Raw genomic sequence first — 55,041 nt, 5'->3', positions numbered from 1 at the left:
TGCACGGGTACCCTGGGTGGCGCGCCTGGACCGCATCGTCAACGCCCTGCAGGGCGATACGCCGCGCTACTACACCGGAGCCTGGCGCCAGGTCTTTCCCCACCCCGGCTTCGGCCCGTTGCAGGAAGAGCATTTTCGCCATGGACACCATGGCCCGGTGGAGGACGTGCTGTTCAATCGCGTGCGTTCCACCAGCTTCATCGCCGCCTTGCCCCAGGCCGGGCGCGACGAGGTGGACCGGCAGATCGCCGCGCTGATCGCCAGCGAACCCCAATTGCGGGACAAGGCCGAAGTCACGGTGCCCTACGAGACCGCGGCGTTTCGCACGGCGAAAGTGGGCTGAGCGGTTGCGCCATCACTGGTGGGGCAGGGCCTGTGCCAGTCCCGCTTTTGGCCAATGCGCTGCCTTACGGGGCGCGCTTGCCACTTGCTATAGTTCGGCCCTCATCTGCTCACCAGAAAAGGATCGCTGCCATGTCCGAATACCAAGCCTTTCGCGTCGAACTCGCTGACAACATCGCCCATGTGCAGATCAACCGCCCGGAAAAGATCAACGCCATGAACGCCGCGTTCTGGCGTGAGATCGTCGATATCTTCCAGTGGATCGACGAGACCGACGCGGTGCGAGTGGTGGTGCTCAGCGGTGCCGGCAAGCACTTTTCCTCTGGCATCGACCTGATGATGCTGGCCGGATTCGCCAACGAACTGGGCAAGGACGTGGGCCGCAATGCCCGCCTGCTGCGGCGCAAGATCCTCGAGCTGCAGTCCTCGTTCACTGCCGTGGACAACTGCCGCAAGCCGGTGCTGGCGGCTATCCAGGGCTACTGCCTGGGCGGCGCCATCGACCTGATCAGCGCCTGCGACATGCGCTATGCCGCGGCCGACGTGCAGTTCTCGATCAAGGAGATCGATATCGGCATGGCCGCCGATGTCGGCACACTGCAACGTTTGCCACGTATCATCGGTGACGGCATGCTGCGTGAGCTGGCCTACACCGGACGGACCTTCGGCGCCGAGGAGGCGCGCCAGATCGGCCTGGTCAATCGCACCTATGCCGACGCCTCCGGCCTGCTGGACGGGGTCATGGAAATCGCCCGGGAGATCGCCGCCAAGTCGCCGATCGCCGTGACCGGCACCAAGGAAATGCTCAGCTACATGCGCGACCACCGCATCGACGATGGCCTGGAGTACGTGGCCACCTGGAACGCCGCCATGCTCCAGTCCAATGACCTGCGCGTGGCCATCGCCGCCCACATGAGCAAACAGAAACCCGAATTCCTGGACTGACTGAAGATGATTGCACGCTGGACCACCGCAGTACTGGATACCGACCTTCCCGGCGGCTGGGCCGTGGCCCGTGGCCCGGAAGGTTTTCTCTACGACGACAACGGCGTGCTGTTCCCCCGGCACTGGCTCAAGAACCAGGACCTGCCGGTGCTGGCCGAGCATGGCATCGGCCACCTCGATGGCGAGCCGGTGTACCTGCTCGAGCTCGCTTCCCGTGCCCAGGTCCAGGGCTGCGGCTGGAAAGGCCTGCGGGCCTTCATGCTGGAGGGCGACCACACCCTGTACAAGGTGCTGGGGTACGCCGCGCAGATCGGTACCTGGGCTCGGGAACATCGCTTCTGCGGCAGTTGCGGCCAGCCCATGGCACAGGTGCGGGGGGAGCGTGCGATGTACTGCCAGAGCTGCGACCTGCGGGCCTATCCGCAGATCTCGCCGAGCATGATCGTGCTGATCACCCGGGGCGACGAGATCCTGCTGGCCCGTTCGCCACGCTTCGTGCCCGGGGTCTACAGCACCCTGGCAGGTTTTGCCGAACCTGGTGAGTCGGCGGAGGATTGCCTGGTGCGCGAGGTGCGCGAGGAGGTGAGCATCGAGGTGCGCAACATCCAGTACGTGGGCAGCCAGTGCTGGCCGTTCCCGCACTCGATGATGCTGGGTTTCCATGCCGAGTACGCCAGTGGCGAGATCCTGCCCCAGGAAGACGAGATCGAGGATGCCCAGTGGTTCAACGTGCATGCGCTGCCGCCGTTGCCGGCGTCGCGCTCGATTGCCCGCTACCTGATCGACCTCTATGTGGCGCGTCGCTTAGGCCACGCTGAACCAGTGCTGCCAGGCTAGGCGCACGGTCAAGCCCAGCACCACGGTGATGAACACCGGGCGAATGAACTTGGCACCACCGCTGATGGCGGTGCGTGCCCCGAAGAACGCCCCGACCATCACCGACAGGCCCATGCTCAGGCCGATGATCCAATCCACCTGCCCGGAAAAGATGAACACCGCCAGCGCCGCGATATTGCTGACGAAGTTCATACTGCGCGCCACGCCGCTGGCCTTGACCAGGTCGATGGGGTAGAGCAGCAGGCTGCTGACGGTCCAGAACGCCCCGGTGCCCGGACCGGCCACGCCGTCGTAGAAGCCCAGGCTGAAGCCCTGGGTCGATTGCCATTTCTTCTTGATCGGTGCCTCGCTGTCCAGCGGGGCCTTGGGCGTGCCGCCGAACAGCAGGTACAGGCCGCAGGCGAAGACGATCACCGGCAGCATCTTGTTCAGCCACTCGGCGGGCAGGTAGTGGGCGACTATGGCCCCGGTCAGGGCGCCGACCAGGGTGCCGACGATGGCATGCATCCATTGCCGGGGGTGGAACAGCTTGCGCCGATAGAAGGTGAAGCTGGCAGTGGCCGAGCCGAAGGTCGAACTGAGCTTGTTGGTACCCAGCACCAGGTGCGGTGGCAAGCCTGCGGTGAGCAGGGCCGGGGTGGTGAGCAGGCCGCCACCGCCGGCGATGGCATCGATGAAACCGGCGATGAAGGCCACTAAGGCGAGGATGGCGAGGGTGGTCAAGTCAACGCTGAGATCGAAAGGCATGGATTCGGCTTATTCGGCGGGAGCGCAAGGGGCTGCGCGAAAGGCCGATATCTTACCTGCATCGCGCGCCGCCGCGCGACTGCGACCAAGGTCCTGCTGCCGCCGTTGATGCGTACGCAGCGCCTCAGCTTTTCGGGCCGTTGCCGACCTTCCAGGCGAACGGCGGCTCGTTGCCATTGATCTGCCAATCGCCGACGATCCGCGCCTTGTAGATCGCCGGATTGTGCGATGACACGGTTCGCGCATTACGCCAATGGCGGTCCAGGGCCTTGCCCCGGCGCACGTCCGAAGCCCCGAGGGCATTGAACAGCTCACTGGTGGCACGCTGGATCAGTTCGGTGACGGCGACCTGGGCCGTGGCCGACTCCAGTTCCGCCGCCAGGTTGGCTGCCTGTTCCTGCTCCGGGTCGCCGGCGAACCGCGCCAGGTACGCACGCTGTGCCGGCCGGGCGGCCCGCAGGGTGGCGGCTTCGGCGACATACACCAGGGCGGCGATCTCGCCCACCACCTGCTGCACCTGGGCATCGGCGCTGGCTTGTGGCGCGTTGCCATGGCTGTAGACGCGCTGGCGCTGCCGCACCTCATGGGCCACATCGCGCAGCGCCGCGCGGCCGATGCCGGCCAGGGTCGCCAGCAGGACCAGTTGGTAGAAGGCGGTCTGGTACTTGAAGCGAGTGGCGAAGTCGATGACGTTGCCGGCTTCCACTCTGGCCTGGGTGAAACGCGCCGTGCCGCTGCCGGTGGTGCGCTGGCCGAAACCGTCCCAGTCGTCGCTTTGCTCGACGCCCGGCTGCCGGGTGCGAACGGCGGCGATCACGTTGTCACCGGTGTCGCTGCGCTGGGCGTAGACATCGATCCAGTCGGAGAAGATGCTCCCGGTGCTGTAGAACTTCTCGCCGTCGAGCCGCCAGTGCTCGCCGTCCGGACTGACCTTGGTCAGCACTTGGCCGATCTCCACCGCGCCGATCTCGGTCCAGGCGCAGCCGACGATGTCGCCCTCGACGAACCGCTTGAACCACAGGTCGCGCCCCGGGCCCGGGGTGGCGTTGAGCCGGTCCTCGGCAAAGGCGAAGTGCCCGCGCAGGGCCTGGGGTACGTTGGCGTCGGCCTCGGCCAGCTCGATCAGCAACTGGAACAGCTGGGGCACGGAGGCGCCAGCGCCGCCGTAGGCCACTGGCACCCGCACCGCGCCGAACCCCGCCTCCTTGAGCCAGCGGATGGGTTCGTAGGGCAGCTCGCGCTGCTGCTCACGCTGTACCGCACCCTCGGCGATACGCTGGAAGATCGGCCGGAAGCGCTCGGCCAGGGGCTCGTAGTCGACCCCTGTGGACAATGGATTGATCACCTGGTGTTCGGTCATGGCAAGGCTCCGCAATCGGCAGGAAAAGACAAAAGGTCCTGCTGGTGATTGCACACAGCGTGCCGACTGTCATGGCTGCGGTTTTGCTGGCCGGCCCGTGCCCGGTCCGGCGGTAACTGTTGCCCTGGCAACAGCCCAGCAACAAATCGCTGTCCGCGGTACTTCCCACGCGCTGTGCCGATCCGTGAAAGCCACCCATGGAGCGCAGGCTCGTGTAGTCGCTGCCGCAGGCTGCGCACGGGCGCGCAGTGGCCGCCATGTGAGGCTGTGGCGGGGTTGGCACATATGCTGCTCGGGGCCTGGGTACCTTTCCCAGTCCCGAGGACCGAACCATGAGTCGGCAATCCGTGAAATTCGCCTATTGGGTGCCCAATGTCAGCGGTGGCCTGGTGGTCAGCAAGATCGAGCAGCGTACCCACTGGGGCATCGACTACAACCGCAAGCTGGCGCAGATCGCCGAGGCCGCCGGTTTCGAATACGCCCTGACGCAGATCCGCTTCACCGCCGGCTACGGTGCCGAGTACCAGCATGAGTCGGTGGCTTTCAGCCATGCGTTGCTGGCCGCCACCAGCAAGCTCAAGGTGATCGCGGCGATCCTGCCCGGGCCCTGGCAACCGGCGTTGGCGGCCAAGCAATTGGCGACCATCGACCAGCTGACCGAAGGGCGCATCGCGGTGAACATCGTCAGTGGCTGGTTCAAGGGCGAGTTCCAGGCCATCGGCGAGCATTGGCTGGAGCATGACGAGCGCTATCGCCGTTCCGAGGAATTCATCCGCTGCCTGCGTGGGGTGTGGAGCGAGGATCACTTCACCTTCAGGGGCGATTTCTACCGTTTCGACAGCTACAGCCTCAAGCCCAAGCCCCTGGGCCAGCCCGAGATCTTCCAGGGCGGCAGTTCCCGGGCGGCCCGGGACATGGCCGCCAGGGTCTCGGATTGGTACTTCACCAACGGCAACAGCGTGGAGGGGATCAAGGCCCAGGTGGAGGACATCCGTGCCAAGGCCGCGGCCAACCAGCATCAGGTGAAGATCGGGGTGAATGCCTTCGTGATCGCCCGGGATACCGAGCAAGAGGCGCGGGCGGTGTTGCAGCAGATCATCGACCAGGCCGACCCGGAGGCGGTCCGGGCCTTCGGCGATGCGGCCAGGCAGGCCGGCAAGGCTTCGCCGGAGGGCGAGGGCAACTGGGCCAAGTCGAACTTCGAGGACCTGGTGCAGTACAACGATGGTTTCAAGACCAACTTGATCGGTACGCCGGAGCAGATTGCCCGGCGTATCCTCGAACTCAAGGCCGTGGGGGTGGACCTGGTGCTGGCGGGTTTCCTGCACTTCCAGGAGGAAGTGGAGTACTTCGGCCGCCGCGTGTTGCCCCTGGTGCGCGAACTGGAGGCCCAGGCCGGGCAGGACGCCGCGGCCTGAGGCGTTGAAGGCCCTGCGTGCTGGGCGTAGCCGTTGCCGCAGGCTGCGCATGGCCCGCAGAGCCACAAGGGGCTCTGGAGCATTGCAGGCCTGACGGCCTTGTCGCTCGCAGCCGCGCAAGCTCGGCAGCGGCTTGTAGCTCGACTATCGCGATTACAGGCCCAGCTCCGAGAGGCCTGGGTGATCGTCCGGGCGCCGTCCCAGGGGCCAGTGGAACTTGCGTTCGCTGGCCTTGATCGGCATGTCGTTGATGCAAGCGAAACGCCGGGCCATAAGCCCCTGTTCGTCGAACTCCCAGTTCTCGTTGCCATAGGAGCGGAACCAGTTGCCCGAGTCGTCGTGCCATTCATAGGCGTAGCGCACGGCAATGCGGTTGTCGGTGAAGGCCCAGAGTTCCTTGATCAGCCGGTAGTCCAGTTCCTTGGCCCACTTGCGGCTGAGAAAGGCCTTGGCCTCCTCGCGGTTATGGGCGAATTCGGCGCGGTTGCGCCATTGGGTATCCAGGGTATAGGCCAGGGATACCCGTTCCGGATCCCGGGAGTTCCAGCCATCTTCGGCCAGGCGGATCTTCTCGATCGCCGACTCGCGGGTGAAGGGGGGAAGCGGTGGACGCACTTGCGGGTTAGACGACATGACCTGTCTCCAGTGAAAGTTGCTGTTGCAACTAAGAAGTCGCTCAGGTTGCGGGTAATCAAAGGTCCAATAACTTACGCGCCATGCATTGCGCATTATCGGCGGCACTGTGATCGCCCATGACCAGGGCAACGGTGATGGCGCCATCGATCAGCACCAGCAGCTGCGCCGCCAGTTGTGCCGGATGTGCTGCGCCATGTTCCTGGCAGAGCTCGAGCAGGTAGTCGAGCAGTTTCTGTTTATGGCGGCGGGCTACCTGGCGTACCGGGTCTTGCGAGTCACCGGTTTCACCGCTGGTGTTGATGAAGGCGCAGCCACGAAAGCCTTCGCTGGCGAACCAGCCCTTGAGCACGCTGAACAGTGCCAGCAGGCGCTGGGCCGAGCCCTGGGCCTTGTCCACCTCGGCGCGGTACCAGCGCATCCAGCGCTCGTCGCGCCGTTCGAGAGCGGCCACCACCAACTGCTCCTTGTTGTCGAAGTAGCGATAGATGCTCTTGCGCGAAACGCCGGCGGTCTTGACCAGAAGATCCATGCCAGTGGCGGCGATTCCACTTTTATAGATCAACTTCTCGGTGACATCGAGAATGATGTCGCGTGTTTCGGAGTGAGTGATTTCGTTCATGCGGCAGAGAGTAGAACGATCGTTCTCCTTGGTCAATATGTTATTCCGAACTGGCCTCCGAGCGACGCCAAGTCCCTTCGGGACAGACAGTTTGAGTGTCATATGAGACAGACAGGGGACTGCGCCCGGTCCATGGTGTAAGCTCTTGCGCTCTTTCGGATTCGAGCCACCGCGAGCCCATGCCGTTGCTTTTCAAACGTACCCTGCTACCCAAGCTGCGCAGCTTCCCCCTGGCCGCCGAGGCCTTCGCCACCCTGCGGGGTGCTGCGCAATTTCGTCAGACCCTGCTGGAGCAGATTGCCCAGGCGACCCGGCGCATCTATATCGTCGCCTTGTACCTGCAGCAGGATGAAGCCGGCCAGGAAATCCTCGAAGCCCTGCACGCCGCCAAGGCTGCCCGTCCGGAACTGGACGTGGTGGTCGTGGTGGACTGGATGCGTGCCCAGCGCGGCCTGATCGGTGCCGGCAAGCAGCCGGGCAACTCGGCCTGGTACCAGGAGATGACCCGCAGCCATGCCAGCGTGGTCCCGATCTACGGCGTGCCGGTGCAGACCCGCGAGCTGTTCGGGGTGTTGCACCTCAAGGGCTTCGTGATCGACGACAGCGTGCTCTACAGCGGCGCCAGCCTGAACAACGTGTACCTGCACAAGCTCGACAAGTACCGCTTCGACCGTTATCACCTGTTGCATAACCGCGAACTGGCCGACTCCATGCACCACCTGGTGCAGCACGGCCTGGTGGAGTCACGGGCGGTGCATCGCCTGGACCTGCCCAAGCCACCGACCACCCGCAGCCTGCGCAACGATATCGGCGACCTGCGCAGCCGTCTCAAGCATGCGACCTACGACACCGCCGCCGGCAGCCTGGACAAGAGCGGGCTGACGGTCAGCCCGCTGCTCGGGGTGGGCAAGGGCAACCGGTTGAATCGGGTGATCTGCGAACTGATGGCCGGGGCCCAGCGCCAGCTGACCATCTGCACCCCGTACTTCAACCTGCCGTTGCCGGTGGTGCGCGAACTCAATCGCGCCCTGGAGCGTGGGGTGAAGATCGATATCGTGGTCGGCGACAAGACCGCCAACGACTTCTTCATTGCGCCCAGCGAGCCGTTCAAGGTCATTGCCGCGCTGCCTTATCTGTATGAAATCAGCCTGCGGCGTTTCGCCAAGCGCTATCAGAAGTTCATCGACAATGGGCAGTTGAACCTGCACCTGTGGCGCGACGGCGACAACACCTATCACCTCAAGGGGCTGTGGATCGACGAGCGCTATACCTTGCTCACCGGCAACAACCTCAATCCGCGGGCGTTCCGCCTGGACCTGGAAAACGCCCTGCTGCTGGACGATCCCAAGGGCGAGTTGCTGGAGCCGCGGCGTGCCGAGCTGGAAGATATCTACCGCCATACCCGGCGCATCGAGCACTTCCAGCACCTGGACAGCCTGGCGGACTACCCGGAGGCGGTGAGCAAGTTCCTGCGTCGGGTCAGTCGCGTGCGTATCGAGCGCCTGCTGTACCGCATCCTCTGATCTGTCGCCGCCAGGCCCTGCCGGCGGCGAGTATCACCGTGTCCCATGCGTGGCATGCGGGCTACACGAAGCTCCAACCCCTGGCCGCTGTCGAGCCTGCGAGGTTGCACAAAGGGCCACAGGCCCTTTGTGCAAGTCGATATCGGCGTGGGGCAGCGGCCAGTGGATCAGCTGGTCTTCGGCGGGTAGGGCCACAGCGCCACCAACGCCAGCAGCAGCGCCGCCAGCAGGTAGGGCAGGCGTGGCTCCATGGCGTAGATCAAGGTGCCGGCCATTGGCCCGACCACTGCGCCCAGGCCCTGGGCGGCGCCGATGCTACCGGCCGTGGCGCCTTGTTCCGAAGCCTGCACCGAGTTGGCTGCCAGGGCCGAGAACGAGGGAAACACCCCACCCATGCCGGCCGCCGAGACGAAGAACGTCAACCACAGGCCCCAGGCACTGTCCACCAGCATGGCCCCGGCAAAACCCACCGCGGAAAGCAGGGCGCCGAAGCGAATCATCCGCAGTGGCGGCCATTCCAGCTTGCGCACCACCAGTTGGGCACAGATCAGGGCCAGGCCGACCATGGTCAGGGCGATCCCGGCGGTCTGCGCCGCATCGGCGGAATTCATCTGCAGGCGATCCATGGCATAGAAGCTCACGGTGATCTGCGCCAGCGTCACGCAGAGCATGGCGACGAAGGCCACCACCATTGGTCGGGCCAGCCGCGGATCGTTCAGGCGCACCCGGCCTGGCGCCTGGGCCAGGTGCAGTTCCTGGCGTGGTAGTTGTCGATGCATCACCACCAGCGCCAGCAGCGGCAGGATGGCCATGACGTAGAAGGGCAGGCTCAAGCTGTGCCGGGCCAGCAGCGCGGCGGCGGCCGGTCCTACCACCAGGCCTACGGCGTTGGCCGCGCCCAGGGAGGCCATGGCCCGGGCCCGGTGCTGGGGTTCGAAGTGGTCGGCCACCAGGGCGAACCCGCCCACTGGCACTGCCGCATAGAAGGCGCCGATCAAGCCACGACCCAATACCAGGCCGGCGAAGGCCACGGCGACACTGGGCAAGGTCCGCAGGGATACATCGATGAACAGGCACAGGGCCCAGTAGGCCAGGGTGAAGCCGGCGATCCCGAGCAGCAACACCCGGCGGCGGCCATAGCGATCGCTGGCCTGGCCCCAGGGACGGGCCAGCAGGACCCAGATCACCCCGGCCACGGTCACCGCCACTCCGGCATGCCAGGTTTGCAGGTGCAGCACCCGGGAAATCGGCCCGATCAGCGAGACGAAGGCCATCATCGACATGGTGCAGGCCATGTAGGCCGCCATCAGTGGCAAGAGCGAGAGGGGCCTGGAGGCGGCGGGAGTGGGCATGGCGGGTCTTCCATGAGGAACATCGGGGCGTGCACGTTATCGGGATAACGCACGGCTGCCCAGGCCTAATTTGCAGCGCAAGAGAGCGGAGCGATGGAGCAGGAACCGGCACGCCGGTTCCCGCCAGGGGCCGAGGAATCAGTTCAGGCCCAGCTTGCCGCGCAGGGTGGAGAGGTCCTCGGCCAGGGTATTGACCGGGCCCACCAGGGCCTTGCGGTCGTTCTCCTTGACCTTGTCGTAGGTCATGAAGCCGCCGTCCGCGGTCTTGTACTTGGCCAGGATCTTGTTCACGGTGGCGAAGTTCTTGTCCACCTTGGCGACGAAGCCCTGGTCCTGTTTCTCGATCTGCGGACGGAACAGGTCGACGATCTTCTTGGCCCCGTCGATGTTGCCCTGGAAGTCATAGAGGTCGGTGTGGCTGTAGCGGTCTTCCTCGCCGGAGACCTTGGTCGCGGCCACTTCCTCGAGCAGGGCAGCGGCCCCGCCGACCACTTTTTCCGGTGGGAAGGTCAGGCCGGCGACGCGGGCTTGCAGGTCCTTGACGTCCTTGTTCAGGCGGTCGGCCAGGTCGCCCAGGCCCTGGGTGCTGTTCTCGGAGAACAGCGAGTACTCCAGGCGGTGGAAACCGGTGAAGTCCTCGGCCTTGACTCCCTGTTCGTGGTCGTCGACGCGTGAGTCGATGGAGGCGTCCAGGTCGCTGAACAGCTCGGCGATCGGCTCGATCGACTCGTAGTAGACCCGGGTCGGTGCGTAGAGCTGCCGGGCCTTGGCCAGGTCGCCTTGCTTCACCGCATCGGTGAACTGCTGGGTATGGCTGGCCAGTTCATCCAGTTGTTCGGTGACGTAGATCTTGTAGTCGGAGATCGGCCCCACCAGTTCCAGCGGCGCGGGGGCGGCCAGTGCCGACAGCGGAGCGTGGAGCAAGCCAAGGGTCAGCAACACAGCGAGAGGCGACTTTTTCATGGGACGTTTCCGTGGGGGTTATTGTGTTGGGGCAGATCAGGTATTGGCCTTGGCAGCCGTGGCGGCGAGCAGCGAACGACCGATGAAGTCCTGGTCGCCGGTGACTCCCGGCAGGGTGAAGAAATAACCACCGCCGGTGGGCTTGAGGTACTCCTCCAGGGGCTCGCCGTTGAGCCGGTTCTGCACGGTGATGAAGCCTTTTTCCAGGTCCGCCTGGTAACAGATGAACAGCAAGCCCATGTCCAGCTGGCCGTTCTTGTTCACGCCGTTGGAGTAGTTGAACGGTCGGCGCAGGATCAGGTTCTGCTGGGTCTTGGCGGTGCGCGGGTTGGCCAGGCGGATGTGGGCATCCAGCTTGGTCACCTTGCCGTGGGGGTCCTTCGCGTAGTCCGGGACCTGGCTTTCGTGCTGGCCGTCCATGGGCGCGCCGCTGGCCTTGATCCGGCCGAGGATGCTTTCCTGCTCTTGCAGCGGGGTGCGGTCCCAGCGTTCGACGAAATTGCGGATGATGCGCACCGCCTGGTAGCTGCCATGGGCGGCCCAGGCCGGTTCGTCGCTGCCGGGCTGGACCCAGACGATCTGCTGCATGGCCTTCTGGTCGTTGGAGTCGGGGTTGGCCGAGCCATCGCGAAAGCCCAGGAAATTGCGCGCGCTCTGGGCCGGCTCGCCCGGTTTGGCCGGGGCCTGGGGCGGTACGCTGCCTTCCTGTTTCCAGCGTACCAGCAGCAGGTCCGGCAGGTTCTTCACGATGTCGCGCAGGGCATGGATGTTGGTGTCGGCGGTGTTGGAGCAGAACTGCAAACTCAGGTCGCCATGGCAGCAGGCCGGCTCCAGGGCGTCGTTGGGAAAGCCCACCATGCGCACCAGGCGCTTGGGCTTGGCGTCGGCCAGGCCGAAGCGTTCGTCGAACAGTGACTCGCCCACCGAGACGGTGATGGTCAGGTTGTCCGGGGTCACCACCGGGCCGAGGATGCCCGAGTCCAGCGGCGGCAGTTTCGGATCGACCTGGGGCACCGGGCCGCCCTGCATGAGGAAGGCGATGCGCTCGTTGAGGGTGCGGAACAGGCGCTCCAGGTCCTCGCGGTCGCTGGCCAGGACATCGAAGGCCACCATCATTCCGGCAGCAGGGCGCGCGGTGACGATGCCGCTCTGGTGCTGGCCGTGGAAGGCGTTGTGCTCCTGGGTCTGGTCGCTGCTGGGTGCCACGGTCACCTGGGCCGGCGCCTGTTCGGCCCTGGCCGGGCCGGCCAGGCTGCTACCGGCCAGGGCCACGCCGGCGGCGCCCATGCCCAGCAGCACGCGCCGGCGCTGGGCGCTGAAGGAAGGGTTGGACTGGTCTGAATCGTTCATTGCGCAGGACTCGTGTGGTTACAGGCCCGAAAGGCCCAGTGCGGGATCGATGCCATCGAGGGCGTCGGCCAGGGCCTTGGCCTTGTCGGCGAGCTCTTGGCGTTGGCCGGCGTCGACCTTGTCGTAGCCCTGGTAGCCGAAGCCGTCGCGCAGGTTGTCCAGGCGCGCCCCCAGGGCGTTGCCGGCCTCATCCACCCGGGCCAGCAACGGCGCGGCGGACTTGGCCAACAAGGGCCGCAGCAGGTCGACGACCTTGCGCGTGGTCTCCAGGTTGGCGGCAAAACCGCTGAGGTCGCTGTGGCTGTAGCGTTCCTCCTCGCCGCTGGTGGCGCGCAGCTCGGCCAGGTTGCGCATGTTGCGGGCGACGCTGCCCACCAGTTGTTCCGGCGGCAGGGTCTGGGCCAGCAGTTGCTGCTTGAGGCTGGCGACATCCTGGGACAGGCGTCGAGCCACCGGGGCCAGGCCCTTGAGGTCGTGGCGCTGGAACAGCCCGTACTCCAGGCGGTGGAAGCCAGTGAAGCCCGGGTCTTGCTCGCGTTGCTCGAAGTAATCGGCGCGGGCATTGATGGCGTTGTCCAGCTCGGCCAGGCGCTGGGCGGCCGCAGCCAGGCGCTGGTAGGCGGCGCGGGCCGGCACGTAGAGGGCCTGGGCCTGGGCCAGGTCATCGGCCTCGATGGCTTGCTGCAAGGCCGTGACCGCCTTGACCAGGGCGCTGCCCTGGGTGCTCAGGTAGACGCGAAACTCCGACAGCGGGCCGACGAAGGCCACCAGCGACGGCCGGGCCTTGGCCTGGGCGTCGGACTCGGCGGTAGGGGTCACGTGCAGAGTGCCCCGGGGATTGCTCAGCAGGCCGCAGGTGATGGCGTAGTCGCCGGGCTGCAGGTTGGCGTTGATCACCTGGCTCAGGCCCGGGGCGATGTTTTCCCGCTCCTCGACCACCAGCACGCCATCGAGGATTTCCCACTCCACGGCGCGCTCCGAGCGGTTGACGATGCGGAAGCTGGCGCGGCCGGCGGGCACGGTAAGCGCGTTGGGCTCGCAGCTGTGCGGGTGGATGGTCACGGTGATCTCGCCCTGGTGGGCCTGGCGCTTGCTGGCCGCCAGTTGCGAGGCGTAGTAGAACAGCCCGCCGGCGGCGACCATCACGATCACCGAACCGGCAACCGCCCAACGCAGAGCGCGAGGCGGCGAGGCCTGGGGAGAGGCTTGCTGGGTCATGGGGAACCTTACTGACTGGAAACGGAAGACGACGGGCCGGGCGCCTTGGCAGGCGTGGCGCCGGGCAGGAAGAACAGCACCAGGGTCACCGCCAGGTACAGCATGTAGGCGCCTAGGGTGCTGATGGTGGGGGCCTCCTGGTAGCCGAACATGCCGGCCAGGACCGAGCCCAGGGGGCTGTCCATGGGCAGGCTGGCGCTGAAGTCGAAGAGCACGGTCTGCAGGTGGTTCCACAGCCCGGCCTCATGCAGCGCCTGCACCGAGTTGGCGAGGATGCCGGCGGCCACCACCAGGATGAACAGCCCGGTCCAGCGGAAGAAGGCGCCGAGGTTCAGGCGCATGCTGCCGGTATAGATCAGGTAGCCGACGATGATCGCCGCTACCAGCCCCAGCAGGGCGCCGATGGGCGCGCCGGGGCCTTCGCTCTGCTGGAATACCGCCAACAGGAAGAACACGGTTTCCAGGCCTTCGCGGGCGACGGCGAAGAACACCATGGCGATCAGCGCAATGAGCTGGTTCCGGGAGCCGGCCAGGGCCTGGTCCAGGGAGGCTTGCAGGGAATGCTTGATGGAGCGTGCGACCTTGCGCATCCAGAACACCATCGAGCTGAGGATGCCCACGGCCACCAGGCCGACGATGCCCTCGAACAATTCCTGTTGCTTCTGCGGGAACTCGGCGCTCACCAGCTCCAGCCCGCCGCCGACCAGCAGGGCCAGGGCCGCGGCGAGGAACACGCCAATCCACACGGCGGGCATCCATTGGCCGCGTCCGGTCTGTTGCAGGTAGCTGGCGATGATGCCAACGATGAGCGCGGCTTCGATCCCTTCGCGCAGCATGATCAGAAATGGAACGAGCATTCAGCCCCCGCGGGGAAACAAGGTAGGGAGCTAAGTTGTAACATAATGATACTCATTACTAAATGAAGATTGTTGACAACTGCTGAATGGAAGCTGAACGAGATCGCTTCTCAGAATGGACGCCTTTGTCGGTTTGGCTCGGCCGATGGCGTCTTGCCGACGACCGTCGTCCCGGACCGCGAACCGCAGTGCCTGATAGGCGCGCGGCTGGCCGGGCCATGGCTGAGGGCCGCAGGCCCGGTAGCGAGGGGGAGTGCCGGGTGGCACGGGCAATGACTCAGGCCCCAGTGCTGCAAGGGGCCTGGTTGAAGAGGGGGGATATGCCAACCGAATACGGCTCGAACGCCGATTGAGAGGGACTTTCCACCGGCGCTGCGTTATCGGCGGCCAAGGGTCAGGGGCGGTTCTTGGCCTCGATCCATTGGGCCATGTACTGGGTGCTCTTGTGATGGTGGTGGCGCAACATGGCGCCGGTGAAGTTGTCCCGACGCTCTTGTACCAGATGCTCGCGGCATTCTTGCAGGCGCTGGATCAAGGCCGGGCCATGGACTTGCCGCCGGTAACGCGCCTCTAGCAGTCGCATGCCATCGGCCTGGGCCTGTTGCCACAAGGCCTGGTCCTGGTACAGGCGCACTGCCGCCGTCGCCAGGGCGCTGGCGGATTCGGCGACCATGCCGGGCCAGGGCAGGCCAGGTTCGTTCATGGATTCGCTACCCATCGGCGTGGTCACGCTGGGGGTGCCGCAGAGCATGGCATCGAGCAGCTTGCCCTTGATTCCGGCGCCAAAGCGCAACGGCGCCAGGCAGATGCGCGCGGCGCTCATTACCTGCAAGGCATCTTCGGCCCAGTTCATGATGTAAAAGCCCTGGGCCGGGTTATGCAGGGCCACCGCCTTGGGTGGGGTATAAGCGCCGTACAGGTGCAGTTGCGCGCTGGGTAGCTGCTGGCGGATCAACGGCCAGACGCGGCTTTTCATCCAGAGCACCGCGTCCCAGTTCGGCGCATGGCGGAAGTTGCCGATGCTGAGGAAGTGCGCGCGTTGCTCGAAGGGCACGCAGGCCTCGGGCCATGGGTCGAGCATCAGTGGGCACCAGTGCAGCAATGCCGGCGGCAGGCGGAACTGTTCCTGCAGCAGCTGGATCTCCACCTGTGAAACCATCAGGCTGAGGTCGCAACGGTAGATGGCGGCGATCTCGCGCTTGGCCAGGTCGGTCTCGGCCATGTGCCGGAACTCGTCCGCCTGGGCCCGGGCGAACAGCGGGCTGAAGTCGTCGTCCCCGGCGCCGCTGTTCAGGTGGTCCTTGAGGCGCTGGTGGCGGGCATGGCGCAGGCATTGCAGGTCCGAGGTCTCCAGGACCCGAACGGCTGCGGGGCAATGCTGCTCCACGCGCCAGCCGAATTGCTCCTCCATCATGAACTGGTCGAACAGCACGATGTCCGGCGCCAGCTCGGCGACGAAGCGGTCGAAGCTGGCGTTGTTCAGCTCGATCGGGCATTCGCGGATGCCCAGGGCCTCGAGGTCTTCCTTGTGTTCGCCGGGCTTGGCCGGGCTGCTGAAGGTCAGGTCCCAGCCCTGGTCGAGAAAGCACTGCAGGATCTGCATCATGTGCCCGCCAGCGGCCGAGGAGCGCGGTTCGGGCCAGACATAACCAATGATCAGGACCTTGGTCGCGGCGGTGAGGGGCATGGAGTAGGGTTCCTGGCGGGCGAGGGCAAAAAAAGACCGCCATTAAACCACAGCCCCCAGGGGCAGACCCGCTTCAGCCGAGGATGCTGCGCACCTTGTCGCGCAGTTGGTCGATGGAGAACGGCTTGCCGATCACCGCCATGCCGCCGGGTACGTCGATGGACTCGGCGTAACCGCTGGCGAACAGCACCGGTAACCGGGGACGCAGCAACAGCGCGCGCTCGGCCAGCTCCCGGCCGTTCATGCCCGGCAGGCCGACATCGGTCATCAGCAGGTCGATGGCTTGCTCCTGGTCCTGCAAACGTTCCAGCGCCGCCTCACTGCCATCGGCCTCGAGCACCGAAAATTCCAGTTCTTCGAGGACGTCGACGATCAGCATGCGCACGATGGCATCGTCTTCGACGACTAGGATGGTAGGGGCACTAGCGGGCATAGGGGCACTCTCAAGGGTTGGATTCGGTGGAACCGCAGCAGGCGGCCCTGTGCATCAGTAAATGGCGCGAGGTCACAAGTTCCCGAAACTGTACAAAAAAAATCACTTGTACAAGTGCTGGCAAGAATAACCGCTTCTATTGTGCTACGGCAGGGCAAATCCCAGATTACCGGCATGCAGGTTATAAAAAATAGCTGCAATGGCCGAATGTGGGGCAAACTTCCTTCTTTTCACCAGTGCCAAGGTCCATTCAATGATTCGTCCGTCCTCGGTTGATGAACAGAGTTTTCGCAAGCTGCTGACCCGCAACATCAGCCTGCCGCTCGGCGTGGGGGTACTCAGTGCGGTGTTTTTCGTGTCCTTGATCACCTACCTGCTGTCGGTGATCCAGTGGGTGCAGCACACCGACCGGGTGATCAACAACTTCAACGAGGCCACGCGCCTGACCATCGACCTGGAAACCGGCATGCGCGGTTTCCTGATCACCGGCAACGAACATTTCCTCGATCCCTACGAAGTGGCCAAGCCGCGCATCATCAGCGAGCTGCGCGGCTTGCAGGAACTGGTGGCGGATAACCCGCAGCAGGTGGACCGGATCCGACGCATCGAGGCCCTGCAACTGGAATGGAACAACTATGCCCAGGGCATGATCGAGCTGCGCCGCAAGAACGGCGACTACCGCGAGGCGGTGCAGGCCGGGCGCGGCAAGCGCCTGACCGACGAGGTCCGCAAGGAATACGACGATGCGGTGGCCATGGAGCAGCAACTGCGCCAGCAGCGTAATGAAAACGTCAGCCGTACCACGATTTTCAGCGTTGCCCTGTACCTGCTGTTCGTGGTGGGTATCAGCGGCTTGCTGGCCTATGTCGGGCGCCGTGACCTGTTGTCCCTGTCGCGCAGCTACAGCGACAACCTCGAAGCCGAACTGCGCAGTGCCCGCAGCCTGGAGCGCCAGGCCTGGTTGCGCAATGGCCAGACCGAGCTGGCCGAACAGATGCTGGGGCAGCTGAGCCTGAACCTGTTGGGGCGCAACATCCTGCAGTTCTGCGCCCAGTACTTGGGGATGGCGGTGGCGGCCTTGTATGTGCGCGAGGAGCATGGCGGTCTCAAGCGCGTGGCGACCTATGGCTTTTCCCGCGAGCAGGAAGATCAGGGCCAGGCGTTGTACAGCGACGAAGGCCTGGTGGGCCAGGCGGCCCAACACAAGCGGGTGATTCGCCTGGACGAGGTGCCGGTCGATTACTTCAAGGTCAGCTCGGGCCTGGGCGAGGGTCTGCCCCGCAGCGTGCTGGTGGTGCCGTCCCATGATGACGGGCGGGTCAACGGGGTGGTCGAGCTGGGCTTCCTGCGGGAGCTGGACGAGCGCGATATCGAGTTCCTGGAACTGATCGCCGGCAACATTGGTACCTCCATCGAGGCGGCGCGCTACCGCCAGCGCTTGCAGGAAGTGCTGGCCGAGACCCAGCAGCTCAACGAAGAGCTGCAGGTCCAGCAGGAAGAGCTCAAGACCGCCAACGAGGAGCTGGAAGAACAGTCGCGGATTCTCAAGGAGTCCCAGGCGCATCTGGAAACCCAGCAAGTGGAGCTGGAGCAGACCAACGAACAGTTGGCGGAGCAGGCCCAGGTGCTGTCCGAGCAGCGCGACGCCATGGACCGCAAGAACAGCGAGCTCAACGATGCGCAGATCGAGCTGCAGGAGCGCGCCGAAGAACTGCAGCGCTCGAGCAAGTACAAGTCCGAGTTCCTTGCCAACATGTCCCACGAGCTGCGCACGCCGCTCAACAGTTCGCTGATCCTGGCCAAGCTCCTGGCCGAGAACGCCCAGGAAAACCTCAGTGAGGAGCAGGTCAAGTTCGCCGAGTCGATCTATTCCGCGGGCAACGACCTGCTGAACCTGATCAACGACATCCTGGACATCTCCAAGGTCGAGGCCGGCAAGCTCGAGGTCCGCCCCGAGAACGCCAGCGTATCGCGCCTGGTGGAGGGCTTGGGCAACCTGTTCCAGCCACTGACGGCGGAAAAAGGCCTGGAGTTTCGCGTCGAGTTGCAACCCGGGGCGCCGCAGACGCTGTTCACCGATCGCCAGCGGGTCGAGCAGGTGCTCAAGAACCTGCTGTCCAACGCCGTCAAGTTCACCGAGCAGGGCCAGGTCAGCCTGACGGTGTCCGCCCACCCCGGTGCCGGGATCGCCTTCGCCGTGCAGGACTCAGGGATCGGCATCGCCCAGGACCAGCAGGAAAGCATCTTCGAAGCCTTCCGCCAGGCCGATGGCACCACCAACCGGCGTTATGGCGGCACCGGCCTGGGCCTGTCCATTTCCCGCGACCTGGCCAACCTGCTGGGGGGCTCCATCAGCGTCAGCAGCGAGCCGGGGCGCGGCAGCATCTTCACCCTGGTCTTGCCGGAGCACTACGATGCCGAGTCGCCGGTGCTCCCGGCGGAACCTGCTGCCATTGCGCCGGTGGCCGTGGCACAGCCGCCGCAAGCGGTGCCGGAGGTGGTGGAGCTTGCCCCGATCCCGCGTTTCGCCGACGACCGGGACAAGGCGCCGTTCAGCGGCCGCAGCATCCTGGTGGTGGAGGATGAAGCCAACTTCGCCCATATCCTCTTCGACCTGGCCCACGAGCTGGGCTACCAGTGCCTGGTGGCCCACGGCGCCGACGAAGGCTACGGCCTGGCCACGCAGTTCAACCCCGATGCGATCCTTCTGGACATGCGCCTGCCCGACCACTCCGGCCTGACCGTGCTGCAGCGGCTCAAGGAGCATCCGCAGACCCGGCACATCCCGGTGCACGTGATCTCGGTCGAAGACCGGGTGGAAGCGGCGATGCACATGGGCGCCGTGGGCTATGCGGTCAAGCCCACCACCCGCGAGGAGCTCAAGGACGTGTTCGCCCGCCTGGAGGCCAAGCTGACCCAGAAGGTCAAGCGCGTGCTGCTGGTGGAGGACGACGACCTGCAGCGCGACAGCATCGCCCGGCTGATCGGCGACGACGATATCGAGATCACCGCCGTGGGCCTGGCCCAGGACGCCCTGGAGCTGCTGCGCGAGAACATCTACGACTGCATGGTCATCGACCTCAAGCTGCCGGACATGCTGGGCAACGACCTGCTCAAGCGCATGTCCACCGAGGACATCTGTTCCTTCCCGCCGGTGATCGTCTACACCGGCCGCAACCTGACCCGCGACGAAGAGGCCGAGCTGCGCAAGTATTCGCGCTCGATCATCATCAAGGGCGCGCGTTCACCGGAGCGCCTGCTGGACGAAGTGACGCTTTTTCTGCACAAAGTCGAATCCCAGTTGTCCCATGAACGGCAGAAGATGCTCAAGACCGCCCGCAGCCGCGACAAGGTGTTCGAGGGGCGCAAGATCCTCCTGGTGGACGATGACGTGCGCAACATCTTCGCCCTGACCAGCGCCCTGGAACACAAGGGCGCGGTGGTGGTGATCGGCCGTAACGGCCTGGAAGCCATCGCCAGGCTCAACGAGGTCGAGGATATCGATTTGGTACTTATGGATGTGATGATGCCGGAGATGGACGGTTTCGAGGCCACCGCGCAGATCCGCAAGGATCCGCGCTGGCGCAAGCTGCCGATCATCGCCGTCACCGCCAAGGCCATGAAGGACGATCAGGAGCGTTGCCTCCAGGCCGGCGCCAACGACTACCTGGCCAAGCCCATCGATCTCGACCGGTTGTTTTCACTTATCCGCGTGTGGCTACCCAAGATGGAAAGAATTTAGTGGAGCGCAATACCGAGATCGAACTGCGTCTGTTGATCGAAGCTATCTACCTCAAATACAGCTACGACTTTCGCGATTACTCCGGCGCCTCGATCAAGCGCCGGGTGCAACATGCCTTGCGCCAGTTCGACTGCAAGACCATTTCCGCCTTGCAGGAACGGGTCCTGCACGACCCGACCGCGTTCATGCAGTTGCTGCAGTTCCTGACCATCCCGGTCAGCGAGATGTTTCGCGACCCCTCGCATTTCCTGGCCATCCGCCAGGAAGTGGTGCCGCTGCTCAGGACCTATCCGTCGCTGAAGATCTGGATCGCCGGGTGCAGCACCGGTGAGGAGGTCTACTCCATGGCCATCCTGCTGCGCGAGGAGGGGCTGCTGGAGCGCACCATCATCTATGCCACGGACATCAACCCCAGCTCCCTGGAAAAGGCCAAGCAGGGCATCTTCTCCCTGGAGAACGTGCGGGCCTATACCCACAACTACCAGCGTGCCGGCGGCAAGCGTTCATTCGCCGACTACTACACTGCGGCCTACGACTACGCGATCTTCGACAAGAGCCTGCGCGAGAACGTGACCTTCGCCGACCACAGCCTGGCCACCGACAGTGTATTTTCCGAGACGCAGTTGATTTCTTGTCGTAACGTATTGATTTATTTCAATAAAAAGCTTCAGGATCGGGCCTTCGGGCTGTTTCACGAGTCCCTTTGCCACCGTGGTTTCCTGGTGCTGGGCAGCAAGGAGACCCTGGACTTCTCCGCCTATGCCAAGCATTTCGAGCCCTTGGTCAAACAAGAACGGATCTACCGCAAGTCATGAACCAGGACATCCGCAGTACCAATCCCCGGCCACAGATCGAGGCCGTGGTGGTGGGAGCTTCCGCTGGTGGCGTCGAAGCCTTGCTCAGCCTGTTCGGCGGCTTGGGTCGTGGGTTTCGCCTGCCGGTGATCGTAGTCCTGCACTTGCCCGATGAGCGCCGCAGCCAATTGGCCGAAGTGTTCGACCGGCGCCTGTCGTTGCGAGTCAAGGAAGCCGACGACAAGGAACAGATAGTTCCGGGCACGCTGTATTTCGCGGCTCCCGGCTACCACCTGTCGGTGGAGCAGGACCGCAGCCTGTCCCTGAGCCAGGAGGAGCGGATCCACCATTCGCGTCCATCCATCGACTACCTGTTCGAGTCCGCCGCCGATGCCTATGGCGAGCACCTGGCCGCCGTGCTGCTGACCGGGGCCAACCAGGACGGCGCCGCCGGGCTGGCCGAGGTCAAGCGCCAGGGCGGCCTGACCATCGTCCAGGACCCCGACGAGGCCCATGTCTCGACCATGCCCGATGCTGCACTGGCCCTGCACCAGCCGGACCATATCCTCCCTTTGCGCGGTATCAGCTTGCTGCTGGCCGAGCTGGAACCAATCGCATGTTAAGTAATATCCAAGCCAAGTTGCTGATCGTCGACGATCTGCCGGAAAACCTGCTGGCCCTGGAGGCGCTGATCAAGCGCGAGGACCGCCAGGTGTACAAGGCACTGTCGGCCGACGAAGCCTTGTCGCTGTTGCTCCAGCATGAGTTCGCCATGGCCATCCTCGATGTGCAGATGCCGGGCATGAACGGCTTCGAGCTGGCGGAACTGATGCGCGGCACCGAGAAGACCAAGAACATCCCCATCATCTTCGTCAGTGCCGCCGGGCGCGAGCTCAACTATGCCTTCAAGGGTTACGAGAGCGGGGCGGTGGACTTCCTGCACAAGCCCCTGGATATCCATGCGGTCAAGAGCAAGGTCAACGTGTTCGTCGACCTGTACCGCCAGAGCAAGGCCATGAAGCAGCAGGTCGAGGCCCTGGAGCAGAGCCGGCGCGAGCAGGAGGCCCTGCTCAGGCAACTGCAGTCCACCCAGAACGAATTGGAACAGGCCGTGCGCATGCGCGATGACTTCATGTCGATCGTCGCCCACGAAGTGCGTACTCCGCTCAATGGCCTGATCCTCGAGACCCAGCTGCGCAAGATGCACCTGGCCCGGGACAATGCCGCGGCCTTCAGCCTGGACAAGATGCACGCCATGGTCGATCGCGACGAACGGCAGATCAAGAGCCTGATCCGCCTGATCGAGGACATGCTGGACATCTCGCGAATTCGTACCGGCAAGTTGTCGATCCGCCCGTCACGTTTCGACCTGGCGCAGTTGGTGCGGGGCCTGGTGGAGAACTTCGCCCCCCAGGTGGAGGCGGCGCAGTCCACCCTGAGCCTGGATGCCGAGGAGCCGGTGGAAGGCAACTGGGACGAGTTTCGTATCGAGCAGGTGGTTTCCAACTTGCTGACCAACGCCCTGCGCTATGGCGCCAAGAGCCCCATCCAGGTGCGGGTCTACTGCCATGCGGGAGAGGCCCGGGTCGAGGTCAGGGACCATGGGATCGGGATCAGCGAGGACAACCAGCGGCGTATCTTCCAGCAGTTCGAGCGCGTCAGCGCCAGCCATGTGGCCGCGGGCCTGGGCCTGGGCCTGTTCATTTCCGAGCAGATCGTCACCGCCCACGGCGGCACGATCAGCGTCGAAAGCCGGATTGGCGAGGGCGCCCTGTTCCGGGTCGCGCTGCCCCTGGCGGAGGCGGCATTGCCCGCTGGTGCGTAAAAGCGTCACGCCCACGCAACCTCTGCGTGAGCCAATGGTCGTACAGTGGCTGCTGACGTTTGCCTGCGGGCAGGTCGGCAAACGCCAACAGCTCCTTGCAGTAATTGACCGAATAAAGGTTTTCCATGAGTGAAGATGCACAAGACGTCGTACTGATCGTCGAAGATGAACCGGTGATCCTGATGCTGCTGGCCGACTACCTGTCGGGCCTGGGCTATCGGGTACTGCAGGCCGAGAACGGCGAGCAGGCGTTCGAGATCCTGGCCACCAAGCCCAACCTGGACCTGATGGTCACCGATTACCGGCTGCCGGGTGGCATCACCGGGGTGATGATCGCCGAACCCGCAGTCAAGCTGCGCCCGGACCTGAAGGTGATCTTCATCAGCGGTTATCCCAACGAAATCCTCGAGTGCGATAGCCCCATCACCCGCAAGGCGCCGATCCTGGCCAAGCCGTTCGACCTCGACAGCCTGCACGAGCAGATCCAGCGACTGCTGGCCTGAGACGCCTCAGTCGCGGAGCATTTCCCGCACCTTGGTGGTCAGCAGGTCGAAGGTGAACGGCTTGGTGATCAGCTGCATGCCAGGATCGAGGAAGCCGCCCCGGACCGCCGCATGCTCGGCGTAGCCGGTGATGAACAGCACCTTGAGCTGTGGGCGCAATTGCCGCCCGATTTCCGCCAGCTGCCGGCCGTTCATGCCTGGCAGGCCCACGTCGCTGACCAGGAGATCGATGCGCTGTGGTGAATCGAGAATCGGCATGGCGTCATGTGCATCGCCGGCCTCGAGGAAGTGGTAGCCCAACTCGCCCAGCACGGTACTGACCAGCACCCGCACCGCCGGGTCGTCTTCGACGATCAATACCGTCTCGCCGTTTTGCGCGGCGACCGCTTGCTCCTCTGCCTGATGTTCATCGCTGGCCGAGTCACCGCGAAAACGCGGCAGGTACAGGCAGACCTGGGTGCCCTGGCCCTGGGTACTGTCCAGGGTCACGTGGCCGCGGGACTGCTTGCTGAAGCCATAGATCATCGACAGCCCCAGGCCAGTACCCTGGCCGATGGGCTTGGTGGTGAAGAAGGGATCGAATACCCGGTTGAGGATGGCTTCGGGCATGCCGCAGCCGTTGTCGCTGACCCGCAGCACCACGTAGTCGCCGGGTTCGAGGTTGTCGTGGGCCTGGGTGAAGGCTGCGTCCAGCTGGCGATTGAAGGTCTCAACCAGCAACTGGCCTCCGTCGGGCATGGCATCCCGGGCATTGAGCGCAAGGTTGAGCAGGGCGCTCTCGAGTTGGTTGGGATCGGCCTCGGCTACCCACAGCTGCTCGTACAGGCGCAGTTCCAGCCGGATGTTCTCGCTGAGGCTGCGTTGCAGCAGCTCGCCCATGGAGCTGACCAGGGCATTCATCTCCACCGGCTTGGCATCCAGCGATTGGCGCCGGGAGAAGGCCAGCAGGCGGTGGGTCAGGCCGGCGGCGCGGTTGGCCGAGGTCACCCCGAGTTCGATCAGGCTGTCCAGGTCTTCGGTCCGGCCCCGGGCCAGGCGCCGGCGCAGCAGCTCCAGGCTGCCGATGATGCCGGTGAGCATGTTGTTGAAGTCATGGGCGATGCCGCCGGTGAGCTGGCCGACCGCTTCCATCTTCTGCGATTGGCGCAGGGCCTCTTCGTTATGCCGCAGCTGCGCGGTGCGTTCCTCCACCTGCTGTTCCAGGGTTTCCAGGGTGCGTTGCAGGCGCAGCTCGCTCTGGCTCAGGTCGATCAGCCGGTCCCGGGCTTCGTATTGGCGGCGCCGGCCACGCAATGCGGTACTGACCAGGCTGATCAGGGTAGCGGGGTGGAACGGCCGTTCGAGGAAGCTGACGTTGCCCAACGGCGTACTGAACCTGGCGGCCGGATTCTGTTCCGGCCCGCCATGGTGGGTCAGCAACACAATGGGCAGGTCCGACCAGGCCGGCTGCTGCTCCAGATGGCGCAGCAACGGCTCGAGGTCGACCCCCAGCAAGGCTTCGGCGGCGATGATCGCCAGCCCCGCGCCTTGCTCCAGTTCTTCGCACAGGGCACCCAGGTGCGGGGTGATCAAGCTCCTGACACCGGCTTCGCTCAGCATCATCTGCGCCAGCTGGCTGTCGCGGCCATGGGGCGTGAGCACCAGGGCCCGTTCGGAAAAGGCCGGGCCCAGGGTCATGGCACCTCGTCCTTGAGCAATGGCTTGTCCTCGCCCTGGTAGTTGGGCACGCCACGCAGTACGCCCTGGAAGGCCTCCAGGGGCTCGCCGATGGTCAGGCCCTGGCCGCTGATGCGGTATTCGCGGATGGTCGATTCGTGGCTGCCGGTGCGTTTCTTGATGATCGAGATGGCTCGGCGCACCTTGCCCAGGGCTTCGAAGTAGCGCAGCAGGATCACCGTATCGGCCAGGTAGGTGATGTCCACCGGGGCTTGCATGTCGCCCACCAGGCCATGCTGGGCCACGGTCATGAAGGTCGCCGCGCCCTGGCGATTGAGGTACAGCAACAGCTCGTGCATGTGCAGCACCAGGGCGTTCTCTTCGGGCATCGCCGCCTGGTAGCCATTGATGCTGTCGATCACCACGGTCTTGATCTGGCCCTGGTCGACGCAGCGCCGCACCCGGTGCGACAGCTCGCCCGGCGTCAGCTCGGCGGCGTCCACCTGCTCGATGATCAGGTTGCCACTGTCGCGCAAGGCGTGCAGGTCGATGCCCAGGTTGGCCATGCGCTCGAACAAGAGGCCCAGTTCTTCATCGAAGATGAATAGCGCGGCCTTCTCGCCCCGGGCCACCGCGGCGGCGGCGAAGATCAGCGCCAGCAGCGACTTGCCGGTGCCGGCCGGGCCGAGGATCAGGGTGCTGGAACCGCTGGCGATCCCGCCGCCGAGCAGGGCGTCCAGTTCGGCGATGCCGCTGGTCAGGGTTCCGCGCTGGTAGCCGCTGCGGTACTCGGCCGCCACCAGGCGCGGGAACACCTGTACGCCGCCGCCCAGGATGGTGAAGTCGTGGAAGCCGCCGCGGTACTTCTGGCCGCGGTACTTCATTATCCGGATACGCCGGCGTTCGGAGCCGTAGCTTGGCGTCAGTTCTTCCAGGCGGATCACCCCATGGGCCACGCTGTGCACGGTCTTGTCCAGGGTGTCGCTGGTCAGGTCGTCCAGCAGCAGGACGGTGGCGTCGTAGCGCACGAAGTAGTGCTTGATCGCCAGGATCTGGCGGCGATAACGCAACGAGTTCTGCGCCAGCAAGCGGATCTCCGAGAGACTGTCCACCACCACCCGGGTCGGCTTGACCCGTTCCACCACCTCGAAGATCTGCCTTGTGGCTTCTCCCAATTCCAGGTCCGAGGAATACAGCAGGCTTTGCTGGTGTTCGGTATCGAGCAGGCTCTCCGGTGGGGTCAGCTCGAAGATATGGATATTGTCGTCCAGCTCCCAGCCATGGGACTGGGCGCCCTGGCGCAATTCGCGCTCGGTTTCCGACAGGGTGATGTACAGGCAGCGCTCACCGGCCTGGGCCCCGGCCCGCAAAAAGTGCAGGGCGATGGTGGTCTTGCCCGTGCCGGGTTCGCCCTCCAGCAGGAATACGTGGCTGCGGGACAGGCCGCCGTTGAGAATGTCGTCCAGGCCTTCGATGCCGATGCTGGCCTTTTCGCTGAGCAACGCAGATGAAGTGATCAAGCAATCCCCTCGCAATGGATCCAATCGGCGGCGGCACGCGGGCCGCGATGCCGCTTTGATCACTTGACCGTTTGCCGCCAGCGCGGTTCAACCTTTTATCGCCACCATGGGTTATAGCCGGTGCAGCAGGCGGGATCGCCTGAAGATCGAAGAAGGTCCTGCGGAGCTTGGCGCAGCCTCGCGGGCGCGTAGCGGCCATCAAAGGGATCGAGGGTCAGAGCCCTTGCTGCAGGGCCGGGTCGTCGGGGTTCTGTTGTTCCAGCTGGGCCAACAGCACCTGGACATTCTGCAACTGGCCGCTTTCCTTCCAGTAACTGATCAGCAGCACCCGCGCCTTGCGGTTGTAGGGTTGGCGCTGGACGATTTCCTCCAGCTGCTTCTGCGCGGCCTCCAGTTCGTGCTCGCTGTGCAGGGTCGTGGCCAGGTCGTAGCGGTAGGCGGCATTGTTCGGCTCCAGCTCCACTGCCCGGGCCAGGCCCAGCAGGGCGAATTCACCCTGGCCGTGGTGCAGCAGCCAGAGCCCCAGGGCGTGCTGCAGGTAGGCCGAGTCCTGCTGGGCCTGCAGTTGCTTGGCCAGCAGCTGGCGGGCCGCCTCGCTCTGGCCCTGCTTGTCCAGCACCTCGATCTGCAAGACCACCGCCTGCAGGTTGTCCGGCGCCAGTTTCAGTGCCTGCTCCAGGGTCTGCTGGGCCCTGGCCAGGTCGGCGTTGTGCAGGTACAGGCGTGCCAGCTGGTACTGGGCCTCGACATTGTCGCCACGGGTCCTGAGCACCTGGGTGTATTCATCGATCACCTGCTGCAGCGGGCCGAAATACAGGCCCTGGTCGTCCGGGGACAGGCCCAGCAGGGCGTCCACCGCGGCGAAGCGCACGCTTTGCTCCGGATCGCTCAGCAAAGGCCCCAGCAGCAGGCTGCGCTTGCCGCTGGGCACCAGGCCGAGCACGCTCTTGATGGCCGCCTTGCGCACTTCGGGCGAAGGGTGCTGCAGGTCGGCATCGGCCAGCTTCAGGGCCTGGGGGCTGGGGTAGTTGGGCAGTACCGCCAGCAGGCGGATACGTTGCTGGTCATCGAGATCCGGACGCCCCAGTTGCTGGTAGAGCACCCTGGCCGCACCGGGTTGGCCGTTGCGCGCCTTCTCCAGGGCCTGGCCGTAGCCGTGCCTGATGGCATCCGGCACCGCCGGCGGAGCGCTGCGCCAGAACGACCAGGCCAGGACCAGGAGGATGACGATGGGCAGGCTGATCAGCAGGTAGCGACGGGCTCGGGTCATGGGCATGGGAAATTGGCGACTTGAAGAGGGAGCAAGCTTCGACCAGGAACCGGCCCGAGTCAAACCCGCGATCAGGTCAACACGTATTCCCGGGGTTCTAGCGGCGGTGGCAGTTGCGGTTCACCCAACGCCGCCAGCACTTCGCGCTCCAGGCCGCGCAGTAGAGCACTGCAGGGCAGGTCGTTGTCGTCGTAGCCGAAGGGGTTTTCGAGGTCGTCGCCGATTTCGTCCAGGCCCAGGAAGGTGTAGCTGACGATGGCGGTGAAGATCGGCGCCAGCCAGCCCAGCGGCTCGGCCATGGCGAACGGCAGGAGGATGCAGAACAGGTAGATGGTGCGGTGCAGCAGCAGGGTATAGGGGAAGGGCAACGGAGTGCTCTGGATACGTTCGCAGGCCGCCTGGACCAGGCTCAGGCTGACCAGGCGAGTTTCCAGCTGGGTATAGCGCCATTCGCTGATCAGTCCTTGTCGTGCCCATTGCGAGCAGCGCCGGCCGATGTGCTGCAACTGGGCGTCGGTCAGGTTCGGGTGCTGCCGGTCCACGGGCGCCTGGGCCCAGGGTGCCAGGGCACTGGCCTCGTCCTCGTGGCGCAGCCGGGCGATCAGGCTATGGGCGAAACCACAGAGGTCACGCAGCAAGCCTTCACGTTCGCGATGGCCTTCGAGCACCAGGCTCTCGCGGATCAGCGAGCGCACCTCGATGGCCAGCTGCCCCAGTTGCTTGCGGCCCTCCCACCAGCGGTCATAGCAGGCGTTGTTGCGAAAGCTCATGAAGATCGACAACGACAGCCCCAGCAGGGTGAACGGTGTGGCGCTGACCCTGGAGAAGTAGCTGGGCTGCAGGGTTTCCACCAGCACAATGACCGAGGCCAGCAGGGTCACCAGGGCGCAGCGCAAGGCGATGCGCTTGGCGATCGAGCCCTTGAGGGCGAAGAGCAGGGCGATCAGGTTCGGTTTGGGACGCACGATCATGGGGATGAAGGCCTGGGCAACTACGAGGCGAGCGCAGGTTAGGAGCGGGCCGGGTGGCTGTCCAATCGTAATGGCCGACTGGTTGATCGAGCGCCTCTATCGGCGATCCTTCGCCGTGTAGCCGCTGTCGAGCCATCGGCGAGGCTGCACGAAGGCCCGCAGGACCTTGCTTGGCGATCTTCAGCGGTTGCAAGCGCCTGCGCCTGCTACTTCGACCTGCCACCCAAGCCGGACGCAGCCTTGCGTGGCGGCAGGTCGGTATCCGGGCAAAAAAAGGCCCCGCGACCGAATGATCCACGGGGCCAAACATTGGTTGGTTGCGGCCAACCAAAGGAGCTCGTTGCAAATACTTAGTTGCTGGCCACCGTCTCGGGTTGCCAGCCACCGCCAAGGGCCTTGTAGATGGCGACGATGCCGCGGTACAGCTCGACTTCGGCCTGGGCCTGGGAGTCTTCGGCGGCCAGGCGTTCGCGCTGGGCATCCAGTAGCACCAGGAAGTCCACGGTGCCTTCGCGATAGCGGATCTCGGCCAGGTCGGCGGCGGCGCGGCTGGACTCGCTCTGGCGGATCAGCGAGAGCAGGCGCTGCTGGCGCTTGCCGTAGTCGCTGAAGGCATTCTCCGACTCTTCCAGGGCCAGCAGCACCTGCTGCTCATAGTTGGCCAGGGCGCCGTCGGCATTGGCGTCGGCGCCGCGCAGGCGCGCCCGCACGCTGCCCAGGTCGAAGGCGGCCCAGGTGATGCTCGGGCCCAGGGCCCAGGCATTGGCCGCCGAGGAGCCGATCTGCGAACCACGCCCGGCGGTGAAGCCGAGGAAACCACTGAGGCTGACCCGCGGGAACAGATCGGCCTTGGCCACGCCGATTCGCGCGGTGGCGGCGGCCAGCTTGCGTTCGGCGCTGAGGACGTCCGGCCGGCGCTGCAGCAGCTCGCCCGGATCGCCAATCGGCAAGGCCTTGGCGATGGCCGGCAACTGCGCGGGCGAAAGGTCGACACTGAGCTTGTCCGGACGCTCACCCAGCAGGGTGGCGATGCGGTTGCGCTGGCGTACCTGCTCGGCCTGCAGTTGCGGCACGCTGGCCTCCACCGCGGCCAGGCGCGCATCGGCGCGGACTACGTCCAGCTGGTCGCCCACTCCGGCATCACGCAGGCTTTCGGTGATCTTGCGCGAGGCCTTCTGGTTGTCCAGGTTGGCCAGGGCGATCTTTTCCCGCAGTTGTGCGCCACGCAGCTGGCCGTAGGCATCCACCAGCTCGGCGATCATGGTCACCTGCAACTGGTAGAGGTCGGCCTCGGCGGCTTGCTGGTCGGCTTCGGTGGCTTCCAGGTTGCGCTGGATGCGGCCGAACAGGTCCAGCTCCCAGGCCATGTCCAGCCCCAGGTCGTAGCGCTCGCTATTGACCCGCTTGCTGGTCTGGCCGGGCACCTGGCCCTTGCCCAGGTTGCTGCTGGCGCGGCTGGTGATGGTCGGCATGGCGTCGTTGCTGGCGTCATCGCGGATCGCCCGGGCGGCCCGCAGGCGGGCGAAGGCCACCCGCAGCTCACGGTTACCCTTGAGCGACTGGCTCACCAGCTGGTTGAGCGTCGGATCGTCGAACTGCTGCCACCAGATGCCTTCGAAGCGCGCGCGATCGAAGTTCCTCTGGCCTGCAGCGGTGTCGCCGGCGGCGCTGATATGCGCCGCCTCGGTGCTCGGGGTCTGGTAGTCCGGACCTACCGCACAGGCGCTCAGGGCCAGTACCAGCAGGCTCGGCAGGAAGACTTTCGAACTCATTGTTGCGTCTCCAGTTGCAGGGCGCGGGCGGCCTTGCGGGCCTCGCTGCGCTCCACGTAGTTGCGGATCAGGACATAGAACACCGGGGTCAGCAGCAGGCCGAAGAAGGTCACCCCGAGCATCCCGGAGAACACCGCCACACCCATGGCATGACGCATTTCCGCACCTGCGCCGCTGGAGATCACCAGGGGCACCACGCCCATGATGAAGGCGAAGGAGGTCATCAGGATCGGCCGCAGGCGCAGGCGGCAGGCTTCCAGTACGGCGGCCAGCGGGTCCAGGCCTTCCTCTTGCTTGTCCTTGGCGAACTCGACGATCAGGATCGCGTTCTTGCACGCCAGGCCCACCAGTACGATCAGGCCGATCTGGGTGAAGATGTTGTTGTCGCCCCCGGAGATGATCACCCCGGCAATGGCCGACAGCAGGGTCATGGGCACGATCAGGATCACCGCCAGTGGCAGGCTCCAGCTTTCGTACTGGGCGGCCAGCACCAGGAAGGCCAGCAGTACGCACAGCGGGAACACGAACAGCGCGGTGTTGCCAGCCAGGATCTGCTGGTAGGTCAACTCGGTCCATTCATAGGTCATGCCGTTGGGCAGTTCTTCCTTGAGCAGCTTCTCGATCGCCGCTTGCGCTTGCCCGGAGCTGTAGCCCGGGGCTGCCGCGCCGTTGATCTCGGCGGTGACGAAGCCGTTGTAGTGCATGACCCGGTCGGGACCTGCGGTGTCGCTGACCTTGATGAAGGTCGCCAGGGGGATCATCTCGCCCTTGTTGTTGCGCACCTTCAGCTGGCCGATCTGCTCGGCTTCCAGGCGGAACTGCTGCTCGGCCTGGACGTTGACCTGGTAGGTGCGTCCGAAGCGGTTGAAGTCGTTGGCATACAGCGAACCCAGGTAGATCTGCAGGGTGTCGAAGATGTCCGAGATCGCCACGCCGTGAGTCTTGGCCTTTTCCCGATCGATGGCCGCGTCCACTTGGGGCACGTTGACCTGGTAGCTGGTGAACAACCCGGCCAGTTCCGGCACGCTGCGGCTCTTGGTGATGACGTTCTGCACTTCCTTGTACAGGTCCTCGTAGCCCAGGCCGCCACGGTCCTCGACCTGCAGGCGGAACCCGCCGATGGTGCCCAGGCCTTGTACCGGTGGCGGTGGGAAGATCGCCATGTAGGCATCCTGGATGTCAGCGTACTTGCCGTTCAGGGCCCCGGCGATGGCGCCGGCGGACATGCTCGGGTCCTTGCGCTCCTCAAAGGGCTTCAAGGTGACGAAGACGATGCCGTTGTTCGGGCTGTTGGTGAAGCCGTTGATCGACAGGCCGGGGAAGGCCACGGCGCTTTCCACCCCAGGCTGTTTCAGGGCGATGTCGGACATGCGCTTGATCACGTCTTCGGTACGATCCAGGCTCGCCGCATCCGGCAACTGGGCGAAGGCCACCAGGTACTGCTTGTCCTGGGCCGGAACGAAGCCGGTGGGCGTGTGGGCGAAGCCGAACCAGGTCAGGACCATCAGGCCGGCATACAAGAACAGGGCGATGCCGCTGCCACGAATGACCCGGCGCACGGTGCCGACGTAGCCGTTGCTGGCGCGCTCGAAGAAGCGGTTGAACGGCTTGAACAGCCAGCCACCCAGCAGCTTGTCGAGGAACAGCGAGAAACGGTCCTTGGGCGCGTGGTGTTCCTTGAGCAGCACTGCCGCCAGGGCCGGGGACAGGGTCAGGGAGTTGAAGGCCGAGATCACCGTGGAAATGGCGATGGTCAGGGCGAACTGCTTGTAGAACTGTCCGGTCAGGCCACTGATGAAGGCCGCGGGCACGAATACCGCGCACAGCACCAGGGCGGTGGCGATGATCGGGCCGGTCACTTCGCGCATGGCGCGCTTGGTGGCTTCCACCGGGTTCAGGCCCAGGCCGATGTTACGTTCGACGTTCTCCACCACCACGATGGCGTCGTCCACCACGATGCCGATGGCCAGTACCAGGCCGAACAGCGACAGCGCGTTGAGCGAGAAGCCGAACATGTGCATCACCGCGAAGGTGCCGATCAGCGAAACCGGGACGGCCACCAGCGGGATGATCGAGGCGCGCCAGGTCTGCAGGAACAGGATCACCACCAGCACCACCAGTACCAGGGCTTCGAACAGGGTATGCACCACTGCCTCGATGGAGCCACGGACGAAGATGGTCGGGTCATAGACGATGCTGAAGTCCATGCCTTCGGGGAAACTCTGCTTGAGCTCGGCCATCTTGGCCCGCACTTCGTTGGAGATCTCGATGGCATTGGAGCCCGGACGCTGGAAGATCGGGATCGCTACCGCCGGCTGATTGTCCAGCAGCGAGCGCAGGGCGTACTGGCTCGACCCCAGCTCGACCCGGGCGATGTCTTTCAGGCGGGTGATCTCGCCGTCTTCGCCGGAGCGAATGATGATGTTCTCGAACTCTTCCTCGGTGACCAGGCGGCCCTGGGTGTTGACCGACAGCTGGAAGCTGGTGGCGTTGGGCGCAGGTGGCGCGCCCAGGGCACCGGCAGCCACCTGGCGGTTCTGTTCACGGATGGCGGTGACCACGTCGGTGGCGGTCAGGTTGCGCGAAGCGGTCTTGTTCGGGTCCAGCCACACGCGCAGCGAGTAGTCGCCCATGCCGAACAGCTGCACGTCGCCCACGCCGCCCAGGCGCGCCAGCTCATCCTTGATGTTGAGGATGGCGTAGTTGGACAGGTAGAGCATGTCGTAGCGTTTGTCCGGCGAGGTCAGGTGCACCACCATGGTCAGGTCGGGGGAGGCCTTGTCCACGGTGATACCGATGCGCGTCACTTCTTCCGGCAGCTTGGGCTGGGTCCGGGTCACGCGGTTCTGTACCTGGACCTGGGCATTATCCAGGTCGGTGCCCAGGGCGAAGGTCACGGTCAGGGTGATCTTGCCGTCGGCGGTGGATTGCGAGGACATGTAGAGCATGTTCTCGACCCCGGTGATGGCCTGCTCCAGCGGCGCGGCCACGGTTTCACCGATCACCTTGGGGTTGGCCCCCGGGAAGTTGGCGCGTACCACCACGGTCGGCGGCACTACTTCCGGGTATTCGCTGATGGGGAGCTGGAACAGCGAGATGGCGCCGGCGATCAGGATCAGCAGCGATAGCACCGCTGCGAAGATCGGCCTTGATATGAAGAATTGGGAAAAATTCATCTTGAGAGTCGTCCCTTAACCGCGCGGGGTCGCGGCGGCGAGTTTCACGGCCACAGCCGGCTTGGCAGGGCTGACCTGCGGCAGGTTGCTGGCTTCCAGTGCTTGGCGTTGTTGGGCCAGGGCGGCGAGGGTTTCCTTGCTGGCCATGGGGATCACTTCAGGCGTGACCGGTGCCCCCGGGCGTGCCCGTTGCAGGCCCTTGACGATGATGGTGTCGTCCTTGCTCAGGCCGTTGCGCACGATGCGCAGGCCTTCGATCTTCGGCCCCAGTTCGACGGCGCGGTAGGCAGGCTTGTTATCGGCGTCCATCACCAGCACGAACTTCTTGCCCAGGTCGGTGCCCACGGCTTCGTCGTTGATCAGCATCGCCGAGTAAGTACCGCTGCCCACCAGCTTCAGCCGGGCGTAGAGGCCCGGGGTGTAGCTGCCGTCGCTGTTGTCGAACACCGCGCGGCCACGGATGGTGCCGGTCTTGGGGTTGACCTGGTTGTCGACGAAGTTCATCTGGCCCAGGTGCGGGTGGCCGTCCTCGTTGGACAGGCCCAGGTACACCGGGGTGCTCTGGCCACGCTGGCCCTGGCGGGCAAGCTGGGTGTACTTGAGGTACACGCGCTCGTCGGCGTCGAAGTAGGCGTAGACCTTGTCGGTGGAGACCACGCTGGTCAGCGCGGTGACGTCGGCGGTCACCAGGTTGCCGGCGGTGATCTGCGCCCGGCTGACCCGGCCGCTGATGGGCGCGAGGACGCGGGTGAAGCTGAGGTTGAGCTTGGCCAGGTCCAGTTGCGCCTGGATCGCGTCGACGCCGGCCCGGGCTTCCTGGGCGGCGCTGGTGCGGGTGTCGGCCAGCTCGGCGGAAATCGCGTTGCTGGTCAACAGGCGCTGGCCACGCTGGGCTTCGTTGGCGCTGCGGGTCGCGGTGGCCCGGGCCTGTTGCAGCTGGGCTTCCAGGCGACGCACTTCGGCCTGGAACGGCCGTGGGTCGATCTGGAACAGCAGGTCGCCTTTCTTCACCAGGGCACCTTCGGTGAAGGCCACCTGGTCGATCTGGCCCGAGACCCGTGGGCGGATCTCGACGGTTTCCGGGGCCTCCAGGCGTCCGGTGAACTCATCCCACTCGTTGACGGGTTGCTCCAGCACCTTGGCCACGCTGACCTTGGCTGCCGGCGGGGCGGAGGCGGTCTGTGGAGCCTTGCCGCAGGCGCTCAACACCAGCACGGCGAGCGCGGCTAGTGGAAAACTTAAGAGTTTGACTGACTGGTCCATGGGTACATCCGCCAAGGTAATTTGAGATGGGCGGATGATGCTCGGCGGGTTTGTATCTCACGAATCGAATGAAGCAAAGGTAACTATCATTCGGAATGATATAAGCCCATGGCAAGCCCTCTAGCATGCGCTTTTCGTTAGGCCCCTATCAATTCCCTCGGACGCAAATAATCATTGTCCTGGACGCAATATTGGCGCGGCGCTATCTAGACGCGAAATTCCTTGATTGGCATCAAACGGCTCAAGCCAGCGCGGCGCTAGGCTGGAATCCACACCGGCCATCGACGAGGGGATGATGATCTATCCCGTACTGCTGATCCTGCATCTGTTCGCCGCGCTGGTATTCATCGGCACGGTGTTCTTCGAAGTGCTGTTCCTGGAGAACATCCGCCGGCAATTGCCGGCCAGGCTCATGCTGTTGCTCGAACAGGCCGTCGGCCGACGGGCGCGACAACTGATGCCCTGGGTATTGCTGGTGCTGTTCGGCGCCGGCATCGGCATGGTCTGGCAGCGTTACCTGCCGTTGCTGGCTGCGCCGCTGGAGTCCTCGTTCGGCACCTTGCTGCTGCTCAAGATCCTGCTGGCCGCCAGCGTCCTGGTGCATTTCCTCGGTGCCATGCTGCTGTTCCGTGCCGAGCGCATGACCGCCCGCTGGGTGCGCTTCATCCACGGCAGCGTCTTCACCCACATGCTGGCCATAGTGCTGCTGGCCAAGGCCATGTTCTACCTCACCTGGTAGCCGCGCCCCGCGCCGGCCACCCCAGGCGGGTTTGATGCAGGTCAAGGTCCCTCTGCGGCCAGCGGTCGACACTGAAGTTTTGCAGCCCGTCTCGGAGCTTCTGTCATGTTCGATCTCATTCACTCTCGCCGCGGACGGGGCGTGCAGCGTGACCAGGGGGGACTCGAGCCCCGCTACCATGTCGAGGTCGGCCAGTTCCATGCCGGCGTCGGCTCCCTGGATGTGCTGCGGGCCTTGCGCGCCAGCCGGAGCAAACCCCGGCCACTGGCCCTGAACCTGCACCTGCCCGGCAGGTTGCGGATCACCGGCCAACCCATGGCGGCCTACCTGGATGCCCTGTCCCGGGAGATCCGGCTAGTGGCCTGCCACCTGGGCAATACCCCGCGGGTCGAGCAGTTCAACTTTGCCGGCGGCACCCCCGACCCGGCGCACTTGCAGCGGCTGATGGAGCTGCTGCGCAAGCGCTTCAACTTCCTCGACCACGACAGCGGCGACTATGGCGTCGAGGTCGATTTGCCGAGCACCGACTGGGCCAGCATGGGCCTGCTCCGCGAACAGGGTTTCAACCACGTGAGCATTGGCGTGCCCGATGGCGCTTGTGCCTGCGAGCGCGCGCCGGCCTGGCGCCAGGATCCGGCGCCGATCCAGTCGTTGCTCGATGCGGCGCGTACCTTCGGTTATCGCTCGGTGAGCGTCGACCTGGGCTACGGCCACGCCTGGCAGACCCCGGACAGCTTCGCCCTGAAGCTCGATACCCTGGTCGAGCTGGAGCCCGACCGCGTGCAAGTATTCGACTACGCGCAACCGCCCCGGCGCTATGCCCAGGCTCCCCGGCAGGCGGCCAGCACCCAGCGGGACAAGGCGCGGATGCGCCGCCTGTGTTTCGAGCGCCTGCCCCAGGCGGGCTACCTGCACATCGGCCTGGGGCTGTTCGTGCGTCCCGATGATGACCTGGCCATGGCCCAGGAGCGTGGCGCCCTGAGTCGCAACTACCAGGGCTTCACCCGGCACGGCTACTGCGACCAGATCGGCCTGGGGCTGGGCGCGGTCAGCCAGTTCGATGCTCTGCATGCGCAGAACACCGAGGTGCTGGGCGACTACCTGGAGCAACTGCAACACAACCAGCTGGCCACCTGGGGCGGCTGGCGCTGCGAGGGCGGCGCGCAGATCCGCCAGCAAGTGATGGAGCGCCTGGCCTGTGACCTGGAGCTGGATGTGCGAGCCGTCGAGCAACGTCATGGTCTGGTCTTGCGCCAGTTCTTCCCCGGTGCCTGGCGTGCGCTCGAGGCCATGAGCAGCGCAGGGCTGGTGGAACTGAGCGAGGATTTCATCAGCATCCTGCCGGCCGGGCGCCTGGAAGTGGACGCCATCTGCCAGCTGTTCGAGCACCTGGCGCCGGCGGGACCGGCGGCCGGGAGCGACTGGCTGGACCACGACGCCCGTCCTTGATGGCGGGCGCGTTGGCCAGGGCTAGCAGGCCGTTGAAAAACTGCCTGCGTTGCCATCGCTGCGTTGAACACAAGCTGGTGCGCCAGCCCGGTCAAAATGCTCGTTTACCACTCGTAAACTGCGCTTTTTCGCCTGTTCTTGTCTTGCGCTGACTGCCTCGCCTACGTTTTTCGACGGTCTGCTAGTGCGAGGTGCCCTCGGCGAACTCGATCTTGTTGCCCACGTTGTACTTGCCTGAAGGCTTGTTCATGGGAATGCGCTTGATCTCCTTCAGCGTCTGGCTGTCGTAGACGATCAGTGCGCCGTCGTTGGCCCAGATGCTCAGCAACAGGTAGCGGCCGTCATGGCTGAACTCTACATGGGCGGCGGTCTTGCCCGGCACGGGGCGCAGGGTGTGGGCGATTTCCAGGGTCTGTTTGTCGATCAGGTGGATGGCGTCGTTGTCCGGGCCGAAGAACACATCGGTCCAGGCGTAGGCCGAGTTGGCATGGCTGCGCATGAAGAAGCCCGGGCCCAGGGTCGGGATCTCCTTGATCAGCTTCCAGGTCTTGAGGTCGATCACCGAGACCAGGCCCTTGCTGATGTTCGGCGTGGCGAACACCCAGTCGCCGTTGCGCTGCCAGTAGGTCCCCGAGCCCAGGTGCGGCATGCCGGGCAGGGCGATGTTGGCCACCACCCGGCCGCTGTCCAGGTCCAGCACCTGGCCGCCCTGGGCCTGGCGTGAAGTGGCCAGCAACTGGCGGTAGTCGGGTGAAAAGGAAAAGTCGTCGAGCATGTCCTGGGCCTGGATCCGCCGTGGGCTGAAGTCCGGGCTGCTGCCGGCGCTGGACAGCTCCCAGACTTCCTTCACGTCCTTGAGCGCGACGATGAAGCTGTCCCGGGGCGGGGCGGTGTACACCGCGCTGACCCGCGACGGGGTGCCGTCCTGGCCGACGGCGGCGATGCTCTTGACCGGGGTCAGGTCGCGCGCGTCCAGCAGCACCAGGTTGCCCGGCAGGTAATTGCCCACCAGCACCCAGCGCCCATCCTTGCTCACCGCCAGGTTGCGGGTGTTGAGCCCGGCCCGCACCTGGGCCACCAGCTTGAGGTTGTGCAGGTCGTACTGGCTGACCCAGCCATCGCGGGAGGCCAGGTAGACGAAGCGCCCGTCGGGGGAGAATTTCGGCCCGCCGTGCACGGCGAAATGGGTGGCGAAACGCGCCAGCACGGTGAAGCGGTCGCCATCGAGGATGCTGATGTGGTGGTCGCCGGCTTCCACCACCACGAACAGGTTCAGCGGGTCGGCGCCATGCTGGGGCGTGGCGGGCAGTTGCTCGACGGGGTTGAGCACCTGGTGGCTGGCGCGGACCTGCTCCTCGCTCCAGGTCGGCGGCGTGGCCGGCGGTTGTTGCAGGTAGGCGGCCAGGCCGTCGATGCGCTCCGGCCCCAGCACCTGGGCGAAGCCGGCCATCTGGCTGGCCGGACGGCCGGCGCTGATCACTTGGCGGATCTCGGCCGGCTTGATCCGTCCCAGGCTCTCGGGCAGCAAAGCCGGCCCGCTGCCGCCAAAGCGGTTGGCAGCGTGGCAGGCCTGGCAATGCTGCTGGTAATCCCGGGCGGCCTGGTCGAGGGCCGGGCTGCCGTGGGCCGGGCTGATCCACAACAGCGGCAGCAACCACAGGGCCCTCATGGCGTCAGCTCCAGTTCGAGCCCGGCGCCGGCGAAATGCGCGGGTTGCTCCATGCTGTGCTGGGCGAACAAGCCGACCACCTTGCCGATCACGGTGAGCGTCGGGGTGGCCAGGGAGCATTGCCCGGCCAATGCCGGCAGTTGCGCCAGGCGGCCACGCAGGACCTGCTGGTCGCGGCAGGTGCCCCGGCTGATCAACGCCGCCGGGGTATCGGCGGCCAAGCCGGCGGCCAGCAGGCGCTCGGTGATCAACCCGAGGTTGCCCAGCCCCATGTAGAACACCAGGGTCTGGCTGCTGTCGGCCAGGTTCTGCCAGGGCAGGTCGAGGGCGCCATCGCGTTGCAGGTGGCCCGTGATGAAGCGGCAGGAGCTGACCAGGTCGCGATGGGTCAGGGGAATCCCGGCATAGGCGCTGCAACCGGCCGCGGCGGTGATGCCCGGCACCACCTGGCAGTCCACGCCTTGTTGCAGCAGGTAGTCCAGTTCCTCGGCGCCACGGCCGAAGATGAACGGGTCGCCGCCCTTGAGCCGCACCACCCTCAGCCCTTGTTGGGCCAGCTCGGCCAGCAGCTGGTTGATCCGCGGTTGCGGCAGGCTGTGGTAGCCGCTGCTCTTGCCCACGTAGTGGCGCTGGCAACGGCTGGGAATCAGCGCCAGCAGCTCGGCGCTGATCAGCCGGTCATGGACCACGGCATTGGCCTGCATCAGCAGGCTCCAGGCACGCAGGGTCAACAGGCGCGGATCGCCCGGCCCGGCGCCGACCAGGGCGACTTCCCCGGGGTTGAACGGCGAGTGAAGGGCGGAAGGTAGAGTGAGGGCTGAATGCATGTGGGCGATCCTCGATCCATCATCAGGGTGGCCGGCTGCGCCTGTATCGACGCTTGCCGGGCCAGGTTCTCAACAGGTGACGCAGGGAATGCGGGCGAGCGGTGGCAGGCCGATTTCTTCATCGCTCAGGTGGCAGCCCGGGTCCTGGCCCCAGAGGTCGCCGGCGGCCCAGGCGCGGGTGCGGGTATTGCCGTTGCAGATCTGAAGCCAGCGGCAGCTGGCGCAACGCCCGGTGACGGCACGTGGATGCTGGCGCAACTGGCGCAGCAGGGCGTCGGGTTGCTCCAGCCACAGGGTGCGAAATGGCGTGCGCCGTACGTTGCCCACCGAGTGTTGCCACCAGTAGGTGTCGGGGTGCACTTCGCCGGTGTTGTCGATATTGGCGATGCCGCTGCCCGAGGCATTGCCGCCCCAGGCCCGGAGCATCTGTTCCAGCTGTGGGTACTGCCCGGGAAGGTGGTGCCGGGTCCAGTGCAGCAGGAGGATGGCGTCGGCGTCGTTGTTGCCGCTGACGAAGTCGCTGTCACGGCCCTGGGCGATGTCCTCCCAGGCCCGGTCGAACAACAGCGCCATGGCCTCGCGGCTCATCTGCAGGTGGGCATCGAGGCCGCGGCTGCGTTTGCCCCTGCCACTGTAGTTGAGGTGCGAGAGGTAGAACTTCTGCACGTCCAGGTCGCGCATCAGGGCCAGCAGCTCGGGCAGTTGTTGGTGGTTGTCGCGGGTCAGGGTGGTGCGCATGCCCACGCGGATGCCTCGCTCGCGACACAGGCGCATGGCCTTGAGCGAGCGGGCGAAGCTGCCCTTGAGCTGGCGAAAGCTGTCGTGGGTGTCCTGCAGGCCGTCGATGCTGATGCCCACGTAGTCGAAATCGGCGGCGCTCACTTGCTCGATATTGTTCTCGTCGATCAGCGTGCCGTTGCTCGACAGCGCGACGAACATGCCATGGGCCCGGGCGTGGGCGCTGAGCTGGAACAGATCGTCGCGCAGCAGCGGCTCGCCGCCGGAGAGGATCAGCACCTTGACCCCGGCCTCGGCCAAATCGTCGATCACCTGCAAGGCCGCCGAGGTGTCGAGCTCGTCGCGGAACACGCTGTCGGCCGAGGTGGCGTAGCAGTGCTTGCAGGTCAGGTTGCACCGGCGCAGCAGGTTCCAGATCACCACCGGCGGGCGGATGCTGCCCGGTGTGCTGGTGCGGGGGGGCGGCGCCTGGCCGGCCAGGACGCGCAGGTAATGGCTGATCCTCAACATGCAACTCTCCTTGTCTCAGTGCTGTTGGGCGTGCAGGCGCAGGCCGGTCTTCTTCAGGATGCGGCTGCTGACCAGCATCTCGTCGGCCCGGCAGGCCTGTCCCAGCAGATAGCGCAGGTGCTCGCGATAGCTGTCGATCTCCATGGCGCTGCGGCCGTGGACCATGGCGAACAGGTTGTAGCGCCACTGCTCGCGGCGCGGGCGCCGGTAGCAATGGCTGACGAAGGGCTGGGCGCCGATCAGTTGGCCCAGGCGCGGCATGTGCTCGTCGTCGACGTCCCAGACGGTCATGCCGTTGAAGCGATAACCCAGGCGATAGTGGTTGGGCACCGCGGCGATGCGGCGGATAGCGCCCTCGGCCTGCAGGCGCTGGAGCAGCTCCAGGGTTGCGTCGCGGCTCAGTTGCAGTTGCTCGGCCAGCCAGCCCCAGGGGTCGTCCACCAGGGGCAGGCCGGCCTGGGTCAGGGCCACCAGGCGCAGCTCCAGCGCGCGTTCAGACCGGGAAGTACAGGCCGACATGGTAGGTCTCCTCCTTGGGCAGGTTGAGCACCGCAAGGCCGCTGTCCTGCTCGATGCGCCGCAGGGTCTGGCGCAGCTCGCGCTCGCTGGCGCAACCGAGCACGAACCACATGTTCCAGGCATGTTCGCGACGGTAGTTGTGGGCCACCTCGGGCATGGCCTCCAGCAGCGCCGCGACTGCCTCGAAGCGTTCCTCGGGCACGCGCAGCGCCGCCAGGGTGAAGGCACCGCCCAGGCGCTCGATATCGAACATCGGGCCGAAGCGGGTCAGGGTGCCGTCGTCCAGCAGGCGCTGCACGCGCTGGCGCAGGACCTGGCTGTCGCTGCCCAGTTCCCGGGCCAATACCTGCCAGGGATCGGGCACCAGCGGCAGGCCCAGTTGCAGGCGGTTGACCAGGCGCCGGTCCAGCTCATCCATGGCTCACCGCCCCCGGGGCGAAGCGCCCGCCGCACTGCTTGAAGGCCTGGGTGCTGAACAGCACCTGGTGGGGCAGGTCACTGAGCAGATGGCGCTGCAACAGGTCGTGGATCTGCGCCTCGACCCGTTGGCGCTGGCGGCCGTGGATCATGCAGAACAGGTTGTAGCGCCATTGCGGCAGGCGCCGCGGCCGCTGGTAGCACAGGCTCACCGCCGACTCGCCGCCCAGGCGCTGGCCGACTTCGTCGATCAGCGCGTCGGGGATGTCCAGTACCAACATGGCGTTGGCGGTAAAACCCAGGGCGCGATGGTTGAGCACCAGGCCCAGGCGGCGAAACAGCCCCTGGTGCTGCCATTGTTCGACCTGGGCCAGCACCTGGGGCTCTTCGGCGCCGATCTGCCGGGCCAGGGCTTGGTAGGGGCGGGCCTCCAACGGCAGGCCGGTCTCCAGCAGGCGGCGCAGGGCCAGGGCCTGGCAGGCATCGAGGGCGGCGTTCATGGGGCGTCTCCCAGGGCGAAACCCAGGTCGATGCGATAGGCCGTGAGCATCGGCAGGTCCAGGGGGACCAGGCCGGTGTCGGCCTGTAATTCGGCGAGGACGTTCTGCAGGTGCGCCCGGTCCGGTCCGGTGAGCACGAACCACAGGTTGTAGTGGTGCTCGCGGGCGTAGTTGTGATTGACCTCGGGGTAGTGGTTGATGCGTTCGGCCACTTGCTGCAGGCGCTCCTGGGGCACCGCCAGGGCCGCCAGGGTGCTGGCCCCGGCGCGGCGGTGCTCGAACACCGGGCCGATGCGCGAGAGGCGCCCGTGCTCGGTCATCCGCTGCAGGCAGGCGATCACCTGCTCCTGGCTGCAATCCAGGGCCTGGGCCATTTCCAGGTAGGGTTCGGCGCACACCGGCATGCCGTGCTGGAAGCGTTCGATCAGGCGTTGCTCCAGGGTATCGAGGGGCATGTCAGTACCCCATCTGCTGGGCGCGGCTGCTGAAGAAGATTCCGCTGGGCGCGGCGGCCGGCAGGCTGTGCCGCAGCTGGAGGCGGTAGGGGTCCCAGATTTGCAACTGGTCGCCATCGCGCACCGACAGCCACAACTGGTCGCCACGGGCGGTGAATTCCATATGCAACACCCCGGGCCCGGGCCGCAGGTCGGCGACGATCTGGTGGCTCTGGCTGTCGATCACCTGCACCCGGTCGTTGTCCGGGTAGGCGAAGTTGACCCACAGCTGGCGGCCATCGGGGCGCGCGGTGACGAACACCGGCTGGCCGGCCACGGCGATGGCGGCGCTCTGCTGCCAACTGCGCGCATCCATCACCAGTACCTGGTGGCGGCCCACGGCGGGGACGAACGCCTGCTCGCCCGCTACGGCCCAGCCTTCCAGGTGGGGCATCTTGTACACCGGCAGTTTTTCCTGGCCACGGCCATAGTCGCCAAGCACTCGCTTGACCCCGCGTTCCGGGTGCCAGAGGTCGAGCTGGGCCATGCCATCCTCGCCGAACAGGCCGGCCATGTAATAGCGGCCGTCGGTGGTGATCAGCGCATCGTAGGGCTGCTGGCCGATGCCGGTGTAACGGGTGATGCGCGGTGTGTTGCCCTGGCTGAAGTCGGCGCTCCAGATCTCGCCGGTGTCGAACAGGCTGAACACGAAACGCTGGCCCGGGGCATCCACCAGGCCCACCACCCGCGAGCGCTGCTTGCCGCCGGCCAGCAGGGTGGCGGGGATATCGGCCACAAGCTCCAGGGTGGCGGCGTCGAACACCTTGACCCCGCCCGGCACATAGTTGGATACCGCAATCAGGCGCCCGTCCTGGCTGATGGCGCCGCCGATGCTGTTGCCGCCCTGGATCACCCGCCGGGCGATGCGCTGTTCGAGCAGGTCGACCTGGGTCAGGCCGCCGTCGCGGCCGAACACATAGGCGTAGCGCTGGTCGCGGGAGAACACCGCCGAGGCGTGGGACAGGTCGCCCAGCCCTTCGATACGGGCCAGGGCCCGGCCCTGGCTGCTCTCGACGATCTGCACGCTGCCGGTGGCACGCTCCACCACCAGGCCCAGGTCGCCACTGCCACGCAGCGGGGCCTGGGCACAGGCGGACAACAGCAGGGCGCACGCCGCGCCGAGCATCAGGGGACGGATCATGGTTCAGAGGTTCCTTGCAAGAGATGATCGACCAGCCAGCCGATGTCCTCGGCGCTCAGTAGCGGCTCCCAGGGCGGCATGGCGGTGCCGGGGCGACCCAGGCGCACGGTGGCGACCAGGCCGTCGCGGGGTTTGCCGGCCAGGGCGGCAGGGGTCAGTTCCGGGCCCAGGCCGCCGGTCAGGTGCAGGCCATGGCAGGCGCCGCAGTCCTGTTCCAGCAGGTGTTGCAACTGCGCCTGGCGCTGGGCGTCAGGCGCGGCATGAAGAGGGGGGCAAAGCAGGAGGGTCGCCAGGATCACTGCGCGGGGGTAGCTGTTCATGACGCCCTCCTGGTCGGTTTCATTTCAGGCTCAGGACCCACTTGGCCAGCTGCGCCGCTTCTTCTTCGCTGACCGCGTTGGCCGGCATCGGGATCGGCCCCCAGTTGCCCTGGGTGCCGTTCTTGATGTGTCCGGCCAGGGTCTGGGCCGCACCGGCGACCCCGGCATTCTTGGCCGCCACCTCCTTGAGCGCAGGCCCCACCAGCTTGCTGTCCACGCTATGGCAGGCCACGCAGGACTTGCTCTGGAACAGGGCCAGGCCGTCGTCGGCCAAGGCGGTTTGCAGGTTCAACGCACAGCCCAGGACGAAGAGTGAAAGCAGGGTATTTTTCATGGCGATTCCTTGCGTTGATAAAACTCAATAAATGTCGTTCTGGGTGTTGTAGACATTGAACTTGCCGGTGGGGGTGATCAGCCGCTGGTCCTTGATTACCTGCTTGACGGCCAGGGTCTTGTCGTCGATCACCACCAGCGCCGACTCCTCGGTCTGGCCGTTCCACACCGAGAACCAGACCTCGTCACCGGCCTTGTTGTACTCGGGCTGCACCACCCGCAGGGCGCCTTGCTTGATGCCGGAGTATTCGGCGATCGGCAGCACCTTGTAGCCGGCGTCGAGCTTGTCGATGTCGAACACCGCCACCGACTGGCTGAGCTTGGCGTCGGGGTTGAGGGTGGTATCCACGTACAGGTGGCGGGATGCGGGGTGGGTCTTGATGAACAGCGAGCCGCCGCCCTGGCCCTTGAGCGAGCCCACTTGTTTCCAGGCGTATTGCGGGTGCTTGGCCGGGTCGGTGCCGATCATCGAGATGCCGGCGTCGCCCAGGTGGCTGGTGGCCCACACCGGGCCGAACTGCGGATGGTCGAAGTTGGCGCCACGGCCCGGGTGCGGGGTCTTGCCCACGTCCACCAGGGCAGTCAGGCGACGCTCCTTGGAGTCGATCACCGCCACCTTGTTGGAGTTGTTGGCCGCCGTCATGAAGTAGCGGTGGCTGCTGTCCCAGCCGCCGTCATGCAGGAATGGCGCGGCATCGATGCTGGTGATGGTCAGGTTCTTGATGTCCTCGTAGTTGACCAGCATGACCTTGCCGGTTTCCTTGACGTTGACGATGAACTCCGGCCATTCGTGGGAGGCGATGATCGCCGCCACCCGTGGCTCGGGGTGGTACTCCTGCTTGTCGACGGTCATGCCCCGGGTCGAGACGATCTGCCTGGGCTCCAGGGTCTGGCCATCCATGATGGTGAACTGCGGCGGCCAGTAGGAGCCGGCGATGGCGTACTTGTCCTCGTAGCCCTTGAACTTGGAGGTCTCCACCGAGCGTGCCTCGATGCCCACCTTGATCTCCGCGACCTTGGTCGGCTCCTTGGGCCACAGGTCGATCATGTCGATGCGCGCATCGCGGCCGATCACCAGCAAGTAGCGTCCGGACGCGGAGATCCGCGAAATGTGCACGGCATAGCCGGTCTCGATGAGCTTGACGATCTGCTTGCTGTCGCCGTCCACCAGGGCGATCTTGCCGTCGTCGCGCAGGGTCACCGAGAACAGGTTCTGCAGGTTGAGGGTGTTCATTTGCCGGGTCGGGCGGTCCTCGGGCTTGACCAGCAGCTTCCAGGTGTTGCGGGTCTCGGCCATGCCCCATTCCGGCGGGGTGGGCGGGGTGTGCTGGATGAAGTTGGCCATGGTGGTGATCTGCGCCTTGGTCAGGGCGTTGGAGGTGCCCCAGTTGGGCATGCCCGCCGGCGAGCCGTAGGTGATCAGCGCTTCGAGGTAGGCCTGGCCACGGGCCTGGGTGATGTCCGGAGTCAGGGGCTTGCCGGTGGCGCCCTTGCGCAGTACGCCATGGCAACCGGCACAGCGCTGGAAGTAGATCTCCTTGGCGGCGTCGAAGTCGGCCTGGCTCATGTCCGGCGCCCCGGCGCTGGTGACCATGGCCGGCGGTGCCGCACCCGATGCCTTGGACTCGGCGGCGGCAGTGGGAAGGGCCAGCGCCAGCGCCGAACAGAGGCTGGCGACGGACAGGGCAAGGGTTTTTCGATTACTGATCAGCATCCTTCTCTCCTCAGGCATGACCTTTGCGATGTGCTGGGAGGGCCAGGACAGAGCGCAGGTTCTTGGTGCACAAGAAGGCTATTGCGCAGCAGGGCATTGCTCACTTGATCGCGATCAAGTTTGCCTTTCGCGCTGCTTGCCAGGTTGTCGCAGGGACTCTTAGCGTGATCGCGAACCCGTCGTCATCCAGGTATCCCATGGACCTCGCTGAACCCCGCTGCGAACCCTTCTACCAGGCTCAGGGCAACGAGCCGGCCCTGTTCGAGCAAGCCTGGCGCCACGGCCTGCCGGTGCTGATCAAGGGCCCCACCGGCTGCGGCAAGACCCGCTTCGTCCAGCACATGGCCCAGCGCCTGCAACTGCCGCTGCACACCGTGGCTTGCCACGACGACCTGAGCGCCGCCGACCTGGTGGGTCGGCACCTGATCGGTGCCCATGGCACCTGGTGGCAGGACGGTCCGCTGACCCGGGCGGTGCGCGAGGGCGGTATCTGCTACCTCGACGAAGTGGTGGAGGCGCGCCAGGACACCGTGGTGGTGCTGCACCCTTTGGCCGACGACCGCCGCGAGCTGTTTTTGGAACGCACCGGCGAAGTGCTCAAGGCGCCGCCGTCGTTCATGCTGGTGGTGTCCTATAACCCCGGCTACCAGAACCTGCTCAAGGGCATGAAACCCAGCACCCGCCAGCGCTTCGTGGCCATGCGCCTGGGTTACCCGGATGCCGCGCAGGAGGAGCGCATCGTTCGCCGCGAGGCCGGGGTCGATGCGGCCCTGGCCAGCCAGGTGGTCAAGCTCGGCCAGGCCCTGCGCCGGCTCGACCAGCACGACCTGGAGGAGGTGGCCTCGACCCGCTTGCTGATCTTCACCGCGCGTCTGATCGGCGCCGGTATGGACCCGCGCCAGGCGTGCCTGGCCTGCCTGGCCGAGCCACTGAGCGACGACCCGGTGACCGTGGCGGCGCTGATGGACGTGGTCGATGTGCACTTCCCCTGAACCGAGGGCACGCCGCTTGCCGGGGGACCTGGCGATGTGGCTGTTCATCCTGGTCGAGCTGTCGGTGTTCGCCTTGCTGATCCTGGCGTTCGCCGTGACCGCGCAACTCAAGCCGCAACTGTTCGCCAGCGGCCGCTCCTTGCTCGACACCTCCACCGGCCTGGCCATGACCCTGAGCCTGCTGGGGGCCGGGTTGCTGGCGGCGCTGGCCCTGGAGCAACTGCGCGAGCTGCGGCCTCGGCGGGCGGCCTGCCTGCTGGGCCTGGCCTGCTGCGTGGCCGGGGTCTATGCCTGGCTCAAGCTCGGCGAGTACCGGCACCTGGCGGACCTGGGCCTGGGGCTGGAGCACGACACCTTCTTCACCCTGTACTGGCTGCTCACCGGCTTTCACTTCCTGCATGTGCTGCCGGGCATGGCGATCCTCGCCTGGCTGGCCTACCGCGCCTGGACCCGGGCCCCGCTAGTCGATAGCGGCTTCGAATCCGGGGTGTTGTATTGGCACATGGTGGACCTGGTGTGGGTGGTGCTGTTCCCGCTGGTCTACATCCTGGATTGAGGAGATCCCCATGACGGCTTCACGCATCCTGCTGCTGTGCGGGCTGGCCCTGGCCGTGCTCAGCCTGGGCACCGTGCTGCTGGGCCAGGGCGGGTGGGTCATGGCCCTGGCGGTGGCCAAGGCCTGGCTGATTACCGAGGGCTTCATGGAATTGCGCCACAGTTCCTGGCGCTGGCGCTTGCCAATGCTGGCCTGGGCCCTGGTGGTGCTGGCTCTGGTGGGCCTGGTATCGCACCTGCCGGGCAAAGCCTGAGTAAAACAATCGGCCTTTCTTGATTGCCATCAAGCGGTTTCCGACCCCGCGCTTTCTATCATGGCCACGCCAAGCAAAGAGGACGCGACCATGTCAGAGACCTTCACCAAGGGCATGGCCAGGAACATCTATTTCGGGGGAAGCGTGTTCTTCTTCCTGATATTCCTGGCCTTGACCTATCACACCGAGCAGACCTTTCCCAAACGTAGCAACCAGGCGCAGCTGACCGAGGCAGTGGTGCGCGGCAAGACGGTCTGGGAGCAGAACAACTGCGTCGGCTGCCACACGCTGCTGGGCGAGGGTGCGTACTTTGCGCCGGAGCTGGGCAACGTCTACAAGCGCCGTGGCGGCGAGGAGGGGTTCAAGCCCTTCATGCAGGCCTGGATGAAGATGCAGCCTTTGGGCGTGCCCGGGCGCCGGGCCATGCCGCAGTTCCACCTGAGCGAGCAAGAGGTCGACGATATCGCCGAATTCCTCAAGTGGAGCTCGAACATCGACACCAACGGCTGGCCGCCCAACAAGGAGGGCTGAGTGATGAGCATTGCCAATCCACATCTGAAATTCGCCTCGCAGGCCGTGGCCAAACCCTACTTCGTGTTCGCCCTGATGCTGTTCCTCGGCCAGGTGCTGTTCGGCCTGATCATGGGCCTGCAATACGTGGTCGGCGACTTCCTGTTCCCCACCATCCCGTTCAACGTGGCGCGCATGGTCCACACCAACCTGCTGATCGTCTGGCTGCTGTTCGGCTTCATGGGCGCGGCCTACTACCTGGTGCCGGAGGAAGCCGACCGCGAACTGCACAGTCCGAAACTGGCGATCATGCTGTTCTGGGTGTTCGCCGTGGCCGGGGTGCTGACCATCCTCGGCTACCTGCTGGTGCCCTATGCGGGCCTGGCCCGGCTGACCCACAACGAACTGCTGCCGACCATGGGCCGGGAGTTCCTGGAGCAGCCGACCATCACCAAGCTGGGCATCGTGCTGGTGTGCCTGGGGTTCCTCTACAACATCGGCATGACCCTGCTCAAGGGTCGCAAGACCACGGTCAGCATGGTGATGATGACCGGCCTGATCGGCCTGGCGGTGTTGTTCCTGTTCTCCTTCTACAATCCCGGCAACCTGGCCCGCGACAAGTTCTACTGGTGGTGGGTGGTGCACCTCTGGGTGGAAGGCGTGTGGGAATTGATCATGGGTTCGATGCTGGCCTTCGTGCTGATCAAGATCACCGGCGTCGACCGCGAGGTGGTGGAGAAGTGGCTGTACGTGATCATCGCCATGGCGCTGATCAGCGGCATCATCGGCACCGGCCACCACTTCTTCTGGATCGGCGCGCCCGAGGTCTGGTTGTGGGTCGGCTCGATCTTCTCGGCCCTGGAACCGCTGCCGTTCCTGGCCATGGTGATGTTCGCCTTCACCATGGTGCGCAACCGCCGGCGCCAGCACCCCAACCGCGCCGCCACACTGTGGGCCAAGGGCACCACGGTCACCGCGTTCTTCGGTGCCGGGGTCTGGGGCTTCCTGCACACCCTGGCGCCGGTCAACTACTACACCCACGGCACGCAACTGACTGCGGCCCACGGCCACCTGTCGTTCTACGGGGCCTACGCGATGATCGTCATGACCCTGATCAGCTACGCCATGCCGCGCTTGCGCGGTCTGGGCGAGGCGCCCGACGAGCGTGCGCAGACCCTGGAAATCTGGGGCTTCTGGCTGATGACCCTGTCGATGGTGATGATCACCTTGCTGCTCACCGCCGCCGGCGTGGTCCAGGTGCTGCTGCAACGCTGGGCCGAAGACGGCAGCGCCTTGCCGTTCATGTCCACCACCGAGCACCTGCGTGGCCTGTTCTGGGCGCGCCTGGCCAGTGGCGTGGGCTTCATGGCCGGGCTGATCTGCTACCTGCTGAGCTTTCGCCAGCGGGGTCGCGCCGCCCTGGCCGCACCGGTCCCGGTGGTCGCGTCCTGAGGCTGGCTGGCGCTTTAAAAAAACCGCGGCCCGGCCAGTGCGGCGGGCCGCTTCCTGGCGTTCAGAGGAGGTGCCGCAATGGCCTTCACGGTTGAACTGGAAGAATGGGTCGGCAGCGTCTGGCATCGCTTCATCACTCGCCGGGCCAGTAGCGATTTTCCCGAGGCGCGGGTCGAGCTGGCGTCCCGGCAGCGTGCCCTGGCCGTGCTGTATCGGGCCATGGGCGGTGCGCCCGGCAAGAACCTCGAGGCGGCCAGCGAGCGCGACCTGTTGCTGCGCCGCAGCCTGCTGCAGCAGATCGCCGGGACGTGCCGGCAAGCGCCCCTGGCCTGTTGCGACGAACAACACCTGCGCTTGCCGGCCAGCCTGGCGGTGTTTCCCGATCCCCAACTGAATACGGAACTCTATCGCTGGCTGGTGCTGCTGGCGGCCCAGGCCGGCCCCATGCGCCACTGGGGGCGAGACAACCAGCGCTGGACCCAGGCATTGCTGCAGGCCTATCCGGGGCTGGCCGCGCGCTACCGGCGCCTGGTGGAGGCGCACCTGCAGTTGCGCCCCGACCCGGCCACGCTGCGACCGGACGAGGCAGCCCTGGAGCGCGCCCTGTGCCAGGCCCTGCGCGAGCCGGGCAGTGTCCGTGAGTTTCCCCGTAGCGAACGGGCCGCCTGGCCGCTGCCCCTGTGGCTGTATCCGCCGCTGCACCTTTGCAGCCCGCAGGCGGCGGACTTCGAGCAGGACGACAGCCCACTGCCGGCCAGTGCCGGTGAGCAACAGGGCGGGCGCAAGCGGGCCACGCGCATCGATGACGCGCCGGCCAAGGGCGGCCTGTTGATCGTGCGCCTGGAGAACCTGTTCAGTTGGACCGAGCACGTCGAGCTCGACCGCTGGGAGGATGACAGCCAGGACCCCGACGCCGCCCGGGTCGCCGAGGACCTCGACCACCTGACCCTGTCGCGCACGCGGATCCGCAAGGGTGGCGGCCTCAAGTTGCACCTGGACCTGCCACCGGCGGACATCGACGACCTGCCCCTGGGCGAGGGCATCAAGCTGCCGGAGTGGGATTATCGCCAGGGCCGGCTGCGGGAGGACTTCGTCAACCTGCAGCTGTTCGAGCCACGGGATTGCCAACCGCAAGCGCTGCCGGGCCATCTGCAAGCCCCGGCCCGGCGCTTGCGCCGCCAGTTCGAGCAGTTGCGCGACCGGCGCCAATGGCTGCGCCAGCAACCCCAGGGCAGCGAGCTGGACCTGCAAGCCTGGTTGGACTTCCACGTCGAGCGCCAGCACGGGCGCAGCGCCGCGCGCGGTTTGTTCCTGGAGCGGCGCCAGACCCAGCGCGACCTGGCGTGCCTGCTGCTGGCGGATGTGTCGATGTCCACCGATGCGCACCTGAACGACCAGCACCGGGTGATCGAGGTGATCCGCGACAGCCTGCTGCTGTTCGGCGAGACCTTGTCGCTGCTCGGCGACGATTTCGCCTTGTACGGTTTCTCCTCGCTGCGCCGCCAGCAGGTACGACTGCAAGAACTCAAGGGTTTCGACCAGGCCTACGACGACCGTATCCGGGGCAAGATCCAGGGCCTCAGGCCCGGCTACTACACCCGCATGGGCGCAGCGATCCGCCAGGCCACGCGCCTGCTGCAAGGGCGCAAGCACCAGCGCAAGCTGCTGTTGCTGCTCACCGATGGCAAGCCCAACGACCTGGATCTGTACGAAGGGCGCTATGGCGTCGAAGACACCCGTGAGGCGCTGCGCGAAGCCCGGCGCCAGGGGCTCACGCCGTTCTGCATCACCATCGATCGCGAGGCCGGGGCCTATCTGCCGTACATGTTCGGCAGCCACGGCTACAGCCTGATCCACCAGCCCGAGCAGCTACCCCTGCGCCTGCCGCAGCTGTACCGCCAATTGACCCAGCCCTGAGGCCGGGTCGAGGGCGATGCCTAGCGCGGCAACCACAGCACCATCGCCAGGCAGAACAGCGTCAGGGCGATGCAGAACCCCATGAAGCGCTTCTGCCGGCGTGCTCCGGCCTGGGCCGCCCTGGCCGGCAGCGGCATGCCGCAGTGCTGGCAGTGGTCGGCCCCGGGCGGATTGTCCTGCTGGCAGTACAGGCATTGCGCCTGGGAGCTCATTCGAATTGCTCCAGCCGTGGCCGGTCGAGAATGACGATGCGCCGGCCGTCCTGGCTGATGATCTTGTCGTCGATCAGGCGCCGGATGATCCGCGAGAAGGTCTCGGGCTGGATCGCCAGGTGGCCGGCGATCAGTTGCTTGGCCATCGGCAGCTCGAACTGGCGCTCCACGGGCTGGGCCTGCATCAGCTGGGTGAGCAGGTAGCGCACCACCCGGTGGGTGGCGTTTTTCAGCGACAGCGTCTCGATCTCGTTGACCCGCTGGTGCAGGCGTACGCAGAGCTTGCCCAGCAGGGCGAAGGTCAGCCGGTTGTTGCTTTGCAGCAGGCGGATATAGGTGGCATTGGACAGCCGGTAGAGCTGCGTGGGGCCGACGGCCTCGGCCGAGGCCACGTAGTTGGGGGTGTCCATCAGCATCATCGCTTCGGCGAAGGTCTGGCGCGGGCCGATCACCTCGAAGACCTTCTCCTGGCCGTCCGGGGTCAGGCGGTAGATCTTCACCGCCCCGGCAATGACGAAATAGAACGCATCGGCGGATTCGCCCTGGTGGAACAGCGGCTCGCCCTTGTCGACGCTGAGCAGTTGGCTGGTGGCCATCAACTCGTCGAGCTGCTCGTCGTTCAAGGGCTCGAACAGGTGATGGCTGCGCAAGATCTGGTGGTGGACTCGGTGAAGCACCATGGCTATTGATCCTCATGTGGGCAAGGGCAGGGAAGGGGTTCAGACCAGGCTCAGAACCTGTTCACGATCTGCTGCGCTTAGCTCATGCGGCGTTAAAAATGCCTTCGAAATGCTCATTTAGGGCCCTAAATTGCGCTTTCTCAGCCATTTTTGCCTTGCCTGAGCGTCGCTCGCTAGAGCGTGAACAGGTTCTCAGGGAAATACCGCTGGCGGTCGCCACCAGGGCGCTGAGGATGCAGAACCAGGCCAGGGGCTGGATGATGTTTTTCATGGGAACTCCAGGAACGCGGGACAGCTTTGCCGAGCAAGACCCGGACCAGGCCCCGGCCCCCGCAAATCCTGGGCCTGAATGGCGACAGGGTTTAAATGACCCTGGTGATTAGGGTTCTAATGACCATGATCGGGTTGTTTTTACCCTGTGATGGGTACAAGGGTGCCGGCCAGCCGCGCCCGGGTACAGGGCACGACCCTTGCACTACCCGCCTGGACAGCCAGGTTGCGGTTGTCGTCGACCAGCTCATCGACTGCTTCGTTGATGTGGCGCAGCGGCGACGGTCGGCGAATGGCAGAAGGTGACGCCGGGATTCGCTTCGCCGTGGATAGCACCGGCAACAAGGTAAGGAGTGGCTTGATGCAAGTACTTGATCGCCGTAAGGCCCTGGCCGTAGCGCCGTTGTTGCGCCTGGCGTTCCGTCCGATGTTCCTCGCCGGCTGCGTCCTCGCGCTGCTGGCGATACCGCTGTGGCTGGCGGCGTTGCAGGGCGTGCTGGGCAGTTGGCAGCCCGCGGGCGGCTGGCTGGCCTGGCACCGCCACGAGCTGGTATTCGGTTTCGGCCTGGCGATCATCGCCGGGTTCCTGCTCACCGCAGTGCAGACCTGGACCGGCCAGCCGGGCCTGTCCGGCAAGCCGCTGGCGGGCCTGGCGCTGTTGTGGCTGGCCGCCCGGGTAGCCTGGCTGACGGACCTGCCCTGGCCGCTGCTGGCGCTGCTGGAGCTGGGCTTTCCATTGCTGGTGGCGCTGGTCATGGCGCGGACCCTGTGGCGGGTGCGCCAGCAGCGCAACTATCCGCTGGTGCTGGTCCTGCTGTTGCTGACGGCGGTGGATGGCCTGGCGGTGTGCGGCCTGGTGCGTGGCGATGAGGGCTGGCAGCGCCAGGCGGTGCTGGCCGGCATCTGGCTGGTGGCGGCGATCATGGGCCTGATCGGTGGCCGGGTGATTCCGTTCTTCACCCAGCGCGGGCTGGGGCGGGCCGAGGCGGTGGCGCCCTGGCCCTGGCTCGACTGGCTGTTGCTGGGCGGTTCGGCCCTGGTGGCGCTGCTGTATGCCGCTGGGTTGGCCCTGGCCCCGAGCCCCTGGCTGGGCCTGTTGTTCGCCTTCCTGGCGCTCGGGCACCTGGTACGCCTGTGGCGCTGGCATGATCGCGGCCTGTGGCAGGTACCGCTGCTGTGGTCGCTGCACCTGGCCTATGCCTGGCTGGCGCTGGCCTGCCTGGGCATGGCCCTGTGGCATGGCGGGGTGGCGCTGAACCCGAGCCTGGCGGTGCACTGCCTGACCATCGGCGCCATGGCCGGGTTGATCCTGGCGATGATCGCGCGGGTCAGCCTCGGCCATACCGGACGGCCGTTGCAGCCACCGGCGGGGATGACCCAGGCCTTTATCCTGATCAACCTGGCCGGCGTCTGCCGGGTGCTGCTGGTGCCCTGGCTGCCCCAGGCCGGGTTGTGGCTGGCGGGCGCGTGCTGGGCCCTGGCCTTCGCCCTGTATGCCTGGCGCTACGGGCCGATGCTGCTGCAGCCACGGGTCGACGGCCACCCAGGTTAAGGTCCGGGAGAGTCCAGGATGTTCTATCCCTATCTGTTGTTGATCCACCTGCTGGCGGCCATCGCATTCATCGGCACGCTGTTCTTCGAGCTGCTCATCTGGCCGGCGGTGCGCCGCCAGGTGCCGGCCACGGCCCAGGCCGAGGTCGACCAGGCGCTGTCGGTGCGCTCGCGCAAGGTCCTGCATGGCGTGGTGGTGTTGCTCTATGGCGCTGGAATCGGCCTGGCCTGGCACCATCGACTGGCCCTGGCGCACCCGCTGGGCAGCACCTTCGCCAGCTTGCTGGGGCTGAAGATCGTCCTGGCCCTGAGCATCATCGGCCACTATCTCCTGCTGGCGTTCTGGCTGCTGGGCGGACGCCTGAGCGAGGCCCGGGCGCTGGGCATCCGCCGCAGCATCCTTGGGCACATGGTGTTGATCGTGATCCTGGCCAAGGCCATGTTCTATTGGCATTGACCGGCGCGGACCGGCCCGTTTCCACCAGGGAACGGGCCGGTC

The 55,041-nt window shown here is 65.6% G+C and carries 52 protein-coding genes (1 of these 52 only partly in view); 20 read left to right on the top strand and 32 right to left on the bottom strand.

The annotated features are described in order from the left end of the window. The 3 genes from AC3WK8_RS28375 to nudC form a co-directional block, all read left to right on the top strand. A protein-coding gene (locus tag AC3WK8_RS28375; RefSeq protein ID WP_085598246.1) for a class I SAM-dependent methyltransferase crosses the window boundary here: on the top strand, positions 1-343 show its 3' portion. Its footprint begins 434 nt before the window's first position; the window shows 343 of its 777 coding nt (coding positions 435-777); its start codon lies beyond the left edge, outside the window; it ends in the stop codon at positions 341-343. A 131-nt stretch (positions 344-474) separates the two neighbouring features. Continuing rightward, positions 475-1,287 (top strand): crotonase/enoyl-CoA hydratase family protein, encoded by an 813-nt coding sequence (locus tag AC3WK8_RS28370; RefSeq protein ID WP_103326409.1) that lies wholly within the window; start codon positions 475-477, stop codon positions 1,285-1,287. 6 nt (positions 1,288-1,293) lie between these two features. Further along, positions 1,294-2,124, top strand: a complete 831-nt coding sequence (nudC, locus tag AC3WK8_RS28365) for an NAD(+) diphosphatase (RefSeq protein WP_103326410.1) — start codon at positions 1,294-1,296, stop codon at positions 2,122-2,124. Here nudC and AC3WK8_RS28360 read toward each other — a convergent pair. Further along, entirely contained in the window at positions 2,092-2,871 is a 780-nt protein-coding gene (locus tag AC3WK8_RS28360; RefSeq protein WP_103326411.1) for a TSUP family transporter, read from the bottom strand. The two genes, nudC and AC3WK8_RS28360, sit on opposite strands and share 33 nt — an antisense overlap. Positions 2,872-2,995: 124 nt before the next feature. Then, complete coding sequence (locus AC3WK8_RS28355; protein ID WP_022644249.1) at positions 2,996-4,231, bottom strand: acyl-CoA dehydrogenase family protein; 1,236 nt, start codon at positions 4,229-4,231, stop codon at positions 2,996-2,998. 332 nt (positions 4,232-4,563) lie between these two features. Here AC3WK8_RS28355 and sfnG point away from each other — a divergent pair, with 332 nt between their 5' ends. Beyond that, positions 4,564-5,649, top strand: a complete 1,086-nt coding sequence (gene sfnG, locus AC3WK8_RS28350; RefSeq protein WP_103326412.1) for a dimethylsulfone monooxygenase SfnG — start codon at positions 4,564-4,566, stop codon at positions 5,647-5,649. A 153-nt stretch (positions 5,650-5,802) separates the two neighbouring features. On the opposite strand, the gene AC3WK8_RS28345 is transcribed toward sfnG, so the two are convergent. Both AC3WK8_RS28345 and AC3WK8_RS28340 read right to left on the bottom strand, forming a co-directional pair. Then, positions 5,803-6,282 carry a nuclear transport factor 2 family protein gene (locus AC3WK8_RS28345; RefSeq protein ID WP_103326413.1) on the bottom strand — a complete coding sequence of 160 codons (480 nt, stop codon included), beginning with the start codon at positions 6,280-6,282 and terminating at the stop codon, positions 5,803-5,805. Between the two features lie 58 nt (positions 6,283-6,340). Further along, positions 6,341-6,904, bottom strand: coding sequence for a TetR/AcrR family transcriptional regulator (locus AC3WK8_RS28340; protein WP_103326414.1), 564 nt, complete (start codon positions 6,902-6,904; stop codon positions 6,341-6,343). 179 nt (positions 6,905-7,083) lie between these two features. Between AC3WK8_RS28340 and pssA the strand changes: the two genes are divergently transcribed. Further along, the gene (gene pssA / locus AC3WK8_RS28335; RefSeq protein WP_085598241.1) at positions 7,084-8,427 is read left to right on the top strand and encodes a CDP-diacylglycerol--serine O-phosphatidyltransferase; all 1,344 of its coding nucleotides are present in this window, start codon (positions 7,084-7,086) and stop codon (positions 8,425-8,427) included. 167 nt (positions 8,428-8,594) lie between these two features. Here pssA and AC3WK8_RS28330 read toward each other — a convergent pair whose 3' ends face one another. From AC3WK8_RS28330 to AC3WK8_RS28300, 7 genes are all read right to left on the bottom strand, one after another. Beyond that, entirely contained in the window at positions 8,595-9,779 is a 1,185-nt protein-coding gene (locus AC3WK8_RS28330) for an MFS transporter (RefSeq protein ID WP_103326415.1), read from the bottom strand. Positions 9,780-9,917: 138 nt separating this feature from the next. Next, a complete protein-coding gene (gene efeO, locus AC3WK8_RS28325) occupies positions 9,918-10,742 on the bottom strand; it encodes an iron uptake system protein EfeO (protein WP_085598239.1) in 825 nt (274 codons plus the stop codon). 36 nt (positions 10,743-10,778) lie between these two features. After that, on the bottom strand, positions 10,779-12,092 hold the full coding sequence (gene efeB, locus AC3WK8_RS28320) for an iron uptake transporter deferrochelatase/peroxidase subunit (protein ID WP_085598238.1): 1,314 nt from the start codon (positions 12,090-12,092) through the stop codon (positions 10,779-10,781). An 18-nt stretch (positions 12,093-12,110) separates the two neighbouring features. Beyond that, positions 12,111-13,310 carry an iron uptake system protein EfeO gene (gene efeO, locus AC3WK8_RS28315; RefSeq protein WP_103326417.1) on the bottom strand — a complete coding sequence of 400 codons (1,200 nt, stop codon included), beginning with the start codon at positions 13,308-13,310 and terminating at the stop codon, positions 12,111-12,113. Between the two features lie 8 nt (positions 13,311-13,318). Continuing rightward, complete coding sequence (gene efeU, locus AC3WK8_RS28310; protein ID WP_085598236.1) at positions 13,319-14,167, bottom strand: iron uptake transporter permease EfeU; 849 nt, start codon at positions 14,165-14,167, stop codon at positions 13,319-13,321. 394 nt (positions 14,168-14,561) lie between these two features. After that, positions 14,562-15,854: a glycosyltransferase gene (locus AC3WK8_RS28305; RefSeq protein ID WP_103326418.1), complete on the bottom strand. Its 1,293-nt coding sequence runs from the start codon at positions 15,852-15,854 to the stop codon at positions 14,562-14,564. A gap of 73 nt (positions 15,855-15,927) precedes the next feature. Further along, positions 15,928-16,287: a response regulator gene (locus tag AC3WK8_RS28300; protein ID WP_085598234.1), complete on the bottom strand. Its 360-nt coding sequence runs from the start codon at positions 16,285-16,287 to the stop codon at positions 15,928-15,930. Between the two features lie 253 nt (positions 16,288-16,540). On the opposite strand from AC3WK8_RS28300, the gene AC3WK8_RS28295 reads away from it, so the two are divergent. The 5 genes from AC3WK8_RS28295 (at position 16,541) to AC3WK8_RS28275 (ending at position 23,151) form a co-directional block, all read left to right on the top strand. Further along, positions 16,541-20,029, top strand: coding sequence for a response regulator (locus AC3WK8_RS28295; protein WP_103326419.1), 3,489 nt, complete (start codon positions 16,541-16,543; stop codon positions 20,027-20,029). Further along, complete coding sequence (locus AC3WK8_RS28290) at positions 20,029-20,844, top strand: CheR family methyltransferase (protein ID WP_085598232.1); 816 nt, start codon at positions 20,029-20,031, stop codon at positions 20,842-20,844. Before AC3WK8_RS28295 ends, AC3WK8_RS28290 begins: the two co-directional genes overlap by 1 nt. Next, positions 20,841-21,446 (top strand): chemotaxis protein CheB, encoded by a 606-nt coding sequence (locus AC3WK8_RS28285; RefSeq protein ID WP_085598231.1) that lies wholly within the window; start codon positions 20,841-20,843, stop codon positions 21,444-21,446. Before AC3WK8_RS28290 ends, AC3WK8_RS28285 begins: the two co-directional genes overlap by 4 nt. Beyond that, on the top strand, positions 21,440-22,648 hold the full coding sequence (locus tag AC3WK8_RS28280) for a hybrid sensor histidine kinase/response regulator (protein ID WP_085598230.1): 1,209 nt from the start codon (positions 21,440-21,442) through the stop codon (positions 22,646-22,648). Before AC3WK8_RS28285 ends, AC3WK8_RS28280 begins: the two co-directional genes overlap by 7 nt. Positions 22,649-22,773: 125 nt before the next feature. After that, a complete protein-coding gene (locus AC3WK8_RS28275) occupies positions 22,774-23,151 on the top strand; it encodes a response regulator (protein ID WP_085598229.1) in 378 nt (125 codons plus the stop codon). Between the two features lie 6 nt (positions 23,152-23,157). Here the strand turns inward: AC3WK8_RS28275 and AC3WK8_RS28270 are convergent, their stop codons facing one another. From AC3WK8_RS28270 to mexE, 7 genes are all read right to left on the bottom strand, one after another. Further along, positions 23,158-24,828: an ATP-binding protein gene (locus AC3WK8_RS28270; RefSeq protein ID WP_085598228.1), complete on the bottom strand. Its 1,671-nt coding sequence runs from the start codon at positions 24,826-24,828 to the stop codon at positions 23,158-23,160. Continuing rightward, the gene (locus AC3WK8_RS28265; RefSeq protein WP_103326420.1) at positions 24,825-26,327 is read right to left on the bottom strand and encodes an ATPase domain-containing protein; all 1,503 of its coding nucleotides are present in this window, start codon (positions 26,325-26,327) and stop codon (positions 24,825-24,827) included. Before AC3WK8_RS28265 ends, AC3WK8_RS28270 begins: the two co-directional genes overlap by 4 nt. Positions 26,328-26,541: 214 nt before the next feature. Beyond that, on the bottom strand, positions 26,542-27,597 hold the full coding sequence (locus AC3WK8_RS28260) for a HEAT repeat domain-containing protein (RefSeq protein WP_085598402.1): 1,056 nt from the start codon (positions 27,595-27,597) through the stop codon (positions 26,542-26,544). Between the two features lie 71 nt (positions 27,598-27,668). Beyond that, positions 27,669-28,568, bottom strand: coding sequence for a bestrophin family protein (locus tag AC3WK8_RS28255; protein ID WP_103326421.1), 900 nt, complete (start codon positions 28,566-28,568; stop codon positions 27,669-27,671). A gap of 350 nt (positions 28,569-28,918) precedes the next feature. Then, positions 28,919-30,340: an efflux transporter outer membrane subunit gene (locus AC3WK8_RS28250; RefSeq protein ID WP_085598226.1), complete on the bottom strand. Its 1,422-nt coding sequence runs from the start codon at positions 30,338-30,340 to the stop codon at positions 28,919-28,921. Further along, positions 30,337-33,516 (bottom strand): efflux RND transporter permease subunit, encoded by a 3,180-nt coding sequence (locus tag AC3WK8_RS28245; protein WP_085598225.1) that lies wholly within the window; start codon positions 33,514-33,516, stop codon positions 30,337-30,339. The genes AC3WK8_RS28250 and AC3WK8_RS28245 overlap by 4 nt, the downstream gene beginning before the upstream one ends. 15 nt (positions 33,517-33,531) lie before the next feature. Then, positions 33,532-34,779 (bottom strand): multidrug efflux RND transporter periplasmic adaptor subunit MexE, encoded by a 1,248-nt coding sequence (gene mexE / locus AC3WK8_RS28240; protein ID WP_085598224.1) that lies wholly within the window; start codon positions 34,777-34,779, stop codon positions 33,532-33,534. A gap of 295 nt (positions 34,780-35,074) precedes the next feature. On the opposite strand from mexE, the gene AC3WK8_RS28235 reads away from it, so the two are divergent. Both AC3WK8_RS28235 and AC3WK8_RS28230 read left to right on the top strand, forming a co-directional pair. Continuing rightward, entirely contained in the window at positions 35,075-35,518 is a 444-nt protein-coding gene (locus AC3WK8_RS28235) for a CopD family copper resistance protein (RefSeq protein WP_085598400.1), read from the top strand. Positions 35,519-35,623: 105 nt separating this feature from the next. Continuing rightward, positions 35,624-36,967: an oxygen-independent coproporphyrinogen III oxidase gene (locus AC3WK8_RS28230; protein WP_103326422.1), complete on the top strand. Its 1,344-nt coding sequence runs from the start codon at positions 35,624-35,626 to the stop codon at positions 36,965-36,967. A gap of 181 nt (positions 36,968-37,148) precedes the next feature. On the opposite strand, the gene AC3WK8_RS28225 is transcribed toward AC3WK8_RS28230, so the two are convergent. The 11 genes from AC3WK8_RS28225 to AC3WK8_RS28175 form a co-directional block, all read right to left on the bottom strand. Next, complete coding sequence (locus tag AC3WK8_RS28225) at positions 37,149-38,636, bottom strand: cytochrome D1 domain-containing protein (RefSeq protein WP_103326423.1); 1,488 nt, start codon at positions 38,634-38,636, stop codon at positions 37,149-37,151. Continuing rightward, positions 38,633-39,463, bottom strand: coding sequence for a uroporphyrinogen-III C-methyltransferase (gene cobA, locus AC3WK8_RS28220; protein WP_103326424.1), 831 nt, complete (start codon positions 39,461-39,463; stop codon positions 38,633-38,635). Before cobA ends, AC3WK8_RS28225 begins: the two co-directional genes overlap by 4 nt. 69 nt (positions 39,464-39,532) lie before the next feature. Next, positions 39,533-40,711, bottom strand: a complete 1,179-nt coding sequence (gene nirJ / locus AC3WK8_RS28215) for a heme d1 biosynthesis radical SAM protein NirJ (protein WP_103326425.1) — start codon at positions 40,709-40,711, stop codon at positions 39,533-39,535. Positions 40,712-40,726: 15 nt separating this feature from the next. Next, complete coding sequence (gene ahbB / locus AC3WK8_RS28210) at positions 40,727-41,230, bottom strand: siroheme decarboxylase subunit beta (protein ID WP_053129224.1); 504 nt, start codon at positions 41,228-41,230, stop codon at positions 40,727-40,729. Beyond that, entirely contained in the window at positions 41,205-41,648 is a 444-nt protein-coding gene (locus AC3WK8_RS28205; protein ID WP_103326426.1) for an Lrp/AsnC family transcriptional regulator, read from the bottom strand. The genes ahbB (AC3WK8_RS28210) and AC3WK8_RS28205 overlap by 26 nt, the downstream gene beginning before the upstream one ends. Further along, positions 41,641-42,147: a siroheme decarboxylase subunit beta gene (gene ahbB / locus AC3WK8_RS28200; protein ID WP_053129230.1), complete on the bottom strand. Its 507-nt coding sequence runs from the start codon at positions 42,145-42,147 to the stop codon at positions 41,641-41,643. The genes AC3WK8_RS28205 and ahbB (AC3WK8_RS28200) overlap by 8 nt, the downstream gene beginning before the upstream one ends. Next, the gene (locus AC3WK8_RS28195) at positions 42,144-42,602 is read right to left on the bottom strand and encodes an Lrp/AsnC family transcriptional regulator (RefSeq protein ID WP_053129233.1); all 459 of its coding nucleotides are present in this window, start codon (positions 42,600-42,602) and stop codon (positions 42,144-42,146) included. The genes ahbB (AC3WK8_RS28200) and AC3WK8_RS28195 overlap by 4 nt, the downstream gene beginning before the upstream one ends. 1 nt (position 42,603) lies before the next feature. Beyond that, positions 42,604-43,782, bottom strand: coding sequence for a cytochrome D1 domain-containing protein (locus tag AC3WK8_RS28190; protein ID WP_103326427.1), 1,179 nt, complete (start codon positions 43,780-43,782; stop codon positions 42,604-42,606). Beyond that, positions 43,779-44,102, bottom strand: a complete 324-nt coding sequence (locus tag AC3WK8_RS28185) for a c-type cytochrome (protein WP_053129239.1) — start codon at positions 44,100-44,102, stop codon at positions 43,779-43,781. Before AC3WK8_RS28185 ends, AC3WK8_RS28190 begins: the two co-directional genes overlap by 4 nt. A 19-nt stretch (positions 44,103-44,121) precedes the next feature. Further along, positions 44,122-44,436, bottom strand: a complete 315-nt coding sequence (locus AC3WK8_RS28180; protein WP_103326428.1) for a c-type cytochrome — start codon at positions 44,434-44,436, stop codon at positions 44,122-44,124. 24 nt (positions 44,437-44,460) lie between these two features. After that, positions 44,461-46,149, bottom strand: coding sequence for a cytochrome D1 domain-containing protein (locus AC3WK8_RS28175; RefSeq protein ID WP_103326429.1), 1,689 nt, complete (start codon positions 46,147-46,149; stop codon positions 44,461-44,463). Between the two features lie 197 nt (positions 46,150-46,346). On the opposite strand from AC3WK8_RS28175, the gene AC3WK8_RS28170 reads away from it, so the two are divergent. The 6 genes from AC3WK8_RS28170 (at position 46,347) to AC3WK8_RS28145 (ending at position 51,829) form a co-directional block, all read left to right on the top strand. After that, on the top strand, positions 46,347-47,141 hold the full coding sequence (locus AC3WK8_RS28170; RefSeq protein ID WP_103326430.1) for a CbbQ/NirQ/NorQ/GpvN family protein: 795 nt from the start codon (positions 46,347-46,349) through the stop codon (positions 47,139-47,141). Then, positions 47,125-47,697 (top strand): cytochrome c oxidase subunit 3, encoded by a 573-nt coding sequence (locus AC3WK8_RS28165; protein ID WP_103326431.1) that lies wholly within the window; start codon positions 47,125-47,127, stop codon positions 47,695-47,697. Before AC3WK8_RS28170 ends, AC3WK8_RS28165 begins: the two co-directional genes overlap by 17 nt. Positions 47,698-47,707: 10 nt before the next feature. Further along, positions 47,708-47,950 carry a cytochrome C oxidase subunit IV family protein gene (locus tag AC3WK8_RS28160; RefSeq protein WP_103326432.1) on the top strand — a complete coding sequence of 81 codons (243 nt, stop codon included), beginning with the start codon at positions 47,708-47,710 and terminating at the stop codon, positions 47,948-47,950. A 90-nt stretch (positions 47,951-48,040) separates the two neighbouring features. After that, the gene (locus AC3WK8_RS28155) at positions 48,041-48,481 is read left to right on the top strand and encodes a c-type cytochrome (protein ID WP_053129258.1); all 441 of its coding nucleotides are present in this window, start codon (positions 48,041-48,043) and stop codon (positions 48,479-48,481) included. 3 nt (positions 48,482-48,484) lie between these two features. Further along, positions 48,485-49,912, top strand: coding sequence for a cbb3-type cytochrome c oxidase subunit I (locus AC3WK8_RS28150; protein ID WP_103326433.1), 1,428 nt, complete (start codon positions 48,485-48,487; stop codon positions 49,910-49,912). A gap of 78 nt (positions 49,913-49,990) precedes the next feature. Next, a complete protein-coding gene (locus AC3WK8_RS28145) occupies positions 49,991-51,829 on the top strand; it encodes a nitric oxide reductase activation protein NorD (protein WP_103326434.1) in 1,839 nt (612 codons plus the stop codon). Between the two features lie 20 nt (positions 51,830-51,849). Here AC3WK8_RS28145 and AC3WK8_RS28140 read toward each other — a convergent pair whose 3' ends face one another. The 3 genes from AC3WK8_RS28140 to AC3WK8_RS28130 all read right to left on the bottom strand — a co-directional run bounded on the left by AC3WK8_RS28140 (position 51,850) and on the right by AC3WK8_RS28130 (position 52,992). Then, positions 51,850-52,041 carry a protein DnrP gene (locus AC3WK8_RS28140; RefSeq protein ID WP_103326435.1) on the bottom strand — a complete coding sequence of 64 codons (192 nt, stop codon included), beginning with the start codon at positions 52,039-52,041 and terminating at the stop codon, positions 51,850-51,852. Next, positions 52,038-52,721, bottom strand: a complete 684-nt coding sequence (locus tag AC3WK8_RS28135; RefSeq protein WP_103326436.1) for a Crp/Fnr family transcriptional regulator — start codon at positions 52,719-52,721, stop codon at positions 52,038-52,040. The genes AC3WK8_RS28140 and AC3WK8_RS28135 overlap by 4 nt, the downstream gene beginning before the upstream one ends. An 82-nt stretch (positions 52,722-52,803) precedes the next feature. Next, entirely contained in the window at positions 52,804-52,992 is a 189-nt protein-coding gene (locus AC3WK8_RS28130) for a hypothetical protein (protein WP_103326437.1), read from the bottom strand. 360 nt (positions 52,993-53,352) lie between these two features. On the opposite strand from AC3WK8_RS28130, the gene AC3WK8_RS28125 reads away from it, so the two are divergent. After that, entirely contained in the window at positions 53,353-54,543 is a 1,191-nt protein-coding gene (locus AC3WK8_RS28125) for an NnrS family protein (protein WP_103326439.1), read from the top strand. Positions 54,544-54,561: 18 nt separating this feature from the next. Then, positions 54,562-54,999, top strand: coding sequence for a hypothetical protein (locus AC3WK8_RS28120; RefSeq protein WP_103326440.1), 438 nt, complete (start codon positions 54,562-54,564; stop codon positions 54,997-54,999). Positions 55,000-55,041 lie beyond the last annotated feature (42 nt).

It is taken from the genome of Pseudomonas sp. FW507-12TSA, assembly GCF_058781435.1.
This window is presented reverse-complemented; position numbering and strand designations above follow the sequence as displayed.

Excerpts from the sequence above, each read along its gene's own strand:
- AC3WK8_RS28370 (WP_103326409.1), top strand. The coding sequence starts at position 475 with ATGTCCGAATACCAAGCCTTTCGCGTCGAACTCGCTGACAACATCGCC.
- nudC (WP_103326410.1), top strand. The coding sequence starts at position 1,294 with ATGATTGCACGCTGGACCACCGCAGTACTGGATACCGACCTTCCCGGC.
- AC3WK8_RS28360 (WP_103326411.1), bottom strand. The coding sequence starts at position 2,871 with ATGCCTTTCGATCTCAGCGTTGACTTGACCACCCTCGCCATCCTCGCC.
- AC3WK8_RS28355 (WP_022644249.1), bottom strand. The coding sequence starts at position 4,231 with ATGACCGAACACCAGGTGATCAATCCATTGTCCACAGGGGTCGACTAC.
- sfnG (WP_103326412.1), top strand. The coding sequence starts at position 4,564 with ATGAGTCGGCAATCCGTGAAATTCGCCTATTGGGTGCCCAATGTCAGC.
- AC3WK8_RS28345 (WP_103326413.1), bottom strand. The coding sequence starts at position 6,282 with ATGTCGTCTAACCCGCAAGTGCGTCCACCGCTTCCCCCCTTCACCCGC.
- AC3WK8_RS28340 (WP_103326414.1), bottom strand. The coding sequence starts at position 6,904 with ATGAACGAAATCACTCACTCCGAAACACGCGACATCATTCTCGATGTC.
- pssA (WP_085598241.1), top strand. The coding sequence starts at position 7,084 with ATGCCGTTGCTTTTCAAACGTACCCTGCTACCCAAGCTGCGCAGCTTC.
- AC3WK8_RS28330 (WP_103326415.1), bottom strand. The coding sequence starts at position 9,779 with ATGCCCACTCCCGCCGCCTCCAGGCCCCTCTCGCTCTTGCCACTGATG.
- efeO (WP_085598239.1), bottom strand. The coding sequence starts at position 10,742 with ATGAAAAAGTCGCCTCTCGCTGTGTTGCTGACCCTTGGCTTGCTCCAC.
- efeB (WP_085598238.1), bottom strand. The coding sequence starts at position 12,092 with ATGAACGATTCAGACCAGTCCAACCCTTCCTTCAGCGCCCAGCGCCGG.
- efeO (WP_103326417.1), bottom strand. The coding sequence starts at position 13,310 with ATGACCCAGCAAGCCTCTCCCCAGGCCTCGCCGCCTCGCGCTCTGCGT.
- efeU (WP_085598236.1), bottom strand. The coding sequence starts at position 14,167 with ATGCTCGTTCCATTTCTGATCATGCTGCGCGAAGGGATCGAAGCCGCG.
- AC3WK8_RS28305 (WP_103326418.1), bottom strand. The coding sequence starts at position 15,854 with ATGCCCCTCACCGCCGCGACCAAGGTCCTGATCATTGGTTATGTCTGG.
- AC3WK8_RS28300 (WP_085598234.1), bottom strand. The coding sequence starts at position 16,287 with ATGCCCGCTAGTGCCCCTACCATCCTAGTCGTCGAAGACGATGCCATC.
- AC3WK8_RS28295 (WP_103326419.1), top strand. The coding sequence starts at position 16,541 with ATGATTCGTCCGTCCTCGGTTGATGAACAGAGTTTTCGCAAGCTGCTG.
- AC3WK8_RS28285 (WP_085598231.1), top strand. The coding sequence starts at position 20,841 with ATGAACCAGGACATCCGCAGTACCAATCCCCGGCCACAGATCGAGGCC.
- AC3WK8_RS28280 (WP_085598230.1), top strand. The coding sequence starts at position 21,440 with ATGTTAAGTAATATCCAAGCCAAGTTGCTGATCGTCGACGATCTGCCG.
- AC3WK8_RS28275 (WP_085598229.1), top strand. The coding sequence starts at position 22,774 with ATGAGTGAAGATGCACAAGACGTCGTACTGATCGTCGAAGATGAACCG.
- AC3WK8_RS28270 (WP_085598228.1), bottom strand. The coding sequence starts at position 24,828 with ATGACCCTGGGCCCGGCCTTTTCCGAACGGGCCCTGGTGCTCACGCCC.
- AC3WK8_RS28260 (WP_085598402.1), bottom strand. The coding sequence starts at position 27,597 with ATGACCCGAGCCCGTCGCTACCTGCTGATCAGCCTGCCCATCGTCATC.
- AC3WK8_RS28255 (WP_103326421.1), bottom strand. The coding sequence starts at position 28,568 with ATGATCGTGCGTCCCAAACCGAACCTGATCGCCCTGCTCTTCGCCCTC.
- AC3WK8_RS28250 (WP_085598226.1), bottom strand. The coding sequence starts at position 30,340 with ATGAGTTCGAAAGTCTTCCTGCCGAGCCTGCTGGTACTGGCCCTGAGC.
- AC3WK8_RS28245 (WP_085598225.1), bottom strand. The coding sequence starts at position 33,516 with ATGAATTTTTCCCAATTCTTCATATCAAGGCCGATCTTCGCAGCGGTG.
- mexE (WP_085598224.1), bottom strand. The coding sequence starts at position 34,779 with ATGGACCAGTCAGTCAAACTCTTAAGTTTTCCACTAGCCGCGCTCGCC.
- AC3WK8_RS28235 (WP_085598400.1), top strand. The coding sequence starts at position 35,075 with ATGATCTATCCCGTACTGCTGATCCTGCATCTGTTCGCCGCGCTGGTA.
- AC3WK8_RS28230 (WP_103326422.1), top strand. The coding sequence starts at position 35,624 with ATGTTCGATCTCATTCACTCTCGCCGCGGACGGGGCGTGCAGCGTGAC.
- AC3WK8_RS28225 (WP_103326423.1), bottom strand. The coding sequence starts at position 38,636 with ATGAGGGCCCTGTGGTTGCTGCCGCTGTTGTGGATCAGCCCGGCCCAC.
- cobA (WP_103326424.1), bottom strand. The coding sequence starts at position 39,463 with ATGCATTCAGCCCTCACTCTACCTTCCGCCCTTCACTCGCCGTTCAAC.
- nirJ (WP_103326425.1), bottom strand. The coding sequence starts at position 40,711 with ATGTTGAGGATCAGCCATTACCTGCGCGTCCTGGCCGGCCAGGCGCCG.
- ahbB (WP_053129224.1), bottom strand. The coding sequence starts at position 41,230 with ATGTCGGCCTGTACTTCCCGGTCTGAACGCGCGCTGGAGCTGCGCCTG.
- AC3WK8_RS28205 (WP_103326426.1), bottom strand. The coding sequence starts at position 41,648 with ATGGATGAGCTGGACCGGCGCCTGGTCAACCGCCTGCAACTGGGCCTG.
- ahbB (WP_053129230.1), bottom strand. The coding sequence starts at position 42,147 with ATGAACGCCGCCCTCGATGCCTGCCAGGCCCTGGCCCTGCGCCGCCTG.
- AC3WK8_RS28195 (WP_053129233.1), bottom strand. The coding sequence starts at position 42,602 with ATGCCCCTCGATACCCTGGAGCAACGCCTGATCGAACGCTTCCAGCAC.
- AC3WK8_RS28190 (WP_103326427.1), bottom strand. The coding sequence starts at position 43,782 with ATGATCCGTCCCCTGATGCTCGGCGCGGCGTGCGCCCTGCTGTTGTCC.
- AC3WK8_RS28185 (WP_053129239.1), bottom strand. The coding sequence starts at position 44,102 with ATGAACAGCTACCCCCGCGCAGTGATCCTGGCGACCCTCCTGCTTTGC.
- AC3WK8_RS28180 (WP_103326428.1), bottom strand. The coding sequence starts at position 44,436 with ATGAAAAATACCCTGCTTTCACTCTTCGTCCTGGGCTGTGCGTTGAAC.
- AC3WK8_RS28175 (WP_103326429.1), bottom strand. The coding sequence starts at position 46,149 with ATGCTGATCAGTAATCGAAAAACCCTTGCCCTGTCCGTCGCCAGCCTC.
- AC3WK8_RS28170 (WP_103326430.1), top strand. The coding sequence starts at position 46,347 with ATGGACCTCGCTGAACCCCGCTGCGAACCCTTCTACCAGGCTCAGGGC.
- AC3WK8_RS28165 (WP_103326431.1), top strand. The coding sequence starts at position 47,125 with ATGTGCACTTCCCCTGAACCGAGGGCACGCCGCTTGCCGGGGGACCTG.
- AC3WK8_RS28160 (WP_103326432.1), top strand. The coding sequence starts at position 47,708 with ATGACGGCTTCACGCATCCTGCTGCTGTGCGGGCTGGCCCTGGCCGTG.
- AC3WK8_RS28155 (WP_053129258.1), top strand. The coding sequence starts at position 48,041 with ATGTCAGAGACCTTCACCAAGGGCATGGCCAGGAACATCTATTTCGGG.
- AC3WK8_RS28150 (WP_103326433.1), top strand. The coding sequence starts at position 48,485 with ATGAGCATTGCCAATCCACATCTGAAATTCGCCTCGCAGGCCGTGGCC.
- AC3WK8_RS28145 (WP_103326434.1), top strand. The coding sequence starts at position 49,991 with ATGGCCTTCACGGTTGAACTGGAAGAATGGGTCGGCAGCGTCTGGCAT.
- AC3WK8_RS28140 (WP_103326435.1), bottom strand. The coding sequence starts at position 52,041 with ATGAGCTCCCAGGCGCAATGCCTGTACTGCCAGCAGGACAATCCGCCC.
- AC3WK8_RS28135 (WP_103326436.1), bottom strand. The coding sequence starts at position 52,721 with ATGGTGCTTCACCGAGTCCACCACCAGATCTTGCGCAGCCATCACCTG.
- AC3WK8_RS28130 (WP_103326437.1), bottom strand. The coding sequence starts at position 52,992 with ATGAAAAACATCATCCAGCCCCTGGCCTGGTTCTGCATCCTCAGCGCC.
- AC3WK8_RS28125 (WP_103326439.1), top strand. The coding sequence starts at position 53,353 with ATGCAAGTACTTGATCGCCGTAAGGCCCTGGCCGTAGCGCCGTTGTTG.
- AC3WK8_RS28120 (WP_103326440.1), top strand. The coding sequence starts at position 54,562 with ATGTTCTATCCCTATCTGTTGTTGATCCACCTGCTGGCGGCCATCGCA.